This is a genomic window from Streptosporangium sp. NPDC049248 (assembly GCF_040678965.1).
Lineage (GTDB): Bacteria > Actinomycetota > Actinomycetes > Streptosporangiales > Streptosporangiaceae > Streptosporangium > Streptosporangium fukuiense.
Window position 1 is genome coordinate 1 of sequence record NZ_JBFAQY010000013.1, and the last position, 57,671, is coordinate 57,671.

Below are 57,671 nucleotides of genomic sequence, written 5' to 3' on the forward strand. Positions count from 1 at the left end.
CCGCGGGCGACCTCGCCCAGCGCGTCGGAGTGGACCTTGCCGTGCTCCGCGCTGATCAGCGCCGCGAGCTCGTCGCGGTGGGCGTACATCAGCTCACGGAAGCGGAACAGCACCCGCGCCCGCCGGGCCAGCGAGGTGTCCCGCCAGGCGGGCCAGGCCGCGACGGCGGCGGCCACGGCCGCGTCGACCTCGGCGCTGGAGGCCAGGTGGACCTGTCCCTGGACCTCCCCCGACGCCGGGTTGAAGATCTCGCCGAGTCGCGCCGAAGGTGTGCTCCCGGTGCCACGGGGGGAGTCCCCGGCGGGGACTCCGTCGATCCAGTGAGTGATGTTCTTCATCTAAATCCCTTCAGCGTGGAGACCCCGCCTTTAGGCGTGGGAAGGAAACGCGGTTCGGGGCTCGGTTTCACGACCTACGGATGGGAGCCGAGGGCCAGTTCCACCACGTCGGCGACGGCTCCGTCCGCGCAGGCCCCGACCACGACATCGGCCACCGCACGGACCTGCGGGTGGCCGTCGCCGACCGCGGCCCCGAGTCCGGCTGTCATGATCATGTCGATGTCGTTGGGGTTGTCGCCGACGGCCGCGATCTGCTCCAGCGGTACGCCCCGGGAGGCGGCCAGCTCGCGGAGCGCGGCGCCCTTGGTCGCGCCCTCGGGCAGCACCTCCAGATAGGTCGCCTCAGATCGAACCGTGACGGTTCCTGGAATATCCAATTCGGGAAACCGATCGCCGATCAGCATGCATTTGGTGATCTCGCCGGGGGACAGTGCCGACCAGTCGCCCGGATCCCGCAGGGTGATTCCGTCGCGTCGGGCGTAATCCCGCAGTTCGGGCACGTCGTGGACGGCCAGTGCCTCGCCGCCGGAGAACGCCACCGGGTAGACGCCCCGCGGGAGTTCTTCGAACAGGTCGAGCAGCGCCTTCCACGCGTTCACCGGCAGGTGGCGGGAGCGCAGCACGGCTCCGGTGCCGAGATCCACGGTGCGAGCGCCGTTGTAGAGGATCGCCGCCCCGGTGAGGCCCAGTTCCTCGTAGTAGCGGAGGGCTGACAGCTCCATCCGCCCGGTCGCGATGACCACCTCTCCGCCCGAGGCGACGAAGCGGCGGAGCGCGTCCCGGCTGGAGGGCACCATGGCCAGGTCGCGCCCGACGAGCGTTCCGTCCAGGTCGGTGACGATCCAGCGGATCACGAGGCGGTCCTCGCCGTGGAGACCTCGGCCATCACGGAGCCGGCGAGGTCGAATCCACCGACGCAGGCGAGATAGCCGCCGGGGGTGAAGATGCTGCCGGACAGCGGGATGTAGACGCCCCCGGCCTGCTCCACCAGGAGCGAGCCGGCCGTCACGTCCCAGGCGTTCACGTACGTGCCGTACGCGACGTCGGACCACCCGGCGGCGACGTGCGCCAGCTTCAGCGCCGCGCTCCCCGGGCGGCGCGTGGTGGCGAAGGCGTTGACCATCCGGGCGAAACGGTGCAGCGCCACCTCTCCCTCCGCGGCCAGGTCGCGCGGGGAGGGGTAACTCGACAGCAGCACCGCCTCCCGGTCCGTGCGCGCGCCGGCGCTGCGGATCGGCGCGCCGTTGCAGAAGGCCCCGCCGAGCGAGGCGGTGAACTCGTCGTCGCGGACGGGGTCGTAGACGACGCCCGCCACCACCTCGCCGTCCACGACCGCCCCGATGGAGGTGCAGAAGAACGGCAGGCCGGCGGCGAAGTTCGCGGTGCCGTCGATGGGGTCGACGTACCAGCTGATGTCGCCTTCACCTCGGACGCCGTCCTCCTCTCCCACCACGACGCTGCCCGGGCACAACCGGTCCAGGACCTCGCGGATACGCTCCTCGGCCGCCTTGTCGTGCTCGGTCACCGGGTCGTGGAAGTCGCGCTTGGTCTTCACCTCGGGCCGGGAGCGGAAGGCCTCCCTGAGCCGGTCGCCGACCGCCCTGGCCGCCTCGACCGCGATGGCGGCCAGATCGCGTGAGGTTTTCAGGTCCATGTCTCCTCCAGGAGGCTCAGCAGGCCGCGCGGGTCCTCGACTGTCGCCTGAGGGCGCTGCCGCACTTTGTAGGGGATCTTCTCGGTGCTCCGGGAGACCATCAGGACGGTGGCCCCCACCCGGGCGCGGGCTCCGCAGACCACGTCGCGGTCGTAGTTGTCGCCGACGTACCAGGTCTCCGCGGGGTCGACGCCCAGGGCCCGGCAGGCGATCCAGATCATCTCCGGATTGGGTTTGCGGACGCCGACCTCGTCGCTGTAGACCTGCACCGCCACCTGGCGGTCGAGGCCGTTGAGGGCCATGTAGTCGCGGTGGACGGCTCCGCACAGGGCGTTGCTGACGACCGCGGGCGTGACGCCGTGCGTCCAGCAGGCGGCCAGCAGCTCCTGCAGCGCGGGCCGGGTCTTGCGGTCGCTGCGCAGCTCGCCCATCCGCCTGCAGAGCGGGGTCGCCTCGGCGATCACCAGTGAGCGGGCCTGCTCCGGCCAGTCGCCCGCGACGTAGTCGGCCCAGAACCCGCGGTGTGTCATCTCCGCCGGGGCGAACTGACGGGAGGTGGAGTCCTTCCAGTACCTGTCGGCGCGCGCGCCCGCCAGGATGTCGTTCTCCACGTCGTCGAGGCCGAGGCCGTGGAAGCCGGCCCTGGTGAGGAGCTCGTGCACCTCCGCGGCGAGTTCGGCCGTCCACGACGGGCGCCGGGCGGTCTCCACGATCACCCCGCCGAAGTCCAGCAGCAAAGCCTTGGGCCGGATCACGCGCCGACCCCCGTCCTGTCCCAGGAGGGGATCCGCGCGCCGTCCGCGCCGAACAGGTGCATCTGGTCGGTCCAGCAGGTCAGCACCTCGCCGGCGGCGGCCTCGACCGGCGTGTAGGAGAGCGCGTACAGCTCGGTGTCCAGGACGCGCAGCCGTACGGTCCAGGAGGAGCCCGCCGGCAGCACGGCCTCGACGGTGGCCTCCTCGGACCAGACGGAACGGGGTGGCGAACCGAGGCGCAGCGCCTCGGGGCGGACACCGACGGCGCCGGGGGCGACGCTCTGCCCGGCGCGGGACTCGACGAAGCGCGTCAGCGAACCGGCCAGACCGGTGGGAGAAGGGCCGATCTCGACGATCGCCATCGGCGGGCTGCCGACGAACTCGGCGACGAACCGGTTGGCGGGTCTGGCGTACATCTCCATCGGGGGGGCCAACTGCTGCAGCTCGCCCTCGTTCATGACCGCGACGTCGGTGGCCATGGTGAGTGCCTCCAGCTGGTCGTGGGTGACGAAGACGATCGTCGCGTTGGACTCCTCGTGGATGCGTTTGAGCTCGGCGCGCATCTCCAGCCGGAGCCGGGCGTCGAGGTTGGACAACGGCTCGTCGAGCAGCAGCACCGTGGGGTTGATCGCCAGCATCCTGGCCAGCGCGACCCGCTGCTGCTGACCACCGGACAGCTGGGAGGGGTAGCGGTCCATGGCGGCGTCGACGTGGACCATCTGCAGCGCCAGCTCCGCCCTGGCCCGCCGCTCGGCAGCGGGCACCTTGCGCATCCGCAGGCCGAACTCGACGTTCTCGCGCACCGACAGGTGCGGCCAGAGGGCGTAGTTCTGGAAGACCAGCCCCATGCCGCGCTTCTCCGGCGGGACGTAGAGTCCCCGCTCGACGGAGTCGAGGACCCTGTCACCGACGGCGATGGTGCCGGCGGTCGGCTGCTCAAGCCCGGCGATCATCCGCAGCGTGGTCGTCTTGCCGCAGCCGGAGGGGCCCAGCAGGCACATGAACGCGCCGTCGGGGACGGTCAGGTCGAGGTTCTTCACGGCGTAGTCGCCACCGCCGTAGCTCTTGGCGATTCCGCTCAGGGTGATGTTCGGCATCTATCCTCCTAGGCCGGACGCCAGGCTGCTCTTGGTCAGACGCTGGGTCAGGTAGGTCATGGTGAAGGAGACCAAGGCGATCATGAGTACGACCGCGTTGGCGAGCTGGGTGTATCCGTAGTCCACGAGGCCGATGGACAGGGTGGTGAGGAGCTGTGTCCCGGTGGTGGTCAGCATGATGACGATGCTGAGTTCCTTGAGCCCGGAGATGAACGGCAGCACGATTCCGGTGACGAGGGCGCCCTTCTGGATCGGGAAGATGATCCGCCGCATCCGCTGCCACCAGGAGGCGCCGGCGATCTGCGCGGCCTCCTCCGGTTCGCGGCCGAGTTGCATCATCGCCGCGATGCCCGAGCGCGAGCTGTACGGCAGGTGCGTCACGGCCATCACCAGGATCAGCAGGAACGTCGTCCCGTACAGCGCGGGGATCGGCCCCCTGGCGACGGCGAACAGCGACAGCGAGGCGGCCGCGAACGCGATGCCGGGGATGAGGTAGGGCAGGAAGGAGACCTGGCGGAGGAACGCGGCGACGCGCGGGGCCGTTCCGCGCACCACGACGTACCCGATCAGCAGGCCGGCGACCGCGCAGATCAGCGAGGCCAGGCCGACGATGCGCAGCGAGTTCCACGCGGCCTCCCACAGTTCGGAACCGCGGAAGACGCCGTGCGGGAAGCCGACCGCTCCGGGCAGCTTCTCGGCGAACCAGTAGTCGAGGGTGAAGGTCGACAGGTCCAGGGGCGTGCGGGTGACCGTGGAGATCAGAAGTGTCAGGACCGGGACGAGGACGCTCACCGCGAAGACCACCAGACCGAGCGCGAAGGCGGGCCAGCGCCAGCGGCGCAGGTCGCCCAGCCGGTCCATCGCTCCCTTGCCGCCCACGGTGACGAACCGGCGGTGCTCGCGCATCATCCGGGTGTCGACGAGGACGATCAGCACCCCGATGATCACGATGACGGTGGCGAGTACGGAGGCCACGCCGGTGCTGCGGTCGCGGATCGACTGGAAGAGCCCGGTGGACAGCACCCGGTAGTCGGCCGGCAGGCCGAGCACGTAGGGCGTGCCGAACGTGCCGAGCACCCGGCCGACCACCAGCAGCACGGCCGAGGACAGCGCCGGGAGCATCAGCGGCACCACGATCCGCCGGATGACGGTCCGCTGCGGGGCGCCGAGGATCCGCGCGGAGTCCTCCAGTTGCGCGTCGATGCGGCGCAGCGCGTTCCCGACCAGGAGCAGCACGAACGGGTAGTAGTGCAGCCCCAGGGTGATGATGATCGGTACCGCGCCGTAGGCGAGCCAGTCGGGTGTCCGGATGCCCTGGGCCTGCAGGAAGCCGACCTGCCCGGCGGCGCGCTCGTTCTTGAATAGCGACAGCCAGGCCAGGGAGAAGGTCCACGACGGCAGCATGTAGGGGACCACCAGGGCGCCGGCGAGCCACTTGCGCCCGGGCACGTTGGTCCTGGTCACCAGCCAGGCCATGCCGCCCCCGAGGACCAGCGCGAACAGGGTGGTGCCCACCGCGATCACCAGCGTGTTGAGCAGCGGTTCCCAGAACAGCAGGCCGCTGATCTGGGAGCGGAACACCCGCCACAGGTAGTAGCCGGTCCATTCGCCGGACTGCTGCCCGGCGTGCACGTCGTCGCCGTACTGCAGGCGGAAGGCGTCCGACAGCACCGCGACCAGCGGTGCCACGACGAGGTAGGCGAGCAGGATGACGAGGATCAGCCCGAGCGCGGCGGTCGGATCGTGGCGCAGCACGCGGAGCCGGTACACCAGCCTGCGCCGCCTCGGGGGAGGTGGCGGCGTTTCCGCCTTGGTGAGAAGAGCCATGGGTACTTCCTTCGGGGGGTTCACAAGGGTGGTCCGTCAGCTTCCTCAGTGGCTTCGCTTGAGCATCGCGTCGGCGAGCGCGTCGGCGGCCTCGCCGAGCCGCCGGCCGACCGCGTCCAGGCGCGACAGCAGCTCGCGTTCGCGCAGGGTGTTCATCTCCAGCGGCCCGGTGAACAGCTCGGTGAGCCGGGTCTGGTAGAGCTGGCGGACCCGGCTGCAGGCCTTGCGCGTGGCCAGCACGGCCACGGTGACCGAGCCGGGGTCGTCGATCATCTTCAGGACGGCGTTCTCCAGCTCGTCGAGGCCGTCGCTCACCACCTGCAGCGGCTCGACGGCGAAGCCGAGGTCCTCCGGTCCGAACAGGTCGGTCTCGCGCACGTAGTCGCGCAGGTGGTCCAGCACGTCGTCGATCGATCGGGAGAGTCGGAACAGGTCCTCTCGGTCGATGGGGGTCGCCAGCACCCGCCGCAGGACGCGCACCAGCTCGGCCCGCGCCGCGTCGCCCTCGTGTTCCACCTCCGTCATCCGGGTGCGGGCGGCCGATCGCCCGATCGTGCCGGAGGCGGTCGAGCGGGCCAGTACGGCTCCGGCGCGGGCGACGGCGACCTGTTTGCGGACCAGCTCGACGACTCGTCGTCCGGATCGGCCGCGAAGGTCGTCCCAGGCCCGCGCGAACCGCCGGGCACGGCCGCCCGCGCCGCTCACAGCAGCCTCATCGCGAGCCCGGCCAGGCAGCCCAGGGCCATTGACGACGGCAGCGTGACCAGCCATGCCGTACCCACGTTCACGACGCCCTGCCATCGCACCCTCCTGGCTCCCTCGCTTGCCGCCACGCCGACGACGCCGGCCGTGATGGACTGGGTCATGCTCACCGGGCTTCCCAGGGCCGAGCTGCCGAGGACGGCGCCGGTGGCCGCCGTCTCGGCCGAGACGATGTGCAGCGGCCGGGTGATGACCAGGCCGCGGCCCAGTCGCTCTCCCACGCGGGTGAGGCTGGTCAGGGATCCGGCGAGGAACAGCGCCACGAGGACGGCCATCCACACCGGCGGGACCTCGATGGGGCCGACCCCGCCCAGCCCGTCGCGGCCCACGTTCAACGCGACGCTGACCACCGCGATCATCTTCTGGCCGTCGTTCACCGCGTAGGCGACGCACTGGGCCGCGTAGGCCAGCAGATGGGCGGAGAGCACGAGCCGGGGCATCCGGTGGTAGGACGGCACCCGGCGCGACAGGGTTCCCAGCAGGTGGCCCAGGACCAGGCCGACCAGGGGGGCACCCGCTCCGACGGCCAGGACGGTGCCCAGGCTCCGCCACGACACCGGCAGTCCCGCACCGAGCCCCGCGCCGCTGATGCCGCCGATGACCGCGAGTGTCAGGCTGGTCGGCAGCCCTTTGCCGGTCAGCACCGCGACCACGATCACCGCGGTCACCACCCCGGCCAGGAACGCCGTCGCTCCGCCGCTCGTGCCGAGTCCCGCCAGCCTCTCGGTGAAGGTCCGCGCGACCGAGAACCCCAGCAGGTACGGCCCGGCGAAGAGCGCCGTCAGCAGAAGCGCGGCGATCGCCCATCCCGGCGAGCGGGGGAATCTGAGCCCCAGCCCGATCAGGGTGGCCCCGTCGTTGGCTCCGCTGACCAGCACGAAGAGGATCGCCATCGCGGCGAACGCCGGCGTCCAGCCCATCACAGGTAGGGCCGCTGATCGCGTTTGGCCTCGTCGTAGTGTTCCCGTGCGGCCCGGGTCCGGGCCAGTTCCGACACCTCGGCGATCGGGACGTCCCACCAGGCCTGGGCGCCGGGTCCGCCGCCGGGGACGGTCTCGACGTAGACGACCGTGGTGTGCGCGGACGCCACCGCCTTGGCCAGCGCGGCCCGCAGCGCCTCCGGGTCGCCGGCGCGCAGCACGTCGGCGCCGAGGCTGGCCGCGTTGGCCGCCAGATCCACGGGAAGCCGGTCGCCGTCCAGCTCTCCTTCCGGGCCGCGCATCCGGTAGGCGGTGCCGAGTCGCAGGGCCCCCACCGACTCGCTGAGGTCGCCGATCGAGGCGAAGCCGTGGTTGTCCACCAGGACGATCACGAGCTTGACGCCCTCCTGCACGGCGGTGGCGATCTCCTGGGCCATCATCAGGTAGGAGCCGTCACCGACCAGCACGAACACCTCGCGCTCCGGGTCGGCGAGTTTCACCCCGAGCCCTCCGGCGATCTCATACCCCATGCAGGAGTAGCCGTACTCCACGTGGTAGCCCTTGGGGTCCCGGGTCCGCCACAGCCGGTGCAGGTCACCCGGCATGGACCCGGCCGCGTTGACGACCACGCCGTCCTCGGCGATCTCGTTGAGGATGCCGAGCACGACCGGCTGGGTCAGCTCCGTCCCGGCGTAGGTCCGGCTGATCTCGGCCTGCCAGCCGGCGGCCAGGGCGGCCGCCTGACGGGTCCACTCGGGGTCGGCCCGCCAGTCCGTCCGGTCGAGGGCGAGCAGGGCCTCGCGGGCGTCGGCGACGAGCATCGCGCCGGAGTTCTTGGCCGCGTCGAAGGCGGTGACGTTGACGTTGAGGAACCGGGCCCGGCCGAAGAGGGTCCGGGAGGCGGTGGTGAAGTCGCTGTAGCGGGTCCCGATGCCGATGACCAGGTCCGCCTCCCTGGCCAGGGCGTTGGCGGCGGCGGTGCCGGTGTGGCCGACCGCGCCGACCGCGCACGGGTGGTCGTAGGGCAGCGCGCCCTTGCCCGCCTGGGTCTCGGCCACCGGCACGCCGTGGTTCTCCGCGAAGCGGAGCAGTTCCGCGCAGGCCCGGCTGTAGGCGACCCCGCCTCCGGCGACGATCAGCGGTCTGCGCGAGCCGCGGATCAGTTCGAGCGCCCTGGCCAGCGCGGCGGGCTCGGGCACCGGCCGGGCCACGTGCCACACCCGCCTGGCGAACAGTTCCTCGGGCCAGTCGTAGGCCTCGGCCTGCACGTCCTGGGGGAGCGCCAGGGTGACCGCGCCGGTCTCGGCCGGGTCGGTCAACACCCGCATCGCGGCCAGCAGGGCGGACGGCAACTGTTCGGGCCGGTCGATCCGGTCGAAGAAGCGGCTGACCGGGCGCAGCGTGTCGTTGACCGTCACGTCGTAGGAGCCCGGGTCCTCCAGTTCCTGCAGTACCGGGCCGGCGACCCGGGTGGCGAAGACGTCGCCGGGCAGCAGCAGCACCGGGAGCCGGTTGATGGTGGCCAGTGCCGCGCCGGTGACCAGGTTGGTGGCGCCGGGGCCGATGGAGGTGGTGCAGGCGAAGGTGGAGAGCCGGTCGCGCGTACGGGCGTAGCCGACGGCGGTGTGCACCATGGCCTGCTCGTTGCGGGCCAGGTAGTACGGCAGCGCGTCGCCGGTGCCCGCGCCCTGCTCGGCCAGGGCCTGGCCGACGCCCGCCACGTTGCCGTGGCCGAAGATGCCGAAGACGCCCGCGATCAGCCGCTGCTCGACGCCGTCGCGCTCCGCCCACTGGTTCGCCAGGAACCGCACCAGCGCCTGAGCCACCGTGAGCCTCATGAGGTACCTCCAGGGAATCCGGGCCCGGTGTCCGCGACGCGACGCGACACACGGGGGTCGACCGGCTGATCCGCCCAGGAGGAGCGGATCCACGCGTGCCGGGGGTCGTCACAGAAGGCCATGGACCGCTGCTCGGCGGGCCCGGCCAGCACGTTCAGGTAGTACAGGTCGTAGCCGGGGGCGGCCATCGAGGGGCCGTGGTAGCCGTGCGGGACGAGTACCACGTCTCCGCCGCTCACCTCGGCCAGGGTGTCGTGCGTGCCGTACACCCGCTGGTAGCCGGGGCCGCCCTCGAAGTAGTAGATCTCCTCCAGTACGGCCTCGTGCTCGGAGGCCGTGTCGTGCTTGTGCGGCGGGTAGGACGACCAGTTCCCACCGGGGGTGAACACCTCGACCGCGACGAGCTTGTCGCAGTCGAAGGCGTCCGGCGCGCAGAAGTTGTTGACCCGGCGGCTGGCCTGCCCGGCGCCGCGCACCTCCACCGGGACCTGCTCGGCCGGGCCGTACCGGACCGGGAAGTGCCGGGTCGCCCGAGCCGAGGGGAGCGCGATGCGGCCGTGGCCGGTGATCACCGCGGATGTGTCGATGGGCAGGTAGGCGAAGTCGGTCACCGCGTCGAAGACCGACGTACGCCCGGACAGCGACAGCCGCAGGCCGCCCGCGGTGACCTCGCACGAGCCCGACAGCGGCAGGACCAGCATCTCCTCCCGGCCGGTGGAGAAGTGCACGGGGTGGTCAGGCAGATCCACCACCCGCAGGCCGGCATAGGTCCAGCCGGCCGACTCGGGGGTGATCTGCACTGCCCACGGGGGCGAGGCGGCGGTGCCGTGGGGGATGTGCGTCACGACGACTCCAGCAGGCTCGCCGCGGTGTCCACGGCCGCCGCCACGTCGTCGCCCGGCGGGTAGAGCAGCGCCCGGCCGACGACCAGACCACGTACGCCGGGCAGTCGCAGTGCCTTGCTCCAGGAGCCGAAGACCTGGTCGGGTGCCTTGTCGGGGTCGCCGCCGAGCAGCAGCGTCGGCAGTGTCGTGGCCTCCATGACCCGCTCCATCCCCTCGACCACCGGGATCTTCAGCCAGGTATGGGCGGAGGTCGCGCCGAGCCCCTGGCCGACGCTGATGGCGTGGATCATCGCCTCCGGCGACAGATCGTGTCTCACCACGCCGTCGACCCGCCTGGACCAGAACGGTTCGATCATCGCCATCAGCCCGTAACTGGCCAGCCGGGTGACGGCATGCCCGCAACTCGCCAGCGTGGTGGCGGTCGAGGCGTCCTCCAGCGCGATCCTGCACAGCATCTTGCCGCCGTCGAAACCCATCGCCGCGATCGACTCGGCGTCGTAGGCGGTGAAGCGGTCGTCGAACTCGAACACCGAGCCCTGCACACCGCCCCGGTTCATCGAACCGATCACGATCTTGCCGTCGAGCGCGCCGAGCAGCAGCAGGTCCTCGACGATGTCGGGCGTGGCCAGCAGCCCGTCCACGCCGGGCCTGGCCAGGGCGGTCATGAGCCGATCCAGCAGGCCGACACGGCTCTCCATCGCCATCGGCTCGCCGCCGACGCCGAGCGAGCCCCGCGCCGGATGATCGGCCGCGATGATCAGCAGCTGGTCACGACCGGCCGGCAGCGACCTGCGCCTGCGCCTGGCGGCCGCCTCGGTCACCCGCTCCGGATGCCAGGCTCGGTCGTCGAGCAACCGCCGGTGGTCCTCTTCACGCATGCGCGGCGTCCCCTTTCGGAAATCCGTCTGACAGGACGTTCTCGACCTCGTCCACGGCGGGCATGGCGGGGGCACAGGCCAGTCGGCCGGCCACGATCGCCCCGGCCACGTTGGCGAACCTCAGTACCCGCTCCAGTGGCCAGCCCTCCAGCAGGCCGTGGCAGAGCGCCCCGCCGAAGGCGTCGCCCGCGCCAAGCCCGTTGACGACCTCGACCTTCACCGGCGGCACCTCCACCGTCTCGGTGGCGGTCATGCCGAGCACCCCGTCCGGGCCCTGCTTGACGATCGCCAGCTCGACCCCGGCCTCCAGCAGCGCCCGGCCCGCCTCGTGGGGCTTGCGGGTGCCGGTGGCCACCTCGGCCTCCGCCAGGTTGCCGACCGCGACGGTGACCTGGCCGAGCGCCGCGCGCACCTGGTGTCGGGCCTCGCGTTCGTCCGGCCAGAACATCGGCCGGTAGTCCAGGTCCAGCACCGTGTGCGGCGCCCGCCCCCGGGCCTGCCAGGCGGCCAGGTGCGCGCTGCGGGACGGTTCCGCCGACAGCCCGGTCACGGTCGTCCAGAACACCCCCGCTGACGCGATCGCCGCGAGATCCAGCTCCTCGGGGAGGATCTCCAGGTCGGGAGCCTTGGGATAGCGGTAGAAGTAGAGCGGGAAGTCGTCCGGGGGCAGGATCTCGCAGAACGTCACCGGCGTGGGCAGGCCGGGCACCTCGGTCACGTGCTGGTCGTCGACGCCGTAGGCGCGCAGCGCGTCGTGGACGAACGAGCCGAACGGGTCGGCCCCGGTCCTGGTGATCACCGCGCTGGAGTGGCCCAGCCGGGCGGCGGCCACGGCCACGTTGGTCGGGCTGCCGCCCAGGTACTTGCCGAAGGTCTCCACCTCCCGCAGCGACACCCCGACCTGGAGCGGGTAGATGTCCACCCCGACCCGGCCCATCGTCAGCACCTCGGCGGGCACGCTCACCTGAGGCCTCCGAGATAGGCCAGGCTGGTGCGGACGTCCTCCATCGGGTTCGCGTCCCCGGAGTCGAGGACGACGTCCTGCTCCAGCACGTACCAGCCGGGATAGCCGGCCGCGGTCAGGCCGGTGACGATGCCCGCCACATCGACGTCGCCCTGGCCGAGCGGGCGGTAGATCCCCGCCCGCACGGCCTGGGTGTAGGTGAGAGCGCCCGTCCTGACCCGCTCGGCGAGGGCCGCCTCGACGTCCTTGAGGTGGACGTGGGCGATCCGCCCGGAAGCCCTGCGGACGATGTCCAGTGGGTCGGTGCCGCCGATGAGCAGGTGACCGGTGTCCAGGCAGAGTGCGACGCCGCAGCCGTCGAGGATCCGGTCCACCTCCTCCCTGGTCTCGATCATGGTTCCGACGTGCGGATGCAGGGTGACCGGGCGGGCCGTCTCGTGACGGATCCGCTCCAGATTGGTCAGCAGCGTGCGCCAGCCCTCCGCGTCCAGCGCGGGGCGCGTGTCGTAGCCGTCCACGCCGGTGGCGGCGGCCAGCACGACTACCGCCTCGTCCTCGAAGGAGGCCAGTGTGGCCCGCAGGCCCGGCAGCGGGTCGTGGGCGGGGTCGTGCAGGACCACGGGGACGAAGCCGCCCACGGCGCTCAGGTTGTAGCGGCCGAGGAGGCGGGCGCGGCGACCGGGGTCGGCGGGCAGGAAGCCGTCGGGGCCCAGCTCGGTGGCCGTCAGGTTCATCTCGGCCATCTCGGTCAGCACCCGCTCGGCGGGCAGCTGGTACCCCCAGCCGGGCACCTCGCAGACCCCCCAGGAGATCGGTGCGGCGGCGATCCTCACTTCGTCACCTCCAGGAGGCGGACCGGCCGTACCTCGCGGAGCGACAGATCGGCCGCCTCGGCGAGGTAGAGCGCGGACAGGGCGTCTTGGACCGTGCAGGGGCTCTCGCGCTCACCTCGCGCCATCGCCAGGAACGCGCGCATCTCCGCGACGTACGCGGCGTCGAACCTGGCCTGGAAGTCCGGCCACGGGTCCCCGCCCGGGTCGAAGCCCTCGGCCGAGCGCAGCGGGGTCCGGTAGCCGAGTCCCGCCGCCCAGGTGGCACGGGTCCCGGCCAGCTCCATCCGCACGTCGTATCCGGCGCCGTTGTAGCGGGAACCCTGCAGCGTGACCAGCGTGCCGTCGTCCATGATGAGCAGAGCGGCGCTGTTGTCGACGTCTCCGGCCTCGGTGAAGAAGGCCTCGCCCCGGTTGGAGCCGGTCGCGTAGACGGTGTCCACCTCACGGCCGGTGACCCAGCGCAGGATGTCGAAGTCGTGGATGTGGCAGTCACGGAAGATGCCGCCGGACAGCGCGACGTACCCGGCGGCCGGGGGCTTCGGATCGGCGGTCAGCAGGTGGACCCGGTGCAGTTCGCCGAGCTCGCCACCGCGCAGCGCCTCGCGTGCGGCGGTGTAGCCGGCGTCGAAGCGCCGTTGGAAGCCGATGTGCACGGCGACGCCGCTACGCTTGACCGCTTCGGCGACCCGCCGGGTCTCCGCGACGGTGGGGGCCGCGGGTTTCTCGCAGAACGCCGGCACTCCCAGGTCGGATGCCCGCAACAGCGCCTCCGCATGGGTGGAGGTCGGGGTCGCGATCACCACCGCGTCCGCGTCGAAGGGGTCTCCGACTCGGGCCTTGAGCCGTCCCGCCACCTCCTCGGCTCTGGTGTGATCCACGTCGGAGACGACGAGGTCATCCACGAGAGTCGAGAGGGTGGCGGCATGGAACATGCCTATACGGCCAAGGCCTAGCAAACCCACACGCATGGCGGCTCCTTGTGACAGGGGCCTCCAGTTCTAGATGAACGACAGGTGAACCGTCAATAGTTTGTCCTGACATTCTGACTAGCTATCATCATCACGATGATGGAGCGGGAAGGGGTGACGCGCTCAGCGCTCCACGAGGGTGACCTCAAGGGAGTAGTGCGAGGCGCGGTAGACGTGTGAGCCGTGCTCCACGGCCCTGCCCTGGTCGTCGTAGGTCGTGCGGACCATGGTGAGCAACGGGCAGGCGCGACGCTCGTTCAGCAGCCGCGCCTCGGCCGGGGTGGCGGCACGAGCGCTGATCCGCTGGTTCGCGACCCGCATCCGGACGCCGGCCGAGCGCAGCAGCTCGTAGAGTCCGCGAGCCTCGAGCATCTCGGCCGACAGGGGGGTCAATCCCAGTGGCAGCCAGTTGTGCAGCAGGGCGAGCGGCTCGCCCAGTGCGTATCTGAGCCGCTCCAGTCGGAGCACCTCGGTGCCCGGCGCGACCCCGAGGGCGTCGGCGACACTCTCCTCGGCGGCGACCGTGTCGATGGACAGCACCCGGGTCATCGGCTTCTGCCCTGCCCTGCGCAGGTCGTCGTAGAGACTGGTGAGCTCGACCGCCCGCTTGACCTGGCCGTGTACGACCTGGGTGCCCACGCCGCGTTTGCGGACCAGCAGCCCCTTGTCGACGAGGTACTGGATGGCCTGGCGGATGGTCGGGCGCGAAAGCCCCAGCTGGTCGGCGAGCTGAATCTCATTGTCGAGCCGGGAACCCGGGAGCAGCTCGCCTGTCTGGATCGCCTCCGCGATCCGCTCGGCTACCTGGAAGTACAGGGGAACCGGGCTCGACCGGTCGAGGTCGATGTCCAATCTCGTCGCAGTCACGGTCAGATGGTATCTGACGTCAGAATGTCCTGACCAATGACCGATTCGGGTCGGCTCGCCGGGCCGCCCATCCGGTAACGAGAGTGTGTCGGATGCCCCACCAAAGTAAGAATGTCTTGACAAGCTATTCACGTGATGTTCATTGTTGAGCCCATTGCGGCGCCGAGTCGGGGTGCTTGGCGGCGCCTACGACCCCGATGGGCAAAAGGAGTGACGCTACCGTGAGGCGTACCAAACAGATCATCTCTACGGCGCTGCTGGCGCTTGCCGCCGCAGCCTGCGCGCCTTCCACGGCCACCGGTGCCCCTTCGCCGGCGACGGCCGCCGAGCAGCCGCTGCCCGGCCCCTCGCTCGACGCGAACTTCGACCTGGACGCGCTGGTCGCCGCCGCCAAGAAGGAGGGCAGCGTGCTGGTCTACGACTCCAGCGGCGACATCGAAGAGGTGGCCAAGGCGTTCACCGCGAAGTACGGCATCAAGATGGAAGGCGTGAAGTCGGACACCCCGCAGACCGCCGAGAAGATGATCAGGGAGCACGCCGCCGACAACATCACGATCGACGCGGCGATGTACGAGGACGGCGGGGTGCTGGTGGGCCAGCTGATCCCGCAGGGTGTGGCGCGGACGTGGGTGCCCGGCGACCTCACGGACCAGATCCCGGCCGAGAACCAGAACCCGCTGCTCGCGCTGTCGAAGGCCACGGTCTTCGCCTACAACACCAAGCTGTCGCCGGAAGGGTGCCCGGTGAAGAACGTGTGGGACCTGACCGAGCCGGAGTGGGCCGGCAAGCTGGTGATGCAGGACCCGCTGGGCAAGCCGACCGTGCTGTCGTTCTTCACCCAGATGGACGCGCACGGCAACCAGGCGCTGGAGCAGGCCTACCAGACCAAGTACGGCAAGCCCCTGGAGACCGAGGAGAAGAGCGCCGCCTATGAGTGGATCAAGCGGATGGCGGGCAACAAGCCGGTGCTGACCGGCTCCGACGAGGACATCTCCGGTGCGGTGGGCGCGCCGAGCTCCACCGACAAGAAGATCGGATTCATGTCGATCTCGAAGTTCCGCAACAACGAGGACAAGGGGTACACCCAGGCGACCTGCGAGGGGATGGCACCGTTCGTCGGCTTCAGCTACCCCAAGTACGTCGCGATCGCCGCCAAGAGCAAGCACCCCAACGCGGCCAAGCTGTACGTCCACTTCATCATGACCGAGGAGGGCGTCAAGCACGAGATCGGCGAGGGCGGCATCTCCGGCAACAGCACGGTCAAGCCCCTGGTCACCCCGCCCGGGCTGTCCGACTGGAAGGGGCAGCTCTTCCACACCGATCCCAAGGGACTGCTCGGAGACCTGCGGGGTCGCCAGACCGTCTCCGACTTCTGGCGGGTCAACCACGGCTGACCCGGCGCGTGGGTCCGATATCCGGCGCCGCGTTCGTCGGAGACAGGTGACGAACCGGCGGTGCGGGCATCGGGGGAGCAGGTGACGGTCGCCCGATGCCCATGGCCCGGCCCGCCGGCGGGCCGGGCCATGGCGATACGAATGGCGTGATCGAGGTCGGCGTGACCGGTGAGAATGCCCCGGTCAGGGAGTGCCGAACCGATCCGGTGTCCCCATGGCTTTTCCGGCGGTTGCCTGCCGGTCGTTCGGCCTGGTCAAGGCCTTGAACAGCCCGCGGACGAGGCCGTGGACGATCTTTTCCCGGACCTGCCGCCGCCGGTACGGCGTGGACCCGCGCCTCGGGGCAGGGGCCGTACGGGTCTGTGTGAATCAGGCGGAGGGCGCGGTCGGCTTGGCGGTCGCCGCCACACGGGAGTCCGCGCCGGTCGACCCTCCCGCTGATTCCCGGTGTTCGTCAGTGAGGATCGGCGAGCCGCCGCGTTGCCGCGGCGGCGTTCCCGTTTCCCGGGTGCCTGCCCGGCGCGAACACCGGGTCCCGTCGCTGCGCGGCGGGCGTTTGTCGTCTCCCCGGGACTCTGGGCGGCCTCGGCCGCGAGCACGGCCAGACCACGAGCGGCGCTCAGGTCCCGATCCAGGCCCAGACCGCACTCGGTGCGCTCACGCGTGCGTCCGGACAGGGCGGCCCGGCTTTCACCGCGCCGTGACCCTGGCACGTCTTACCGCTGGGATACCGGCGGTCGGCCTTGTGGGCGAACAGACGCCGCATCTCGTTCAGTCCGGCGTCGGTCACCGCGCGGGCCAGGCGCCGGTTGGCCGGCATCCCCGGCACGTTGAGGTTCCCGGTCACGACCGTGCCACGGGTAGCCGCCAGGCGGGCGGTGAGCCGGCGCGGCCCGTCGCGCCGCCGAGACGAACCCGCACCCCCCATCGCCCTCCCGCGAGCGCCGGCCTGCTCCGGCACGCCCGTGAATTCCGCGCCGAGTCCACAGCCGCCCACGCCAAACGCTCGGCTGGGAAATCCCAGCCGAGCGTCTGATCAGACTACTCACGGCTCGATCAACCGATCACACGCTGCCGACCGGCTCTCGAATCCGCCGAGTAGCCGAGGGCTTTCTCCGCTGCTCAGTCGCGCGGGTCCCAGCCGTCGGTGTCCACGTCCAGGTCGAGTCCGTCGGCGATGTCACTCCAGTCGGCGAACTTGAAGTTCGTGTTCTCACGGTCGGGTGCGGTCGGCGTGTTGGCGCCGTCGTGCGAGATGAACAGACCTTCCTCGAAGTCGCCCAGCGGGACGTTCAGCACGGTCGAGCCGTCGCTGTGCTCGACGCCGTCGATGCCGTTGTACGACCCGATCCTGAACTGACCCAGGTAGGCGTTGGAGCCTTCCCTGCGGTAGACGGCGAAGGTGTTGTCGCCCTGGCTGGAGGCCAGCAGGTAGCCCTTGCCGTCCTCCCGGTAGTAGATCGTGAGACCCTCGGCGTCCGCGGTCAGACGCTGGCCGCCGTAGCCCGGGTCCGTACCGGGGGTGCACTCGTCTGCCACCGGGTCGTAGGTGGCGGGCACGCCGTACTCGCGGACCTTGTCCATCAGCACGGGGGTCCCGGTGAGGTCCGCGCGCATCCGCCAGACGCCGACGTCCTCCTGGGCCGCGTAGAGGACGTCCTTCTCCTGGTCCACGACCATGCCCTCGACCTGCGGCTCCCGGCCCGGCTCGTCACAGGGCGTCCAACTCTGGCCGTTCGGCAGGGTGAACGACGAGGGCAGGTTCAGGGTCTTGACGAGCTGATAGCCGACCTTGCCGTTCGGCTTGGGCAGAAGCTTGACCAGGCCGATCGAGGTCCGGTGCCGGCGGCTGACCAGCGCGTAGGTGCCGGTGGAGTCCTTCCAGGTGGCCAGGCCGTACGCGGTCTCGGCGTCGTTGACCTGCTGCTGGGTGGTGTTGAACACGAACGGCGCGGCCGGGTCGGTCACGTCGGTGAGCTGGCCGTTCGCGATGGCGTAGATCCGCAGCTGGTCCCGGCCGCGGTCGGAGACGACCGCGAGGTCCCGCCCGCCGAAATCGTAGGTGACGTCGACGTTGTTGAACCGTCCGACCTCGTCGTCAGGCCCCGGGGCCGCGGGCGCGGCGAGGTGCTGAATCTGCTGCCCGTCGAGGTTGTAGACGAAGAGGCCACCCTCCTTGGCGGTGCCGATCACCACGCTCTTGCCGGACTTGGACGGGTGGACCCAGATCGCCGGGTCGTCACCGTTGGAGTTGCCGCCGGCTTCGTCGTCGTACAGGGCAGGGGTCTCTACCTGGGGATCCACCACCGAAACACTATGACTGGTCGCGGGGAGCGACGCCCCGCCTACCAGTGAGAACGTCAGGGCTGCCAGGAAAAGCCTGGACAGAGGACGCATTGCGCCTCCTCGTTTGGGGGATGAGGTTCAACAAGAACGTAACGACGAATTCACCATAAATCAATAGGACGTACGTATGTCATGACATGGATCCGGTAAGGGGTGCCCGCGCTGTCGTATATCCGGTTTGAGAGGGGGTGAAATCACCCGCTCGTCGCCCGGACGGTCGGGCCCGTGTGCCGATGACCGGTCTCGTGCCCGACGGGTGGGTCGAGGCGGGGCACGCTGACGGGCGGATCCGCCGTGACCGTCCGCCCGAGTCCGGAGTTCCCGCGTGCCAAGTGCCAGTGGGCGGTTCTAACCTTCTGACATGAACAGCGACTTCGACTTCCTGCACGGCAGCTGGGACATCGACAACCGTAGGCTCGTCAAACCCCTGAGCGGGAGGGACGAGTGGGAGGAGTTCCCCAGCTTCGCCGTCTGCCGCGGCTTCTTTGACGGCGCGGGTGTCTTCGACGAGATCACCTTCCCCACGAAGGGCTTCAAGGGGGTGTCGATACGGACCTTCGACGTGGAACGCGAACTGTGGGCGATCTACTGGATCAACAGTGAGACCGGAGTCCTGCACAATCCCGTCTTCGGCGCGTTCGCCGACGGGAAGGGGGTGTTCCACGGCGACGAGACCCACGAGGGCAGGCCCATCCGGATGCGGTACACATGGTCGGAGATCACACCGACATCGGCCCTGTGGGAGCAGGCGTTCTCCGCAGACGGGGAGAAGACCTGGGAGACCAACTGGACGATGAGGCACACCCGCCGCGCGTGACGCGGTGCCTCTCCCCGCGCCCAGGCCGGGACGGGAACCGGTGAATCGGGGGTGGGTGGAGGACGATATCGGCGGCCCTCCACCCTCGGCCCTGGGAGCGTGGACCGCCGTCCGGCGTTCGGGGGACGGAGCCGGACAGCCACGACCCTATGTGTCCGCCGACCCGATGTATGCGTAGAAATACCTCTCTAACGCAGGCGGAACCCAGCGCCCCGAGGTCGGTCATGACAGTCCTGCGAATCTCGGGGCGCCCAGGGCGGCGGGCCGCCCGGCCCCGCCGCCACGAGCCTGTGCCACTCCTCCGGAGGCGTACCCGGGGGAGCGGAGGAGTCACAGGCGCTCCCTAGGCCCACTCGGCCAGGATTCCGGCCTCCTTCTCCGGATCGATGCCGTGCCCGCGGAACACACGCTCCCCCGGCGGGACGTCCCGCAGCCACGCCCAGGTGTCGCGTACGGTCTCGGCGACCGGGCGGCAGGTCAGCCCGGCCGCGATGGCCTTCGCCGACGAGGGCAGCCAGACCCCGGCGAACTCGGGACCGCCGGGAGCCCAGAGCGGGAACTCGGTCCACGGTGACACCTTCCGATCGAGCAGGAAGCCGTCGTCGACCCAGACGAACTCGGCGTCCGAGCCGGTCACCGCGCGGCACTCGGCCAGCCAGCCGCCGTAGGTGATGTTGCCGCGCACCCCGCTGGTGAGGAAGCGGTCGGCCGTCCCGGCCTCGGCATGGCTGAGAACGAACGCGGCGATGTCGCGGGCGTCGATGAGCTGCATCGCCCGGTCCGGGTCACCCGGGGCCAGCACCCGCCCGCCCCGGGAGATCCGGTCCAGCCACCAGGGCAGACGGCCCACGTTCTCGTACGGGCCCAGGATGAGACCCGGCTGGATGATCAGCGCGTTGCCGTCGAAGCCCTCCTCCACCGCCCGCTCGCAGCCCGCCTTGAGCATGCCGTAGTGACCGTCCTCGGGACCCGCGTCCGGCGCGCACTCGAAGAGCGGTGAGCTCTCGTCGCACTCCCGCTCGGGGAAGTCGGAGAGAGCCGAGATGCTGGAGATGTACGCGTAGGTGGCCGCCCGGCCGGAGAGCCTCCGCACCGACTCGCCGACGACCCTCGGGACCTGCCCGTGGACATCGATGACGGCGTCCCACTCCCGGCCCGCCACCAGGCGATCCAGGTCTTCCGGCACCTCACGGTCGCCCCTGACCGCCTCCACGCCCACCAGGTCGACCCCGTTGCGCCCCCGGTTGAACGTCGTGACCTCGTGCCCGCGCCGCAGCGCCTCCTGGGTGATGGCCCGGCCGAGGAAGACCGAACCACCCATGATCAGAATTCTCATAGCGCCTCATTCTTGGCGCCCGGCGAATGGCGGACCACAGGCTTTCACCCGTAGCGCAAGCCATCCGCTCACAGCGGACGGCTCGCGATCGGAGGATGCTCCAGCAGGTGCACCCGGGCGGTACCGATGTCGAAGTACATGCCGACCAGCTCCAGGTGCCCGGCGCGGAACAGCTGGTCCACCTGCGGGTAGGTCCGGAGGTTCTCCAGTTGCTGGATCACGTTGACCCGGCAGAGGCGGTCCAGCGGGCCCTCGTCCTCGCCGGCGCTCTCGCCCTCGATGAACCGGGCCAGGGTGTGGTTGCCGTGGCGCAGCCAGCGGCCCAGCGCCGGCAGGCCCGCCGTCTTCTCGCCCCCGCTGAGCAGGGCGCTCATCGCCCCGCACCCCGAGTGCCCGCAGACCGTGATGGTGCGGACGTTCAGCGCGTCCGTCGCGTACTCGATGGTCGCGGCCACCGAGTCGTCCGTCGGCGCGGAACCCCGCCGGGGCACCAGGTTGCCGAGGTTGCGGAGGGTGAACAGGTCTCCCGGGCCGCTGGCGGTGATCAGGTTCGGCACGATGCGGGAGTCCGCGCAGGTGATGAAGAGATGCGAGGGCTCCTGCCTGCGGGCCATCCCGTGCAGGAGGGGACGGACCAGCGGTGCCGTGCGCAGGTGGAACTCCCGAGCCCCGGCCAGCAGGTCGGGAACGGCGGGACTGTCGCCGCGGGGCACGTGCCGGGTGGCGACCAGGGGGTGACGGGCCGAGCGCCGCCCGCTCCGCCGGTGGGACCAGGGCAGCCACCACCGGTCAGGTGCCAGGGGCGGGGTCTTGGCGGGGAACACCCGGGCGCCACTGGCCGCCATGGCGTACCACTCGTCGTGGATCTCGTCGATGTCCACGCTCCCGCCGCCGCGCTCGTGCTCGTGCCGCCAGTTGTGGATGGCCTCGAAGGCCGCGTTGTCCATGAAGTCGATGTTCAGGTCGAGATCGACCGAGGCCCCCGGCGGGATGGCCCGCAGCTCCGAGGTGAGCGTGGGCACCCCCAGGAAGGTCAGCGAGCCACCGATCACCACGTGCCAGCGCCCGTCCGGCTCGGCGGTGGCCCGCACGGTCACCCGGGTGAGGCGGCGCAGCGCGAGCAGCGCGGCGAGGCCGAGGCCGACCAGCACTCCCTCGGCGAGGCCGAGCAGCACCACCCCGGCCATCGTGACGACGTACACCGGCACCTCGCTGTGGCCGCGCAGGTTACGCAGATGCCCCATGTTGACCATCTGCACGCCGATGAAGACCAGCAGCGCGGCCAGCGCCTCCATCGGGATCAGGGCGATCATCCACCCCAGGCCGACCGCGAACAGCAGGATCCACACGCCGTGCAGGACCGTGGACCAGCGGCTGCGCGCCCCCGCCCTGACATTGGTGGTGCTGCGGACGATGACCCCGGCCACGGGCAGGCCGCCCAGCGCGCCGGTCACCATGTTGGCCACGCCCTGGCCGACGAGCTCCCTGTCGAGGTCGGAACGCCTGCCCTCGTGCAGCTTGTCGACGGCCACCGAGCAGAGCAGCGACTCCACCCCGGCCAGCAGCGCCACGATCAGCACCGCGGCGATGATCCCGTGCCAGTCACCCGTGGGCCAGATCGGGGTGGCCCAGGAGTCCAGGCTGGCGGACAGGTCGATCCGGGTGACCTCCCAGCCGAGCGCCCAGGCGGTCACCGAGGCGGCGAGCAGGGCCGCCAGCGGCGCGGGGAAAACCCGCACCCGGGCCGGCAGACGGGTCCAGGCGACCAGGACCGTGATGGTCAGCAGGCCGACGAAGACCGCGTGCGTGTGGTTGTGGATGATCTGCTGGGGCAGCTCGACCAGGTTCTCGATCGCGGAGCGCTGCGGGTTCCCGCCGAGCACCACGTGCAGCTGGGCCAGGGCGATCACCACGCCCACCCCGGCGAGCATGCCGTGCACCACGGCGGGCGAGACCGCCAGCGCCGAGCGGGCGACCCGGCAGACGCCCAGCAGCAGCTGCAGGACGCCCGCGAGTAAGGTGATCATGCAGGTGGCCCGCCAGCCGTATCGCATCACCAGATCGGCGACCACCAGGGACAGTCCCGCGGCGGGTCCGCTCACCTGGACGACGGAGCCGCCCAGCAGACCCGCCACCACGCCGCCCACCACGCCGGCGATGAGCCCTGCCGCCAGTGGCGCTCCGGAGGCGACCGCGATGCCCAGTGAGAGGGGCAGGGCCACCAGAAAGACCACCAGGGATGCGGGTAGGTCGTACCGCAGCACGGAGGCGATGCGACCCACCGTAAACAAACCGTCGCTCTTCGTGTCCGTCTCCATGTGCAGACCCTACGGGGCCGTGCCGCATCGGCCGGGCGTTTACCGTGGGCTTTTACGGAGGACGGGGAGAATCAGCGGTAATAGTCGGGGTAGTCGGGCTCCTGGGTCCCCCGATGGTGGTTGCCCCGCGAGCCGCCCCGGCCTCGTCCCTCGGCGGGAGTGGTCGCGGTCTCGGGGGCGGTGCCGTAGAGCTCGCCGTAGCTCGGCCAGCTCGCGCCGTCACTCCCGTTGGGAGTGCCGGGCTCCGGCCACGCGACCGGGCTGGCCGGGGTGGCGGGCTGGGGCTCGTAGCCATACCCGCCGACCGGGCCGCCCCGCGGGTCGGCCGGGCGGTCCTGGGCGGGGGGGAAGGCCCGGGAGGGGCCGGTGGAGGCGGAGACCGCCGGGCTCGGACCGGTGATCGCGTCGTCGTCGATGGTGGCCCAGCCCGAGCTGACCTCGTACGAGCCCGCGGGCGGAGCGTCGTAGACCGGCGTCTGGTACGAGGAGTAGGACGGAGCCGGGTCATCGAGGATGTCGGCGGTGTTCGCCACCGGCCAGCCACCCGACGTCGGGCTCGTGGCCTGCGCCCACGGGTTGTCCGCCAGGTTGTCCTTGGGCGGTTGCGCCGGGGTGCTCTTGGGCGGTTGCGCCGGGGGACGGTAGGAAGCCGCGAGCGGGTCGGGCGCGGGCGTGGCGGGGAAGCCGCCGCTGGTCGTGGGACCCATGGGGGGCATCGAGGCGGGCGGTCCGCCGTTGCCCGGACGGGCACCGGACGAGCCGGTGCCGCTGGGCCGGGAGCTCGCGCCGCGGCGAGGGTACGAGCCGCCGAGCGGGTCGTTCAGCGGGTCGGGCCGGGAGGGGGCGCCGTTGCCCTGGGCGGGCTGGGGCGACGGCTGTGCGGGCGTCCGGTTCCCGCCGCGGCGGGAACTCGCCCGCGAGGGGCGGGCGTCGCCGAAGGCGCCGGGAGTGGGTGCCGCGAACGTCACGGTCCGCTGCTCGGCGAGTGACGCCGCGGTGGGAGCGGGGTTCGGCTGGACCGGGGCGATGAAATCGTCGAGGCCGGAGGGCAGTGAGGCGGAGGCGACGGCCGGCTCGGCTGCCGGCCTGGCCGGCCGGGGAGCGGGGGGTTGCGGGGCGCCGCGGGACGGCTGGGGCCTGGTCGGAAGCGGTGCCTGCACCGTCGTCGCGTCGGCGTCGACCTGCTGGTTCTCCTTGTCGACGGGACGACTCGCGCCCATCTGAGCTGCCAAGGGCCCTCCGAAACCGCCCTCGTCAGCCTGGAGCCGTGTCCAGTAGTCGTCGTCGTAGTCGTCCACCTGGCCGAACTCGTTCAGCCCACGCTTGCCCCGGGAGCTCGGCGGCCGCGGCTGGCGCGGCGGCTTCGGCTCGTCGAACGGCGTCAGGTCGGGGGTGAAGTGGTTCATCTTCGGTTCTCTGGTGGCGAAGTCGTCGCTGGACATGGTCGGAGTCAGCGCCTCCTTCTCCGCCATCTCCCGCAGACGTTCCGCGGGGAGTGCGCTCTCCCTGCGGTTCATCGACCGCATTCCCAGTGCCACGACGACGAGCACGAGGAGCACGACGGCGACCAGGCTTACTACGACCGCGATCATTGCACCACCCTCAAGGCCATGGCCTTACAGCGGCGCCGGTGAGGTCGCGCGGCCATCGACGCGACCTTCCCCCATGCATCACCTGCGCTTGGACATTGGATCTGATTGTGTCGGACCACTATGAGCGTTGTCACACCCTAAGTGAAGAATTGGTAACCATTACTACCTCCGGTGTTTGGCCAGTCACTCGATGTGCGCCGCGGTGAGCCGTCCCCAGGCGATCGTCTTGTCCGCGATGCTCCTCAAGGTCTGGCCAAGGGAGGCTCCCTTGCGAAGATCGACCTTGCCGTCGAGCGCGTAGACAGTGAAACGATAGTTCTCCTGGACGCCGCACGGGGGGCTATAGCCCACCTTGCCGTTCGTCGTGCTTCCCTCCACGGCTCCCACCGGGACGCCACCCTCAGGCAGTTCGTTGGTGCGGGGGTCGATGTCGAAAACGACCCAGTGCACTTCGCCGCCTGTCCGGGAGTTGCTGTCCGCCACGATCGCGACGGACTTCGTGCCCTCGGGCACGCGAGACCAGCGCAACGGGGGATTACCAGCCGAACCCTTGCATGAATAGTCGGACGGCAGGGGGCCGCCGTCTCTGACCCGGGGGCTGGAGACGCTGATCGGCTCCAGCTGAGATCTCTCCGTCGAGGCCATGCCGCTGGCCATCCCACAACCCGAGGACATGACGACGAGCGCCGCGGCGATCGCCGTTCCCGAGATCAGCCGCGGGCGGCGCGTAGACATGTTTGGCTGCCCCATGCCCGATGATGCTACGCGGGTCTGGAAGATGCGCAGACCGGATCGCGAGGTTCCGCGGGTGGGAAAAGGCCGAAAAACGGGCAAAATCGAGGGACGGAAGGGGCGAGAGTTAACATCAAACTGGTTTCGCCGTCCCCCGGCCGTCACGCGCCGGCCATGTCTGGTCGTTTCCGGCGGCCGTGACGCCTGGCACATCTGCGGCGGCTGGAGCGCCCGTGGCGGCTGTGCCCCCGAGCCGCCCCTCCAATGGGCCACCCCGCCCCTGCCGGATCCAGCCGGACCGTTTTCCCGGCCCTGGCGGAAACCTCGTGCAGCGGCCTGTCTGGAGCCTCCCGGGGAGAGCCGCCCCGGAGTGCCCCCGACGTGGTGAGGCGTCGCCCGGCCACGCCGGGCGCAGAGACCCGGGAGGCGCTCAGGGGCACTTCGGGAAAGGGTGCCTAGACGCGGCTGCGGAACGCGCGGATCGCCAGAGGGGCGAAGACCACGGCGAAACCGGCGGCCCAGAGCAGCGAGAAGAGCGCGGCCCTGGTGACGTCGCCGCCGATGAGCAGGCCGCGGATGGCGTCCGCCAGGTGCGTGACGGGGTTGAGGTCGGACCAGGTCTTCAGCCAGGACGGGAAGGTGGCGGAGGGCACCAGGGCACTGCTGGTGAAGGTCAGCGGCATCATCGTGGAGAAGGCGATCATCTGCACCTTCTCGGGGCTGGAGGCCTTCAGACCGATCAGCACCGACATCCAGGACATGGCCAGGGCGACCACGACCAGCAGCGCCAGGGCACCCAGCAGTCCGAAGAAACTGGTGGTGACCCGGAAGCCCAGCACCATGCCGAAGCCGATCAGCAGGGCGAAGGCCCACATCTGCTTGACGGTGTCGGCGATGATGCGCCCGGACAGGGGCGCGGTGCGGGCGATGGGCAGGCTCCGCAGCCGGTCGAAGACGCCCTTGGTGATGTCGGTGTTGAGGCCGATGGCGGTGGAGAGCGTGTAGAACAGGGCGTTCTGCACGAGCAGGCCGGGCAGGGCGAACTGCAGGTAGTCGCCGGTGGATCCGGAGATGGCGCCGCCGAAGACGTAGGTGAACAGCAGCAGGAACATGATGGGCTGGATGCTCAGATCCAGCAGTTCCCACGGGTTGTGCTTGATCTGGACCAGGCTGCGCCAGGCCAGTGTCATGGTCTGCTGCAGAGTCGCCAGGGGGGTGACGCGCTTGGCGGCCATCTGCGGGATGGTCGTCGTCAGTGTGGTCACACGAACGCCTCTTCTTCCTTGTCGGAGGTCTCCTCGTCCTCGGGCAGGTGGCCGGTGATGGCCAGGAACACCTCGTCCAGGCTGGACTTGCGCAGCGCGAGCTCCGAGGCGACGACGCCCTGCTCGTCCAGACGGCGCACGATCGCGGGGACGGTGGCGGGGTCGTGGACGGAGGCGGTGGCCTTGCCCCCGCTGAGGTCGGGAACCTCGCCCAGCACGTCGGCCAGCACCTTGCCGACCAGATCTAGGTGCTCGGCCTGTGAGGGGCGCACCTCCAGGACCTGGGCGCCGGTGGTCGCCTTGAGCTGGTCGGAGGTGCCGGAGGCGATGACCCTGCCGTGGTCGAAGACGACGATGTCGTCGGCGAGCTGGTCCGCCTCCTCCAGGTACTGGGTGGTGAGCAGCACGGTGACACCGTCGGCCATCAGGCCGCGCACCACACTCCACAGGTCCGTGCGGCTGCGCGGGTCGAGCCCGGTGGTGGGCTCGTCGAGGAAGAGCACCTGGGGGCGGCCGACCAGGCTGGCGGCCAGGTCCAGGCGGCGGCGCATGCCGCCGGAGTAGGTCTTGGTGGCCCGCCCGCCGGCGTCGGACAGGTCGAAGCGCTCCAGCAGCTCGCCCGCGCGCGCCCGGGAGTCGGCGCGCGTCATGCCCAGCAGGCGGCCGATCATCACCAGGTTCTCGACGCCGGTGAGCATCTCGTCGACGGCGGCGTACTGGCCGGTCAGACCGATCAGCGAACGCACCTGGTGGGCCTGGCGCGTCACGTCGTAGCCGCCGACGACGGCGGTGCCGGCGTCGGGGCGGAGCAACGTCGCCAGGATGCGCACCGCGGTGGTCTTGCCCGCCCCGTTGGGGCCGAGCACACCGAGCAGCCTTCCCTGGGGAACGAGGAGGTCCACCCCGTCCAGTGCCCGGGTCTCCCCGTAGCGTTTCACCAGACCCTCGGCCTGGATCGCGTAGGTCATCGGTCATGCCCTCCGTAGTCTCCGGATCTCCAGCATGTACCGCGCCACCGACACTTTTTCGATCCACGGCCCGGCTGGAGGGGGAACGGGCGACACCGGATCGCGGTAGGGGAGCCGCGTTGTCGGAGCGCCTGCCCCGCGGACCTGCCGCGATGACCCGCCGGGCTCCGGTGGGACTTTTTGCGTCACATCGCCGGAGCGCCCCGTGGGACGTGACCGTTTAGGCTGACAGCGTGAGCGACCGAGCCGATGAGCACAGCCCCGCCCCGGAGGAGGCCACGGCGGCCGGTCGGCCGGGTGAACGTCGCAGGGGCACTCCCGGGCGTGCCCGGGTCTCCCTGCGCGCCCCCGCCAACCCGATCTCGCGCAAGGCGGTCACGTTGTGGCTGACGGAGGGGATTCTCTGGTCCCTTCTCCTGGTGGGCGGCTCTTTCCTGCTGGCGAGGTGGATCGACGAGGGCCGCTGGTCGTGGTTGCCCGGATGGGCGCTGGACAACATCTGGTGGTTGCCGTGGCTGATGGTGCTGCTACTGGTGCCCGGCACGCTCATCGAGCCGTTCTGGCGGTACGCCGTGCACAGGTGGGAGCTCAGCGAGGACGTCGTCTACGCCCGTTCCGGGTGGCTCAGCAGGGAATGGGTGTTCGTGCCGGTCAGCAGGATCCAGACCGTCGACAAGGCGCAGGGCTGGTTCGAGCGCATGCTGGGCCTGGCGACCGTCGAGATCCGCACCGCCTCCCACGCGGGCTCGTCCACCATCAAGGGCCTTGACTACGCGGTCGCCGCCGAACTGGCCGAGGGGCTCGCCCGTCGCGCGGAAGAGCTCAGGGACGACGCGACGTGACCGGATCCCCCAGCGGCCGTTCACCGGCGGAGCGGCCGGAGGGCACCGAACCCCCGGTGCCCGGTTCCGGGGCCGTCCCTGATCCTGACCCCGCTCGTTCGGCCGGCGGGGCAGGGGAGGGCGCCGAATCCTCGGTGTCCGGTTCCGGGTCTCCCGGATCCGTCCCGCGTCCTGATCCCGCTCGCCCGGCCGACCGGACGGGGCCGTCGCTGCGGCTCAGCCCGAAGGTGCTGCTGACCGATCCGATCCGGATGCTGCCCTCGCTCTTCCTGCCGCTGGCCGGTGTCCTGTTCCTCGGCGGGTTCTCTCCGGGGTCGTTCGTGTGGGCGGCGCTGGGCGTCGTCGGCTCCGTCGCGTTCTCGGCCGTGCGCTGGGTCACCTTCACCTACCGGATCGCCGGTGATCGGCTGGAGCTCACCCGGTCGCTGATCAGCAGGTCGGTGCGGACGATCCCGCTGGAGCGGATCCGCGGCGTCGACGTCAGTGCCCCGCCGCTGCACCGCCTGCTCGGCATCGCCGTCCTGCGGATCGACACCGGCGCCGGCGGCGACGACAAGCAGGAGGGCGAGCTCGACGGGGTCACCGTGGAGGAGGGGGAGCGGCTCAAGGCGGTGTTGCTCTGGCACGCACGCGCCCGCATGGCGAGACGCGCCCAGGCGCGCGAGACGGCCTCGGCGTCCGGCCCGGGTGAGCTCACGGCCGCGGACGCGGCGGAGCCGGCGGCCCCCGCCGTCGTCCGTCACGAGGTGGGTGACGCGACCCTCGAGCGGGTGTTCTTCGTGCTGCCGCGGAAGTGGCTCGTCTACGGCCCGCTCTCCGGTTCCTACCTGCTGACCCCGTTCGCGCTGGTCGCCGGTGCCGTGGGCCTGGCGTTCCAGTGGGGCGGCGAGCTCAAGATCGACAGGCGGGTCGTGATGGGCGCGGGGGAGTGGCTCTGGGAGCATCCGCCCCTGCTCACCGCGGCCCTGGTACTGCTGCTCCTGGCCATGCCGGTGGTCGGCGTGGTCATGTACGCGGTGTTCAACTGGGACTTCACACTCCGCGCCAGTGAGGGATACCTGATCGCCGGGCGCGGTCTGGTCACGCGCAGGAGCGTGTCCCTGGAGCGGCGCAGGGTGCGAGGGTTCGAGTTCGTGGAGGGGCCGGCCGAGCGCTGGGCGGGGTTCGGCCGCGCATGGGCGATCGTGACCGGTCTCGGCGACTCGGAGACCCGAGGCCAGTTGCTTCCCGTCGCCCCGAGGGAGACCGTGCTCGACGTGGTGGGTGAGGCGATCGGCCCGATCACCACCGGGCTGCGGTCCCACCCGCCGGCGGCACGCAGGCGCCGGCTGTTTCGGGCGATCTTCCCGTGGCTGGTCGTCGCCGCCTGTGCGACGACGGCGGCCCTGCTCTGGTCCGGGCTCTGGTGGGCGCTCGCGGTGCCCGCCCTGATCCTCGCGCTGCTGGGCGTCCCGCTCGGCCTGGACCGCTACCGGTCCCTCGGCCACACCTACGACGGGAGCCGCCTGTCGGTCCGCTCGGGGTCGCTACGCCGCTCTCAGGCGGTGGTGGAGAAGCGGGCGGTAGTCGGCTGGACTCTGAGCCAGACCTGGTTCCAGCGCCGCGCCGGTCTGCTGACCGTGACCGCGGGCGTGGGTGCGGGCACCGGTGGCTACGCCGCCCTCGACGTCGGTGAGGCCGAGGGACCGGCCTTCGCCGCCGAGGTCACCCCGACCTGGTTGGCCCCGTTCCTCGTCTCCGAGGACCTGGGCCGCGGAAACCCGCTTCCCGCGGAGTCCTCGCCCCTCGGATCGGCAGCACCCGGCGAACCGTCCACGCGGGACAGGTCGACCTCGCCCGGGGAGCCGGGGAACGGCTGACATACGGTGAGGCGGGGGGCCGGTGTCCCGGTCGCCCCCGCCTGACGTGGTGCGATCAGTCCTGGCGGCGGGCGCCGAACATGATCTCGTCCCAGGTGGGCACGGACGCCCGCCGCCCCCGGGACTTCTTGGCAGGCCGCGCCGGAGCCGGTGCCGGCTTCGGCGGTTCCGCGGGCTTCTCCGCCGCGGGCTTGTCGACCTTGGTCTCCTGCATGGCCCCCGTGTCCCCCTGTGTCTCTTGCCTGCCCGGCTCGGCCTTGGCCCGCTCGTCCACGCTGACGCGCGCCGCCGGTACGGCTATCGAACCCTCCTGGGCCGGTTCGGACTCCGGCGCGGGGGTCTCCTTCGCCGCGATGGTGTTCTCCGCTTTCGTGGAGACCGGCTGTCCTGCCGTCTTCTCGTCCGCCGCGGACCGCTGCTCGGCGGGCTCGGACGGGACGGCGACAGGCTCCGGCGGGGTCACGGCGGTGGGCGGGAGGGGGGCCGATACCTCGGCGACCTGGGGAGCCTCCATGACCTCCATGACCTCCATGACCTCCGGGGCCTTCGCGGCCTCCGGAGTCTTCGCGGCCTCCGCGACCACGGGCTCGGGGGGAGTGGCCGGCGCGTGCGCCGGAGCCTGCTCGGGCAGGTCGGATCCGGTGGCCGATTCCCGCGTCGTGGCGGGCACCGGCTCCGGCGCGCCGGCCGAGAGCGGCCCGACCCGAGCCGGCTCGGCCGCCGTCACAGGGGACTGGACGGCGACAACGGGCTGTGGCGCGGCGGGTGCCGCGGGCTCAGGCTCCGGGGCGGGCAGCGGCTCGTACGCGGCGGGTTCCTGCGCGGCCGGTGAGACCGGCTCGTACGCGGTGACCGGCTCCGGCAGCACCGGCTCCGGAGGCCTGACCCGCGCGGCGGGATCGGGGCCCTCGGCCGCGGGAGCGGCGGGCTCCGATGCCCGGTCGGACTGGTATCCGGCCGGGTCGGGAGCGCGCAGCGGCGGCACGGACACCCTCGGGGCCTCGTATCCGGCGGGGAGCGGAGGCATGGGCGGCTGCTGGTAGGCGGCCGGAGGTTCGGTCTGGGCGTAGGCGGGCCGGGGCTGTGCCACGGACTCGTGCCGCAGGACCGAGGGGAAGGCGACCGGCTGCTGGTTCGGCGGTTCGGGAGCCAGCGGCGGCACCGGAGCGAGCTTGGCCACCCGCGGCACGAACGGCGTGACCGTGGTGTCCTCGACCGGCTTGACGTCCTCTCCGCTGGACAGGCGCAGGGCCTCGTCGTCGTGGGGCGTGATGTGGCGTCGGCGCGGGTCGAAGAGCCACTCGGCGTTGCGCGTGTGACCGTTCCACACGAACCCGAGCTTGATGCGCCACATGTTGTCGTCCCGCTTGGCGGAGTCCCACTCGATCTCGTCGGCGGGGACGCCGCGGCGGGTCAGCCGCTCGGCGACCAGGTCGCCGAGAGTGGGACCGGGAGCGGAGTCGCCGGGCAGGCGTACGGCGCAGCGCTGCGCCTGCTGTGCCATGTACTCACGTTCCTGGAGCACGGGGCCCTCGAACCATCGCACGCGCTCGACCGGGATGCCCGCCGTATTGGCGATCTCCTCCGCGGTCTCGCCGGCACGGATCCGGGCCTGGATCTCCTTGGGGCGCAACGGACTCTCCACTTCGATCTCGTACTGGCCGAGACGGGAGAAGTTGCCGCGGACGGCAGCACGGAGCCGGTCGTCGACGGGCAGCGTGAACCGGGTACCCCGGCCGGCTGTCGCCAGCACGAGATAGGTCCCGTCCTCACTCACCGCGACGAGTCGGAGCTCCTGCATGCGAGTCCCTTCGTCGTCGTGCTCAATCTTCCCCCGGACCCTTGAGTCTCTCGCGTGTGCCGGTTGCCTGCCAGCACCGTACCCGGCATGTCCGAACATCGCCTTCCTGGATGGGGCTCGCAGCGATGTGACGCCGGTCACATTTGCTCCATTCATCTAATTACAGGGCACCGGTCTGGAGCAGCAACTTCGGGGTCCTCAGGGGATTCTCATGGATAACCCGGTGAACCGCTGCGGACTTCCGCCAAGAACCGGAAGATGGCGGTGAGGCCGGTCCGCCGGTCCGGGAAGGGTGTGTCGCGATCGCGGCGTTGTGCGGGGGCCGGTCGTCGCGGTCCGTGACGACGGATCGCGGCGGCGGCTGGCATGGACGGCGGGAGAAGGTCATCTCCAGCGGACTCCCTCGGGGTCGAGCGGCGCGGGCGTCTGCGAATCTGCCCGTCGCACGTGCCGGGGGAACGACGGGACACGCGGACGCGTCACTCTTCGAGCGAGCCTTTGCGTCACCCTTTACCGAAAGCTTGTGAGAAGCGGCCGAATCGGGGGAACGGGGCCGCCTCGGCGGCCCTCAGCCCAGGACGGTGTCGAGATACTCGTTGGCGAACGCGCGTCCGGGGTCGAGGGCGTCCCGTACCATCAGGAAGTCGGCGAACCGGGGATAGACCCTCGTCAGGTAGGTCGCGTCGCGAGTGTGCAGCTTGCCCCAGTGCGGGCGGCCGCCGAGCCTCGTCATGATCTCCTCAACGCCCTCGAAGTAGGCGGGGTTCGGGGTCGGCCGATAGACGTGGCAGGCGATGTAGGCCGAGTCCCTGCCGTAGGCGGTGGACAGCCAGGCGTCCGAGGCGGGGGTGACCCGCACCTCGATCGGGAAGCTGATCTTCCAGTCCCTGACCTCCAGCAGGTCGCGGACCTCGCGAAGGGCCTGGCCGAGGTGCTCGCGCGCGATGGCGTACTCCATCTCCAGGAAGCGTACCCGGCGCACGCTCGTGAAGATCCGATGTGAGGCGTCGGTGTGGGTCGAGGCCGACAGCGTCGCGGCCGAGAGCGCGTTGAGCCGGGGGATGGCGCCCGGGTAGCGGCCACCGATGCCGCACACCGCGCCGAACAGGGTGTTCTCCATGAAGTGGTTGTCGAGCCAGTACCTCAGCGCGCTCGGCGGCCGGGCCGGGCCGGGGCTGCGGTTGTTGCGCTTGGTCAGGCAGGTGTCGGTGTGCGGCATCCAGAAGAAGTCGAGGTGCTCGTTGCCGGTGACGAGGGAGTCGAGGGAGTCCAGGATCGAGGACAGCGCCATCGGCTCCCGGACGCTGCGCAGCAGGAAGGAGGGCTCCACCCGGAAGGTCACCGCGGTCACCACGCCGAGGGCGCCCAGGCCCACCCTGGCCGCGTCGAACAGGTCCTGCTCGGCCACCCCGCGGATCTTCCCCTCGCCGTCGCCGCGGACTGTGACGATCTCGCCGTCGGCGAGCACCATCTCCAGTGCCAGCACCTGGTCGGCCAGTCCGCCGAGGTCCCTGCCGGTGCCGTGGGTGCCGGTCTGGACGGCCCCGGCCAGGGTCTGGGCGTCGATGTCGCCCATGTTGGCCAGGGCCAGCCCCCTTTGGTGCAGTTCCCGGTTGAGCGTGCCGATCGTCGTCCCCGCCTCGGCCGTCACCCAGCCGTCTCCCACCTCGCGGATCCCGGTCAGCGCGTCCGGCCGCAGCAGGATGCCGTCGGTCAGGGCGACCGAGGTGAACGAGTGCCCGCTGCCGATCATCCGCACCCGGCGTCCCGAGGCGACGGCGTCGCGCACCGCCCGCGAGACCCCCTCGGCATCGGACGGCGTACGGACCTCCGTGGGGGTGGCGGATTGGTTTCCCGCCCAGTTGCGGAAGGTCTCGCCCATGTTCGCTCCTGCCCTGCGGGCGTCACCCGGCCCTGTCGCGGGCGTCGACGCCCCTGGGACGCGGGTTACCGCCGGTTCGTCACTCGCTCCGCCAGCGAATATGAACAATACTCATGATTGCTGCCGGGCGACAGGGGTTCGCAGCCAGGCGGAGCCGCCGACGCCGACCGTCACGGCCAGCAGGGCACAGACGAAGGAGAATCCGTAGGCGTTGGAAGCGCCGAACGCGTCGGTGAGCCTGCCGCCCGCCCACGCGCCGATCGCCACGCCGAACCCGACCGAGGTCGAGATCCAGGCCATGCCCTCGGTGAGCAGGTGGACGGGGACCAGCTGCTCGGTCAGGCTGTAGCCGGTGATGACGGTCGGGGAGATGGCCAGCCCGGCCAGGAAGAGCGCGCCCGCCATGGTCCTGACGTCGTCGATGAGCATGATCGGGGTCAGGCCCAGGGCGAACACCGCCAGCGAGCCGATGAACCTGCCGCGCAGCGAGACGGTCCACTGCCGTGCGCCGTACCAGAGCCCGGAGACCAGGCTCCCGCCGGCGAACGAGGCGAGCAGCAGGCCGGCGGCGGGTTTGGCGCCCTGTTCCTCGGCGAACGCCACCGTGACCAGGTCGACAGAGCCGAACACCGCCCCCATCGCCAGGAAGGCGCATGACATCAGGGCGACGCCGGGGATGGTGATCGGGGTGCCCGAGCGCTCTTCCCTGGGGCGGATGGGCGGCTCCGTGCCACGCTGCAGCCCGAAGGCGATGGTGCCTATGGTCGTGCAGGTCAGAGCCACGATCAGGCCCGCGTACGGGTTGATCATGGTGGCCAGGGCGGTGACAAGTGCCGGACCCGCGACGAAGATGACCTCGTCCGCGACCGACTCGAAGGAGAACGCCGTGTGCAGCCTCGCCGTCCCGCCCAGCAGGTGCGACCAGCGGGCGCGCACGAGCGAGCCGAGCGAGAGCGCGGTCGCGCCGACCGCGACACCGGTGGCGAAGAGCGTCCACCGGGGGGCGCCGAACTTGGCGCAGAGCATCATGCCGGTCAGCGTGGCGCCGTGCGCCAGCGTGAGCGGGATGACTATCCTGGCCTGGCCGAACCTGTCCACCAGGCGCCCCGACAGGGGAGCCGCGACGGCCAAGGAGACGCTGACGGTGGCCGCGACCGCTCCCGCCGTCGCGTAGGAGTCGGTGAGCGCCTCGATGAGCAGCACGATGCCGATGCCGAGCATCGACATGGGCATCCGCCCGAAGAATCCCGCGATGACGAAGCCCTTGACGCCGGGCGTACTGAAGAGCCCCCGGTACGGCCCGACCACTGACACTCCCTGATGCTTTATGCGGGTGGAACATGCCGACGATTCCGCACGGAGTCGCTTCTCGGCAAGTGATTTTCCAGGCAACGGCTCCCGACGGGGGCCGTTGAGGCTAACGTGAGCGCGGTGTCACGTCTTCCCGGGTTGAGGGCATTCGTCCCAGTGATGGTTGCTCTAGCCGTACTTGTCGCTCTCGGTGGCGTCGCGCTCGCAGTGATCACCGGTGGCCGTCCCGCGGCCCCGGACGGGAACGCCGTCACGGAGTCCCGCATCCGGGACCTGGCGGCGATCGCGCCGGTGGTCGGCCGGTCGGCGACCCCGCCGGCCACGGCGGACCCGGTAAACCCGGAGAACGCTGCCCCGCAGAGCCCCGCCCCGGAGACCCCGGCCTCGCAGCCGTCCGGGACCCCCGGCCCCCAAGGGGCGGACAGCCCGGGGTTCACCTCCACCCCGCCCCGGCTACTGGTCATATCCCCGTCGACGCTGACCGAGCAGAGCAAGGAGGACATCTCCCGGCTCAAGTACGTTCAGAAGATCGACTCCTTCGACGGCGGGGCGGTCAAGGTGTCCGGGGTCGGACTCAACCTCCTCGCGGTCGACCCCGCCCGTTTCCGGGCGTGGGTTCCCAGGGCCGTCGCCGACCAGCAGGAGGTGTGGAGCGCCCTGGCCAGGGGCGAGTTCGTCGCGGACAGCTCGGCGGCGCGCCGCCTGGGGCTGGTCCTCGGTGCGGAGTACCAGGTGGACGATGGTCCCCGGCTGCGGGCCGCGGCCTCGGCCGCCTTGGGCCTGCCGGGCGTGGACGGCATCGTGGGGGAGGAGACCGGCCGCAGGCTGGGCCTGCCGCCGGGAGTGGCGCTGCTCGTGCACGGGCCCGAGAAGGCCACCGCCGTGCTCAGGGCCCGGGTGGGCAGGCTGCTCGGCTCAGGCTCCCAGGTGGTCGCCGTCGGTGGGTCCGGCACGGCGAAGGCCGGTACGGGCAAGGCCGGCACGGACAAGACGGCCCCGGCGAAGACCGGTACCGACAAGACCGCGAAGGCGGCCCGGGTGACGGTCGGCAGACCCGGCAGCTACCTGGAGCTCTATCGCGCCTCGGCCGAGGTCTGCCCGGGGCTCTCCTGGACGGTGCTGGCCGCGATCGGCCAGGTGGAGAGCTCCCACGGGCGCAACAACGGTCCCTCCTCCGCGGGCGCGCAGGGACCGATGCAGTTCATGCCCGCCACCTGGAAGGCCTACGGCGTGGACGGCGACGGCGACGGTGTCGCCGACATCTGGAGCCCCTACGACGCGGTCCCGTCGGCGGCCAACTACCTGTGCGCCAACGGAGCGGCCCAGGGCGGCAAGAAGCTGGAGAAGGCCATCTGGTTCTACAACCACTCCTGGTCGTACGTCTCCAAAGTTCTGGCCATCTCCCGCGGCTATGCCGCCGCCTATCCCTGAGGCGCCGGCTCCCTAGCCGCGGCGGCGCGGCGGCGCCGGGCAGCAGGTGGCCGAGCACGCGACGGGCTCGGGTTCGGCGAGCAGCTCCGAGACCATCGAGACGAACCGGGGGTGGGTGCCGGCCGTGGCCGCCCTGACCAGCGGCAGGCCGATCTTCCTCGCCGTCGCCGCGGCCTCCACGTCGAGGTCGTAGACGACCTCCATGTGGTCGGAGACGAAACCGATCGGCACCAGCACCACCGCCGGGGCGTCGACCTCCGGCAGATGGTCGCAGACGTCGGGCTCCAGCCACGGAATGTGGGGGGCACCGCTCCGGCTCTGCCAGACCAGGTCCCACGGCCTGTCGCCACCCAGCTCGGCGGTGACCAGCGTGGCCGCGCGGCGCAGCTGAGCCTCGTACGCCCCGCCGCTCTCGCCGGCCGTCTCGGCCATCGAGACCGGAATACTGTGCGCCGTGAAGACCAGCCGGGCGGAGTCGCCGAGCCCGTCGGGCAGCCGGTCCAGCGCCTCGCGGGTGTGGTCGGCCATCGCCGCGATGAAGCCCGGGTGGTCGAAGTAGTGCCGGAGCTTGACCACCTCGGGGGCACCCTCGACCGCGGCCCTGGCCAGCGCGATGTCGTCGATGTACTGCCGGCAGCTCGAGTACGAGCTGTAGGCCGAGGTGACGAAGGCCGCCGCCCTGCGCACGCCGTCGCCCGCCATCTCGCGGAGCGTGTCCTCCAGGTAGGGGTGCCAGTTGCGGTTGCCCCAGTAGATCGGAAGGTCGATGGTCGGTGCCAGGGCCGCGATCAGGTCGCGGCACTGCTGGTTGATCGGGCTGACCCCACCGAAGCGCTGGTAGTGCGCCTCGACCTCCAGCAGCCGCTCGCGCGGGATCCCACGGCCCCGCACCACGTTCTCCAGGAACGGCATCACGTCGTCAGGCTTCTCGGGACCCCCGAACGAGACGACGAGCAGTGCGTCGTAATTCCCCATGGCCTTCATCAAACCGCATGCCGGGGTGTTCTCTCGCATGGTCACCATGAGTAGTCCGTCATCAACAACATTTGTGGATGAGTGTTTGGGGGCATGTCCGAAGACGGCAGCCGGGGTAGGTTCGAAACTGTGACCCCATTTAACGACATCCGCGATTATGTCGGCGTGCCGCGGGTGGCATCCCTGCGGCTATCCCCCGATGGAACGCGCCTGGTCAGCGTGGTGCAGGCGCTCAACCCCGATGGCAGATCCTACGGAACCTCCCTCTGGGAGATCCCGCTCGACGGCCGAAGGCCGCATCGGCTGACCAGATCGGTCAGGGGCGAGGCCGGGGCCGAGTTCACCCAGCGTGGTGATCTGCTCTTCGGCTCGCGCAGGCCCGACCCGACGGTCAAGGAGGCCGACGAGGAGGTTCCGGCGCTCTGGCTGCTGCCCGCGGCGGGAGGAGAGGCCCGGCAGATCGCGTCCAGACCGGGGGGTGTCGCCGGATTCGCGACCGGCGGGCAGACCGTGGTCTTCTGCTCCGACGTGCTCCCGGGAGACGAGGCGGGGGAGGCCGAGCGGCGCAAGACGCGCAAGGAGGCGGGGATCAGTGCGATTCTGCACGAGAGCTACCCGGTGCGTTACTGGGATCACGATCTAGGTCCCGGCGAGCCCCGGCTGTTCGCGGGCACGCTGGGCGAGGAGGAGCGGCTGACCGAGGTCAGGGACCTCACCCCCCAGCCCGGCAAGGCCCTGGCGAGCCACAGCGCCTACGACGTGACGCCGGACGGTTCCACGGTCGTGGCCACCTGGGGGGTCTCGCTGCCGCACGGCGAGCTCCGTTTCGAACTGGTCGCCATCGAGACGGCCAACGGCGGGGCCAGGCGTGTCCTCGCCGCCGCCGACGGCCACGACTTCGACGGGCCGATCAGGATCTCTCCCGACGGACGCCTGGTCGCGTGCGTCCGGAGTAACCACGCCGACATCGACCACATCCCCGAGAGCACCCTGTGGATCGTCGATCTGGCCACCGGTGAGGGCCACCCCGCGGGCGGGGCGCTCTGGCCGTCCGACATCGTCTGGGCGCCTGACTCCCGCTCGCTGTTCGTGGCCGCCGACCATCACGGCCGCCGCCCGATCTTCCGGGTCCCGGCCGACGGCTCCGCGCCGGAGCGGCTCACCGGTGACGACGCCGCGTACGCCTCGCTCAACGTCGCGCCCGACGGCACCGTCTACGCGCTGCGCGGCGCGGTGGACGCGCCCGCGGCCCCGGTCAGGGTGGCCGCGGACGGCACCGTCGAGAAGCTGCCCTCCCCCGCCCCCGAACTGGAGTTGCCCGGCCGGCTCACCGAGGTGATCACGACCGCCGACGACGGCATGGAGATCAGGGCCTGGCTGACGCTGCCCGAGGGAGCCTCGGCGAAGAATCCCGCGCCGCTCCTGCTGTGGATCCACGGCGGCCCGCTGGGCAGCTGGAACGACTGGTCCTGGCGCTGGAACCCATGGATCATGGCCCAGCACGGTTACGCCGTGCTGCTCCCCGATCCGTGCATCTCCACCGGGTACGGGCCGGAGATGATCCGGCGCGGCTGGGCCAACTGGGGCCCGCGCACCCACGCCGACCTGATGGCGATCACCGACGCCGCGTTGGAGTTGCCCGAGGTCGACGCCACCAGGACCGCCGCCATGGGCGGCTCGTTCGGCGGCTACATGGCCAACTGGGTCGCCGGGCACACCGACAGGTTCAGTGCGATCGTCACCCACGCCTCGCTCTGGAACCTCGACCAGTTCGCCGGCACCACCGACGCGTCGATGTACTGGCAGCGCGAGTTCGGAGCCCCGGGCACCGGGCTGTACGCGAAGCTCTCTCCGCACCGGTCGCTGGGGAACATCTCCACCCCGATGCTGGTCATCCACGGGGACAAGGACTACCGGGTCCCCATCGGCGAGGCGCTGCGTCTCTGGTGGGACCTGCAGCGCTCCGACGTGGAGTCGAAGTTCCTGTACTTTCCCGACGAGAACCACTGGGTGCTCAAGCCGGGCAACGCGGTCGTCTGGTACGAGACCGTGCTGGCCTTCCTGGATCAGCATGTCCTCGGCCGCGAGTGGAAACGCCCTGAGTCGCTGTCGTGAACCCGTGCCGTGTCCTTCGGCCGGCGGAGGACAGGGCCGGTTCCCGGGTCCGGCGAGGCGAGTGAGGAGCGAGTGAGGAAGTGGTGAGGGGATTGGACAGTACCGTGACCTTCGGCAGGCTGGCGGAGGAGATAGCCAGGGAGGCCGGCGAGATGCTCCTGGCCAAGCGCCCGTCCCGTCCCGAGGTGCTGGTCACCAAATCCAGTCCCACCGACGTGGTGACAGCCCTCGACCGGGCCTCGGAGGAGCTGATCCGCGACAGGATCCGGGCGGTCAGGCCCGGCGACGCGATCCTCGGCGAGGAGGGAGGCGCCACCGGCGACGGCAGGGTCCGCTGGATCGTCGACCCGATCGACGGGACCGTCAACTTCCTGTACGGGTTGCCCGAGTGGGCGGTCAGCATCGCGGTCGAGGTGGACGGCGAGGTGATCGCGGGGGTGGTCAACGTCGTGCCCCGCGGAGAGGTGTTCACCGCCGTCAAGGACGGGGGCGCTTGGCTGGCGGGGGAGCGACTGCGCTGTAACACCGGTGTGCCGCTGGACCGGGCACTGATCGCCACCGGATTCGGCTACGAGCGCGGGCGGCGCGAGGTGCAGGCGGAGGTGCTCCGTCACGTGGTGCCGCGGGTACGTGACATCCGCAGGGGTGGATCGGCGGCCTCGGACCTCTGCTCGGTGGCGGCGGGACGGGTGGACGGCTACTACGAGCGCGGCCCGAACGTCTGGGACTACGGGGCCGGCGGCCTCATCGCCCAGGAGGCGGGGGCCAGGCTCGGTGGACTGGCCGGCAGACCGGCCAATCCCGGCCTCGTCCTGTGCGCGGCGCCCGGTCTGTTCGAGGAACTGCACGACCTGCTGCTCCCGCTGGATCCGGAGCGCGACGCCTGAGGCGTCGCGCTCCGGATCCTCGCGGTACGGGCATGAGGGAGCCCCCCGGCCAAGATGGCCGGGGGGCTTCCTCCCATCAGCGCTGAATGGGGACGCCGTTGTCTGTGGCCAGACGCTGGAGATCCTCGATCTCGGCGGTGAAGGTGTCGGCGAGGTAGTCATCGCCGGAGGACCTGGCCTCCTGCAGATTCCGGTATGCCTGGTCGAGGCGGTGTTCGATTGTGGTGGTGAACTCGCCCATCTCACCTTCTTTCTCACGGGCGTATGGGGGCGGAAGGTACCGCGATGGAGACTGGAACCGGCTGTACCCATGGCGGCCGGGAAGCTAAACCTGTGTGTTTCCGACATCACACGGAGTGTCTACCCCTGGGAGGGCCTTACCGTGTGCTTACAGGGGATGGGGCGAGAATGAGGGGCCGTTCCAGCGGCTGCTCATGGAATGTGACGGGAGGTGCCATAAGCCGTGCGAGTGCTTGTGGTCGAGGACGAGCGGGTGCTCGCCGACGCGATCGCGACCGGGCTCCGGCGCGAGGCGATGGCCGTGGACGTGGCCTACGACGGCGCCGGCGCGCTGGAGCGGACGGGCTACATCGACTACGACGTCATCGTCCTGGACCGTGACCTGCCCAAGGTGCACGGTGACGAGGTCTGCCGCCGGCTGGTGGCCTCCCGTACCGCGTCGCGGATTCTCATGCTGACCGCGTCGGGCGACGTCGACGACAAGGTGGAGGGGCTGGGGCTGGGCGCCGACGACTACCTGGCCAAGCCCTTCGTGTTCATCGAGCTCGTCGCGCGGGTGCGGGCGCTGGGCCGCCGCTCCGCCCCGGCGCTGCCGCCGGTGCTGGAGCGGGCGGGGGTCCGCCTGGATCCCGGCAAGCGGCTGGTGACCAGGGACGGCGCGGAGGTGGCGCTCACCAAGAAGGAGTTCGCGGTCCTGGAGGAGCTGATGCGCGCCGAGGGCGCGGTCGTCAGCCAGGAGGATCTGCTGGACAAGGCGTGGGACGAGAACATCGACCCGTTCACCAACGTGGTGCGCGTCACCATGATGACGCTGAGAAAGAAACTGGGCGAGCCTCAGGTGATCGAGACGGTGCCAGGGGTCGGGTACCGGTTGTGAACGTTCCGGCAGGCGGGGGAGAGGAGCGTCCGACGTTCGTCCCGGCGGACAAGGACCGGGGGGCCGTGCCGACCCACCCGATGATCAGCCCGCACTCCGAGCGGGGGGCCTGGAAGAGCGAGCAGCTCGGGTCCGGCCCCCCGGGCAAAGGTGCTCAGCCCCCGCCGCCGACCGGTCCGCCCAGCTGGGATGGTCCGCCGCCGGCGGGCACGATGCCGGTCGAGCACACCCCGCTGAGCCGGCTGCGGGCGATCGTGGACCGGGTCAGCATCCGGTGGCGGCTGACCATCACCTACGCCACGCTGTTCTTCACCGCGGGTGCCCTGCTCATGCTTGTGATCTACCTGATGGTGGGCTGGGCGCTGGGCGCGGTGTGGCCGGACTACCCGCTCAACCTGGACGGGCTGGTCTCTCCCGAGGTGGCGCGCGAGGCCCAGCGGCAGTGGTACTGGCAGCAGCACGCCGCGACCGTCGCGGTACAGAGGGAACTGCTGGCCCGTTCGCTGCTGGCCCTGCTCGGGGTCGGCATCCTGGCGGTCATCATCGGCTACATCGTCGCCGACCGGGCGCTCAAGCCGATCCAGCAGATGACCGCCACGGCCCGCAAGCTGTCGGGCTCCACGCTCGCCCACGAGCGGATCGACCTCAAGGGGCCCGACGACGAGCTGAAGGAGCTGGCCGACACCTTCGACGAGATGCTCACCAGGCTCAATGTGGCCTTCGACACACAGCGAAGATTCGTGGCCAACGCCTCGCACGAGCTCCGCACCCCGCTGACGATCAACCGGACGGTCCTGGAGATCGCGCTGGGCGACCCGGAGGCGTCGGGCGATCTCAAGGCGCTGGGCCGCACCCTCCTGGAGGTCAACGCCCGCAACGAACGCCTGATCGAGGGCCTGCTGCTGCTGGCACGCAGCGAGCGCGAGCTGAGCGTGCGCAAGCCGGTGGACATGAAGGACGTGGCCGAGACGGCCGTCGACCAGCTCGCCACGCGGGCCGCGGAGGCCGAGGTCACCGTGATCACCGAGCTCCGCAGTGCCGGGACCGTCGGTGATCCGGTGCTCCTGGAACGCTGTGTGGCCAACCTGGTGGAGAACGCCATCAAGCACAACCTCCCCGAGTCCGGACGCCTGTGGGTCAGGACGGGAATGGTGGAGGGCGCGCTGGTTGTTCAGGTGGCCAACACGGGGCCGCATATCCCCGCGTACGAGGTGAACAGTCTTTTCGAGCCGTTCCGGCGGCTCAACGCCGATCGGGTCGACTCCGACAAGGGGGCGGGGCTCGGGCTTTCCATCGTCCGCGCGGTGGTGCGGGCTCACGGGGGCAACGTGACCGCCATCCCCAGGGACGGAGGAGGTCTGGTGGTCACCGTGCGACTTCAGGCACGTTGATCCGGCGGGGGGCGTCTCGTTCACGCCGTACATGTGGTTGGATGTGCCGTCGAACACGGTGGTGCATGCCGCCGATGCTGTGGTTTACGCCATATTTGGCTAACCGTGGCCATTGGCAGTACGTCCCTCACGTGTAGGGAGGTTCAGTGACCATTCCGGCAGGGTACCGAAGCAGGAATCTCGTCGGCAGATCGGGCACAAGTCGTGCCTCTCGAACGTTACACACGCGCGAGTGAGCGCACACAGATAGATGAGGGGGATGGAGCAGACCGATGGCTACCGATTACGACAGCCCACGCAAGACCGACGACGACCTCAGTGAGGACAGTCTTCAGGAACTGCAGGCCCGCCGTACCGACAAGTCCTCGGGCAGCATCGACATCGACGAGACGGATCTCGCCGAGTCGCTCGAACTGCCGGGCGCGGACCTGTCGAACGAGGAGCTCTCGCTCCGGGTGATTCCTCGTCAGGCCGACGAGTTCACCTGCGCGCGTTGCTTCTTGGTGCACCACCGCAGTCAGCTCGCCGTTGAGAAGAACGGTCAGCAGATATGCCGGGAATGCGCGGCTTGACGATAATTCCGATGGCCTGTTCGGGGTGTGCTCTTCCAGCCATGGGATAGGGGCCCAGGACAGCCTTGAGGAGGTTCCGAGACATGACGTCAGAGAACAGGCAGACCGATGCGGCGCCGGACGACTCCACTGCCGGGGAGTCGTCCGACGCGTCTGATCGGGAAGTAGCCGAGATCGTCGGCCGGCTCGCGGAGCCGGGTGACATGGATGGGGCCGAGCGGCGAAAGCTGCTCGGCCGCCTCACGAAAGCACTGACCCGGAGAGCCGGGAAGGCCAGGGAGCCGGGGGCGGGCCGGGGCCGCTGGCTGACCGACGCGTTCATGGCCGTGGCGCCCCGCATTCCCATCCGGGACCTGCACACCCTCTCCGAGCACCACCACGGCCTCACCGCCGAGGCGCTGGCGGACGACCTGGTGCGCACCGCGGCCAAGGCCACCATGACGGTCGGAGCCATCGGCGGGGCCGTCGCCGCGGCCGAGTTCGCCACTCCTCCCCTTCTGCTCTCCGCCCCCGCCCAGCTGGTGGCCGAGACCCTCGTCGTCGCCGCGATCGAGGTCAAGCTCATCGCGGAGCTCCACGAGGTGTACGGGATGCAGGTGCCCGGCAACGGTTCCCAGCGGGCCATGGCCTTCGCGGCGGCCTGGTCCAGACAGCGCGGTGTCGACCCCATGTCCCCCGGAACGATGACCGTCGCGCTCGGCGCCGCCACCAAGACCGCCCTGCGCAACAGGCTGATGCGCACTCTCGGACGCCACCTCACCACCCTGGGTCCCTTTCTCACCGGCGCTGTGGCGGGAGGGGTCCTCAACCGCGCCGCCACGAAGAAACTCGGCGAGATGGTACGGAGTGATCTGCGGGTTCATCATGCCCTTCCGCCTGGAAAGCCATAGAAACTCCTCAAACGGGTAGTTAATTCAGTAAGCCCCCGACTACCTGGAGGAATCTGTGCCGGGCCGCAGTACGTTTGTGATCGTCGCCAATCGCCTCCCCGTCGACCGGGTGGGGGAGGACATGTGGCGGCGCAGCCCCGGCGGCCTCGTGACCGCGATCGCCCCGGTCCTGCAGCGCAGGGAAGGGGCCTGGATCGGCTGGCACGGGGCCCCCGGCGAACGGCTCGAACCCTTTGAGCACGACGGCATGCAGCTCGTCCCCGTCCCGCTGTTCGAGCACGAGGTCGAGCTCTACTACGAGGGTTTCTCCAACGCCACACTCTGGCCCCTCTACCACGACGTGGTCGCCACCCCCGTCTACTCGCGTGTCACCTGGGACGCCTACCGTGCGGTCAACGAGCGCTTCGCCCAGGCCGCCGCCGAGGAGGCCGCGGAGAACGCGGTCGTGTGGGTCCAGGACTACCAGCTCCAGCTGGTCCCGGCCATGCTGCGCAAGCTCCGCCCCGACCTGCGCATTGGTTTCTTCCTGCACATCCCCTTCCCGCCGATAGAGCTGTTCGTCCAGCTCCCGTGGCGGCGCGAGATCCTGGAGGGACTGCTCGGCGCGGACATGGTCGGTTTCCAGCGCCCCGGCGGCGCCTCCAACTTCATCCGGCTCTGCCGCCACCTGCTCGGCCTCCAGCACCACAAGCACGAGATCTACGTGGACGGCCGGGTGGTGCGCGCCGGGGCGTTCCCCATCTCCGTCGACTTCGGCGAGCTCGACTCGCTGGTCCGCGAGCCGCACATCATCTCCAGGGCCAGGGAGATCCGCAGGGAACTGGGCGATCCCGAGTGCATACTGCTCGGCGTCGACAGGCTCGACTACACCAAGGGCATCGGCCAGCGTCTGAAGGCGTTCGGGGAACTGCTCGCGGAGAAAACGATCAAACCGGGCGAGGCGGTGTTCGTGCAGATCGCCACGCCGAGCCGGGAGCGGGTCGAGGAGTACATGCGGCTGCGCGACTCGATCGAGCTCCAGGTCGGCCGGATCAACGGCGAGCAGGGAGAGCTCGGGCAGCAGCCCGTGCAGTACATGCACCAGTCGTACGGCCGTGACGAGCTCGCCGCGCTCTATCTCGCGGCGGACGTGATGATGGTCACGCCGTTGCGTGACGGGATGAACCTGGTCGCCAAGGAGTACGTCGCCTGCCGCAACGACCTGGGCGGCGCGCTGGTGCTCAGCGAGTTCGCCGGGGCGGCCGACGAACTGCGTCAGGCGTTCATGGTCAATCCCTACGACGTCGACGGCCTCAAGCGGATCATGCTGACCGCGATGCGGGCGACTCCGCACGACCTGTCGCGCCGGATGCGCTCGCTACGCCGGAGGGTGTCCACCTATGACGTGGACCGCTGGGCGAAGGAGTTTCTCACCTCGCTCGAGTCGTCCTGACCCATGTCCTCCCCGGCCCCGGCGGGGCCGGGGCGTTCGGCGGCCGTCAGCCGGTGACGTCCTTGGCCGCCCCCTTCAGGGACTTCCACGCGTCATAGCGCCTCCTGGCGCTGCGGGCGACCACGATCTGCGCCACCTGCATGCCGACCCCCATCACCACGGCGTAGCCGATCGCCTCGCCGAGGCTGATGTCCGGCGACTCACTGTCGGCGGGCGGCTTCTTGCCGGTGCTCTTCTCCCAGGCGAACCCGATGACCTTCTTGGCGCTCCAGGCGGTGATGAGGCCGAGCAGGCCACCGATGGCTCGCCACGCCATGTCCTGCTTCTCGCTCTTGTCGGCCATGTGGTCCTCCCGTTTTCTGTCCGCATCAAGAACACTAGTCTCCCCGAGCGTCGCATCGCGTGAAGCCATACCATAGGGAGGCATGACACAACAGCGACCGCGCCCTGCGCCCATGCCCGAGAAGCCGACTCTCGATGGCCTGGAAGCCGTATGGTCGGGCCGCTGGGAGACCGAGGGGACCTACCGTTTCGACAGGTCGCGCACGCGTGGGGAGATCTACTCGATCGACACCCCGCCGCCGACCGTCTCCGGTTCCCTCCACGTCGGCCACGTCTTCTCCTATACCCACACCGACACCGTCGCCCGCTTCCAGCGCATGCGCGGGCGCGAGGTCTTCTACCCCATGGGCTGGGACGACAACGGCCTGCCCACCGAGCGCCGGGTGCAGAACCACTTCGGCGTGCGCTGCGACCCCTCCATCGCCTACGACCCCTCGTTCGAGCCCCCCGCCAAACCCGATCCCAAACGGCAGATCCCGATCTCGCGCGGAAACTTCATCGAGCTGTGTGAGCGGCTCACCGTCGAGGACGAGAAGGTGTTCGAGGAGCTCTGGCGCCGTCTGGGCCTGTCGGTCGACTGGTCGCTGACGTACGCCACCATCGGCGACGCCGCGCGGACCGCGTCCCAGCGTGCCTTCCTGCGCAACCTGGCCAGGGGGGAGGCGTACGTGGCCCAGGCGCCCACGCTGTGGGACGTCACCTTCCGCACCGCCGTCGCCCAGGCCGAGCTGGAGGACCGGGAGTGGCCCGGCGCCTTCCACCGGCTGGGCTTCAGCCTGTCCGAGGAGCAGCGGGCCAGGGGGTTCGGTGACCGGGTCTGGATCGAGACGACCCGCCCCGAGCTGCTGCCCGCCTGCGTCGCGCTCGTTGCCCACCCGGACGACGAACGCTACCGGCAGCTGTTCGGCACCACGGTCAGGACACCGCTGTTCGGTGTCGAGGTGCCGGTTCTCGCCCACCACCTGGCCGAGCCGGACAAGGGCTCGGGCATCGCGATGATCTGCACCTTCGGCGACGTGACCGACGTCGTCTGGTGGCGCGAGCTCGACCTGCCCACCCGCGCCGTCATCGGCTGGGACGGCAGGCTGCTGCCGGACGCGCCCGAGGGCGTGCCGGGGGAGCCGTACGCGGAGTTGGCGGGCAGGACCGTGCACGGCGCCCGCGAGCGGATCGTGGAGCTGCTGCGCGCGTCGGGCGACATGGAGGGCGAGCCCCGCGCCGTGCGGCGCGCGGTGAAGTTCTACGAGAAGGGCGACCGGCCCCTGGAGATCGTCACCACCCGCCAGTGGTACATCCGCAACGGCGGACGCGACCTCGCCCTGCGCGACGCGCTCCTGGCGCGCGGCGCGGAGCTGTCCTGGCACCCGCCGCACATGCGGGTCCGCTACGACAGCTGGGTGCAGGGCCTGGCGGGCGACTGGCTGATCTCCCGGCAGCGGTTCTTCGGCGTGCCCATCCCGGTGTGGTACCCGCTGGACGGCGAGGGCGAGCCCGACCGCTCCGCGCCGATCGTGCCGCCCGAGTCCGCGCTGCCGATCGATCCCTCCGCCGACGTCCCGTCCGGCTACACCGAGGACCAGCGGGGCAAGGCGGGCGGCTTCATCGGGGACCCCGACGTCATGGACACCTGGGCCACCTCCTCGCTGACGCCGCAGATCGCGGGGGGCTGGGAGCGGGACCGGGACCTGTTCGAGCGGGTCTTCCCGATGGACCTGCGCCCGCAGGCCCACGAGATCATCCGGACCTGGCTGTTCTCCACCGTGGTCCGTGCCCATCTGGAGCAGGGCACCCTGCCCTGGAGCCACGTCGCGATCTCCGGGTGGATCCTCGACCCCGACCGCAAGAAGATGTCCAAGTCCCAGGGCAACGTGGTCACCCCGCTCGGCCTGCTGGAGCAGTACGGCTCCGACGCGGTCCGCTACTGGGCGGCCGGCGGCCGTCCCGGCACCGACACGGCATTCGACACCGGTCAGATCAAGGTCGGCCGCCGGCTGGCCATCAAGATCCTGAACGCCTCCAGATTCGTCCTGAACCTGGGCGAGGGGGGCGGGGAGGTCACCGAGCCGATCGACCTGTCGATGCTGGCCCGGCTGTCGGAGGTGGTCCACGAGACCACCGAGGCCTTCGAGGGCTACGACTACACCCGCGCGCTGGAGCGGACCGAGCGGTTCTTCTGGGAGTTCTGCGACGACTACCTGGAGCTGGTCAAGGCCAGGGCCTACGACGACGCGAACACCGCGCACGAAAATGACGGGAGTGGTGGGAACGGTGGGAGCACTGCGGCGCGCTCGGCGCACGCGGCGCTGCGGGAGGCGCTCGACGTCATGCTCCGGTTGTTCGCCCCGTTCCTGCCTTTCGTCACCGAGGAGGTCTGGTCCTGGTGGCGTGAGGGCTCGGTGCACCGGGCGGCCTGGCCCCAGGCGCGTGAGCGGGGAGGCGATCCCGAGCTGTTGCCCGTGGTGGCCGCCGTCCTCGGCCGGGTCCGCAAGGCCAAGTCCGACGCCCGCCTCTCCATGCGCGCGGAGGTCTCCCGGCTGATCGTCACCGGCGCCGGGACCGACCTCGTGCGCCGGGCGCAGGACGACCTGTGCGGTGCGGGCGTCATCGACGAGTTCGTGCTCCAGGAGGGCGAGGGGGACCTGGTGGTGGAGGTCGTCCTCACCTGACCCCGGGCGCACGCGAATCTGTCCTCGCCGTCGGGGAATCCTGTCGTACGGTCAAGGCAGCAGGACAGGTGAGAGGAGGACAGGCATGCCGCCAGGATGTGGCAACTGCAGCTGCTACCTCGAAGACAGGGTGATCTCCCGCCCGCCGGATGAGCGCTGACCTCAGCCGGGTGAGTGCCTGCCCCTGACCGGGCGGGCGCTGATCCCGGTCGGCCGGGCGTCGGCCCCGGCGGGTCGGCGCCCGGACCCGACAGGGCGGGCGTCCGGCCCGGTGGGCCGACGCCCGGCCCCGAAGCGGGTGGGTCTCCGCCTCCGTCACCGCCGGTGGGCGCATCCACGGCGGCGTCGTACGGCCGGGCCGCCGCTTTCCATGTCCCTGCGACAACCCTCGCGCATTTCTCTTCCCGGCATGACAGTCTGGAACGTGTGACATCAGATCGGGAGCGCCTGACGAACCTGGTACCTCGCACGGTGTTGCGCCTCGCGATGTGGAGCCTCTGCCTGATCATCATCGGCTGGGCCGTCTTCTACTTCGCCCAGTTCATCGCGACGTTGCACATCGTGATACTGCCGGTGGCCATCGCGCTCCTGCTGACCGCGCTGCTGTTCCCGGTCACCAGGCGGCTTCGCGCGATGGGCATGCGGCCCATCTACGCCACCTGGGTCACCATGATCGTCGCGCTCGCGGTGCTCGGCGGCACCGGCTGGATCATCGGGGCGCGTGCCAACGAGGAGTTCCCCGGCCTCGTCGACCAGGTGCGCCGGACGGCCAAGGACGTGGAGAACTGGCTCTACACCGGGCCCCTGCATCTGCAGCCGACCCAGATCAGCAGCTGGGTCGACGAGATCGGCAAGCAGATGACCAACCAGCGCAACGAGATCACCCAGACGGTCCTCACCGGCGCCACGGTGGCGCTGGAGGTGCTGGCCTCCATCGTGCTGCTGCTGTTCGTGACCTTCTTCATGCTCAAGGACGGCGACCGGATCTGGTCGTGGTTCCTGAAGGGGTTCGGCGGGGTCGCGCCGCGCGTCGACAGGGCCGGGCGGACCGCCTGGGTGACGCTCTCGCACTACGTGCAGGGCACGGTCGCGGTGGCCGCCGTGCACGGCGTGGTCATGGGCATCGTGCTCGCCGGGATGGGGGTGCCGCTCTGGGCGGCGCTCGCGGTGCTGATCTTCCTGGCCAGCTTCATCCCCATCGTCGGCATCTTCTTCGCCGGTGCCGTGGCCACCCTGGTCACCCTCGGCGCCAAGGGGCCGATCTACGCTCTGATCTTCATCGGCATCCTGATCGTGGAGCAGCAGCTGGAGAACCACGTGCTCCAGCCGCTGATCGTCGGCAGGGTGCTCCACTTCCACCCGCTGGCGATCATCCTGGTGCTGGCCGTGGGCGGCATCCTGGCGGGTATCGCCGGGGCCGCGGTGGCGGTGCCGGTGGCCGCCGTGATCTACCGGGCGCTGCCCGAGCTCAGCAGTGACGAACCGCTCGCCCTGCCACCGGCCTCGCCGCATCCCGACCCGGGCGGGGCGGAACCGGCGGCGGAAGCGGGAAAGCCGGTGGATGAGGAATCACCGCAGCCCAGGGGGTAACGTTCTGCTCCGTGACTCGTTCCGCCTTGACCACCCCTCCGCCAGACGCCGTCCTTCCACGGCCGCTCCCCGGCGGGCCCGCCCCCGGCGCCACCCTCGGTTCCCACTACAGCGGCTGTTTCGGCTGCGGTGAGGACCACCCGACGGGCCTGCGGCTGACCGCCGTCACCCCTGACGGGGTCACGGTGGTCGCCACGTTCACCGTGGGAACGGCGCACCAGGGGGCGCCGGGCCTGGCGCACGGCGGCGTGCTCGCCACGGCGATGGACGAGGTCATCGGCATGCTGGTCTGGCTCTTCCAGCGCCCCTACGTCACCGCGAGGCTGGAGACCGACTATCTCGCCCCGGTTCCGGTCGGTACCGTCCTGCATATGCGCGCCTGGTGCAACGGCATGTCGGGCAGGAAGGCGTACCTTGAGGCTGAGGGCCGGATCGGTTCCCCGGACGGCCCGGTCGCCGTGCGGGCCGCAGCGCTCTTCATCGAGGTGGGCATGGAGCACTTCGCCGAACACGGCGACGCCCAGGCGATCATCGACGAGCATCACGAGTACGAGGTGAACCCGTGACCCACACCGTCGAGGTGCTGATCCACCGGCTCGACGCCGACCTGCCGCCGCCGTCGTACGCCCACCCGGGTGACGCGGGCGCCGACCTGCACGCCGCCGAGGACGTCGAACTCCTCCCCGGAGAGCGGGCCGCGGTCGGCACCGGGCTGGCGATCGCGCTGCCCGATGGGTACGCCGCGTTCGTCCACCCGCGCTCGGGCCTGGCCACCAGGTACGGTGTGACGCTCGTCAACGCGCCCGGCACCGTGGACGCGGGGTACCGGGGCGAGATCAGAGTGACGCTGCTCAACACCGACACCAAGGACACCGTGCGGTTGCGCAGGGGGGACCGGATCGCGCAGCTGGTGATCCAGAAGGTGGAGAGGGCGGTGTTCTACGAGGCGGACCGGTTGCCCGGATCGGTGCGAGGCGCGGACGGGTTCGGGTCCACGGGCCGCTGACAGGGAGTGACTCCGACGAGGTGAGGGAGGTGGCGGACGATGATCCGGAACCTGGGCGCACCCTCGGCCCCGGAGGCCACCCGCCGCCGTATCCGGCGGGGGATGAGTTACCAGCGAAACTTCAAGGAGTGTGAGGAAAATGTTCCGACGTCGCCGTCGTGAGGAGTCCCCGGCCGCCAAGGCCGCGGTGGACGAGACCCCGCAGGTCCCGGCGCGGGAGTCGGGCCCGTGGGACGCCGACGAGCCCTACCCCGAGCGTGAGCGGGTCGACCTCGGAGGCATGCGCCTGCCGGTCGGTCCCGGTTTCGAGGTCCAGCTCAACCTGGCCGGCGACCAGATCGTCGGTGCGGTGGTCCTGTTCAACGAGAGTGCTCTGCAGGTGCACGCCTTCGCGGCGCCCAAGCGGAGCGGGATCTGGGACGAGGTCAGGGCCGAGCTGGCCGAGGGGGTGAAGAGCGCCGGAGGCACCGCGGAGGAGCGGGAGGGGGCGTTCGGCGTCGAGCTGGCCGCCAGGATCCCCGCCGAGGGCGTCGAGCAGCCGGTCCGCTATATCGGGGTGGACGGGCCGCGCTGGTTCCTGCGCGCGGTGATCAGCGGGCGCGCCGCACAGGACGCCGAGGTCGCCGCGACGCTGGAGGATGTCGTCCGGGACATAGTCGTGGTACGCGGTGACGAGCCGATGGCCCCCAAGGAGGCGATCGAGCTCCGGCTGCCCCCCGAGGCCAGGCAGGCCGTGGAGCAGCAGGCCGCCGGGGGCAGGAGGCCCGACCTGGACCCGTTCGACCGGGGACCGGAGATCGCGGAGATCCGCTGAGAGGCCGGATCGCGTACGCTGATTCGACTCGTACGTGAAGGAGAGGTCCGTGGGTTCTCAGGAACCGCATAAACAGAGCGGTCTGCGAGGCTTCTTTCGCCGGCTGACCGCCGGTCAGGCCGAGCTGGAGGCCGACGAGCTTCAGCAGGACCTAGACCGCCAAGGCGCCACGCCCATCGTCTCGTGTGGCGGGCGCCGACGCTTCTGCGTGAGCGGTACCCTGCGGACGGTGACGTTGCGCCCTCGCGGGGGCGCTCCCGCGCTGGAGGCGGAGCTCTACGACGGTTCCGATGTGATCGATCTGATCTGGCTGGGCCGCAGGAAGATCGCGGGCATCGAACCTGGCCGCCTGGTGCTGGCCGAAGGGCTGGTCAGCATTCAGGATGGGCGCAAAGTCATGTTCAACCCCAGATACGAGCTGCGCCCGGCAGGCGGTGCGTGAGCGATCGATGACCACGGAACGGTGAGCGAGAAGATGACCTCCACCGGCGAGACCGCCGCGCACGACACGGTCGAGGCCGCGATCCGCAGTCAGCTTGCCAAGGCGTTCGGCGGGGTGCGGGGCGTCATCGAGGCCGCCGTGCCCACCATCGCCTTCACCGGCATGTGGATCGCCACCTCCGATCTGAAGCGCTCCCTGATCGTCAGCATCTCGGCCGCGGTGCTGCTGCTCGTCGTGCGGCTGGTGCAACGCTCGACGCCGCAGTTCGTGATCAACAGCCTGATCGGCATCGGCATCGGCGCGTTCTTCGCCTCCCGCACCGGCCAGGCGGAGGACGTCTTCCTGCCCGGCATCCTCTACAACGCCGGCTACTCCGTGGTGATGCTGCTGTCCATCGTCACCCGATGGCCGGTGGTGGGGTTCCTCATCGGGTCCGTCACCGGTGACCCGACCGCGTGGCGCGCGGATCCGGCCGTGGTGAGGCTGTGCACCAGGCTCACCTGGCTGCTGATGATCCCGTGCGTGGTCCGGGTGGCGGTGCAGCTCCCCGTCTACCTGATCGGCAGGGACGACGCGGTCGCCGAGCTGGGCATCCTCAAGATCGCGATGGGCTGGCCGCTCCAGGTCGCGGCGCTCGCCGCCATGGTGTGGCTTCTGGCCCGTGGCCGGACCCCGGTGCGGCCCGCGGCCTCCTGAGCGACAGCCCGCTCCGCCGTCCCCTGGCGGGCACCTCTGAGAGGGCTTCGGACCGTCATACCGCTCCGAAGCCCCTCCGCTCAGCGCGGCGCGCGGTGCGGGGAGAGGAGTTCGGCCAGCTCCTCCTCGACCTCCTGGCTGGCCACGAACATCAGTTCGTCGCCGGCCTCCAGCGGGTCGTCGGCGGTGGGTACCAGCACCCGGCCCTCGCGCAGGATCGCGACCAGGGCGGTGTCGTTCGGCCACGGCACCGAGCCCGCGCGGTGGCCGACGACCGGTGCGTCCTCGGGCAGGGTGAGCTCGACCAGGTTGGCCTGGCCCTGGCGGAAGGTCATCAGGCGCACCAGGTCGCCGACGCTGACCGCCTCCTCGACCAGCGCGCTCAGCAGGCGCGGGGTCGAGACGGCCACGTCGACGCCCCACGACTCGTTGAACAGCCACTCGTTCTTGGGGTGGTTGATCCTGGCGACCACGCGCGGCACGCCGTACTCCGTCTTGGCGAGCAGCGACACCACGAGGTTGACCTTGTCGTCACCGCTGGCCGCGACGACCACGTGGCAGTCGGCCAGGCCGGCCTCGTCCAGCGAGGAGATCTCGCAGGCGTCGGCGAGCAGCCACTCCGCCCGCGGCACCGTGTCGATCTTGATGGCCTTGGGGTCGATGTCGATGAGCAGGACCTCGTGGCCGTTCTCCAGGAGTTCGGCGGCGATCGACCGGCCGACCGCTCCCGCGCCGGCGATGGTGACGCGCATCAGTGCCCCTCCTCCGGTGCCGCGGACAGCACCTTGTTGATGCGGTCCATGTCCGCCTCGGCCGCCATGACGTGCAGCACGTCCCCCTCCTGCACCACCGAGTCGTTCTTGGGCAGCAGGGTCTCACCGATCCGGTTGATGAACGCCAGGCGGGTTCCCGCGGCCTCCTCCAGCCTCCGCGCCGGGGCGCCGATCCAGCCGGGGTGGTAGGCCACCTCGATCAGCACCACGCGCCCGCTGGGGTCGCGCCAGAGCGGCTCGGCACCCTCGGGCAGGACGCGGCGCAGGATCTGGTCGGCGGTCCAGCGGACCGTGGCCACCGTGGGGATGCCCAGCCGCTGGTAGACCTCGGCGCGCCGGGAGTCGTAGATCCTGGCCACGACGTTGTCCACGCCGAACGTCTCGCGGGCGACCCTGGCGGAGATGATGTTCGAGTTGTCGCCACTGCTCACCGCCACGTAGGCGCCCGCGGCCTCGATGCCCGCCTCTTCCAGGACATCCCGGTCGAAGCCGATCCCGGTGACCCTGCGACCCCGGAACCCGGCCCGCAGGCGGCGAAACGCCTGCGGGTCACGGTCGATGATCGCGACCGAGTGGCCGCTGTCCTCGAGAATGTGCGCCAGAGTCGAACCAACCCGGCCACACCCCATGATCACGATATGCATGCTCCCCCGCCGGTCGCTGTGAGGCGGATCTTGTTCCCGATGTATTCAGCCAGTATGGCGCCCCCCGGGAGCGCCGCGTGAGTGGAGCCGGGTAATAACGACTAGCATCAGCAGACGTGTCGAAGGTGACGGACCTTGTCAAACGCCTTTTCATCGGGCGTGCGCTACGCAGCACACAGTTACACGAGCAGCTGCTTCCCAAGCGCATCGCACTGCCTGTTTTCGCGAGTGACGCGCTCTCCTCGGTGGCCTACGCCCCGCAGGAGATCCTCGTCATCCTCTCGCTGGCCGGAGTCTCCTTCTACCACTTCAGTCCCTGGGTCGCCGTCGCCGTCGTGGTGGTGATGCTCACCGTCGTCGCCTCGTACCGGCAGAACGTGCACGCCTACCCCAGCGGGGGCGGCGACTACGAGGTCGCCACGGTCAACCTCGGCCCGAACGCCGGTCTGACCGTCGCCAGTGCCCTGATGGTCGACTACGTGCTGACCGTCGCGGTGTCGGTCGCCAACGGCGTCGACTACGTGGGGGCCACCATCCCCTATGTCGCCCAGCACAAGCCGCTGGTCGCGATCCTCATCGTCATCGTGCTGACACTGGTGAACCTGCGCGGCATCCGGGAGTCCGGCGCGGCCTTCGCGATCCCCACCTACGCCTTCATGTTCGCCGTCCTCGGCCTGATCATGTGGGGAGGCTTCCGGGTGTTCGTCCTCGGCGACGAACTGCGCGCGCCCACCGCCGGATACGAGATCGTCGCCGAGCAGTCCGACCTGACCTCCTTCGCGGCGGCCTTCCTGATCCTGCGCGCGTTCTCCTCCGGCTGCGCCGCGCTTACCGGTGTCGAGGCGATCAGTAACGGCGTGCCCGCCTTCCGCAAGCCCAAGAGCAGGAACGCCGCGAACACGCTGCTGATGATGGGCCTGGTCTCGGTGACGATGTTCGTCGGCATCATCTCTCTCGGCCTGGCCTCGGGGGTCAAGGTCGCCGACCCGGCCGTCGCCTTCCGGGACGTGCTCATCGACGGGCGGCCCGCCGGACCCGGCTACTACCAGCAGCCGATCATCTCCCAGGTCGCCGACGCGGTCTTCGGAAACGGCTCGCTGCCCTTCTTCGTCATCTCGGCCGTCACCGCGCTGATCCTGTTCCTCGCCGCCAACACCGCCTTCAACGGCTTTCCCGTGCTCGGTTCGATCCTGGCCCAGGACCGCTACCTGCCCCGCCAGCTGCACACCCGGGGCGACCGGCTCGCCTTCTCCAACGGCATCGTGATCCTCGCCGCCGGGGCCTGCCTGCTGCTGTGGGGCTTCGAGGCCGACGTCAGCCGCCTGCTCAACCTCTACATCCTGGGCGTCTTCGTGTCGTTCACGCTGAGCCAGATCGGCATGGTCCGGCACTGGAGCCGGCGTCTGAGAACCGAGACCGACCCGAAGGTCCGCCACCAGATGTACCGTTCGCGGACCATCAACTTCTTCGGCGGCGTCATGACCGGCCTGGTCCTGCTGGTCGTGCTGTTCACCAAGTTCACCCACGGGGCGTGGATCGTCTGTGTGGCCATGCCGGTGCTGTTCCTGATGATGAAGGGCATCCACCGCCACTACGAGAACGTGTCCCGCGAGCTCGCCGTCGACGAGTCGGCGGTGGACGAGTCGATACTGCCCGCGCGCAACCACGCCATCGTCCTGGTCTCCAAGATCCACAAGCCGACCCTGCGTGCCCTCGCCTACGCCCGCGCCACCCGCCCCTCCAAGCTTGAGGCGATCACCGTGGGCGTGGAGGGCGCGGAGGCCAGAGAGCTGCAGGAGGAGTGGGAGCGGCGCGGCATCCCGGTGCCGCTGAAGACGCTCGACTCGCCCTACCGCGAGATCACCCGGCCGATCCTGGAGTACGTCAAGTCGCTGCGCCGCCGCTCTCCCCGCGACGTGGTGAGCGTCTACATCCCCGAGTACGTCGTCGGCCACTGGTGGGAGCACATCCTGCACAACCAGAGCGCGCTGCGCCTGAAGACCCGCCTGATCTTCCAGCCCGGTGTGATGGTCATCAGCGTGCCCTGGCAGCTGCACTCCTCCGACCGGCTCAAGGGCCGCCCAGAGCCCCTCGCCCCGGGGGCCTCCCGCCGCCCGCGACAGGAGGCGGCCCGGGACGAGGACGTCAAGGCATAACCTTGCACATGCGCTCCTGACCGCAAGGAGGCTCGACCGACGACGAATTCTCTGGGGGCAACGGCCATGGTGATCGAACTGACGGTGGGACCGGTTGCGCACGGTGGCTGGTGTGTCGCACGCCATGACGGCCGGGTCGTCTTCGTGCGGCACGCGCTGCCCGGCGAGCGCGTCATGGCCGAGATCACCGAGGAGACCTCCCGGTTCCTGCGGGCCGACGCCGTCGAGATCCTGGAGTCCTCCGCCGACCGGGTGAGTCCGCCGTGCCCGTTCGCCGGGCCCGGCCGCTGCGGTGGCTGCGACTGGCAGCACGCCTCCCTCGACGCCCAGCGCCGGCTGAAGGCCGACGTGGTGGCCGAGCAGCTCAAGCGTCTGGGCGGAATCGACTGGAAGGGCGTCGTCGAGGAGGTCCCGGGTGCCCCCGACGGTCTCGGCTGGCGCACCCGCGTCCAGTTCGCCGTCGACCGCGAGGGCGGGCTGGGCCTGCGCCGCCACCGCTCCCACGACATCGAGCCGGTGGACGCCTGCCTGATCGCCCACCCCGAGGTCGAGAACGTCGGCGCCGAGGTGATGAACTGGCGCAACGCCTCCTCGGTCGAGGTCATCGCCTCCTCCACCGGCGACCAGGCGGTCGTGGTCGCCCCCAGGCCCCGGCGCACGGTGGCCGTACCCGATCTCGACACGAGCGTGGCCGTCTTCGTCGACGAGGGCAAGGGCCGCAGC

52 protein-coding genes (1 of these 52 running past the window's edge) are annotated in these 57,671 nt (G+C 70.5%); 21 read left to right on the top strand and 31 right to left on the bottom strand.

Features of this window, described 5'->3' with window-relative positions; all coding sequences use genetic code 11:
- The 15 genes from AB0K21_RS23370 to AB0K21_RS23440 form a co-directional block, all read right to left on the bottom strand.
- Positions 1-338: aldehyde dehydrogenase family protein (locus AB0K21_RS23370; protein WP_364153101.1), on the bottom strand; the 338-nt coding region annotated here is incomplete at its 3' end.
- Between the two features lie 74 nt (positions 339-412).
- Complete coding sequence (locus AB0K21_RS23375) at positions 413-1,192, bottom strand: HAD-IIB family hydrolase (RefSeq protein ID WP_343967674.1); 780 nt, start codon at positions 1,190-1,192, stop codon at positions 413-415.
- Positions 1,189-1,992: an inositol monophosphatase family protein gene (locus AB0K21_RS23380; protein ID WP_343967672.1), complete on the bottom strand. Its 804-nt coding sequence runs from the start codon at positions 1,990-1,992 to the stop codon at positions 1,189-1,191. The genes AB0K21_RS23375 and AB0K21_RS23380 overlap by 4 nt, the downstream gene beginning before the upstream one ends.
- Complete coding sequence (locus AB0K21_RS23385; RefSeq protein WP_343967670.1) at positions 1,983-2,747, bottom strand: HAD family hydrolase; 765 nt, start codon at positions 2,745-2,747, stop codon at positions 1,983-1,985. The genes AB0K21_RS23380 and AB0K21_RS23385 overlap by 10 nt, the downstream gene beginning before the upstream one ends.
- On the bottom strand, positions 2,744-3,844 hold the full coding sequence (locus AB0K21_RS23390; protein WP_343967668.1) for an ABC transporter ATP-binding protein: 1,101 nt from the start codon (positions 3,842-3,844) through the stop codon (positions 2,744-2,746). Before AB0K21_RS23390 ends, AB0K21_RS23385 begins: the two co-directional genes overlap by 4 nt.
- Positions 3,845-5,671, bottom strand: coding sequence for an iron ABC transporter permease (locus tag AB0K21_RS23395; RefSeq protein WP_343967666.1), 1,827 nt, complete (start codon positions 5,669-5,671; stop codon positions 3,845-3,847).
- Positions 5,672-5,716: 45 nt separating this feature from the next.
- Positions 5,717-6,376, bottom strand: coding sequence for a DUF47 family protein (locus AB0K21_RS23400; protein WP_343967664.1), 660 nt, complete (start codon positions 6,374-6,376; stop codon positions 5,717-5,719).
- Positions 6,373-7,353: an inorganic phosphate transporter gene (locus AB0K21_RS23405; protein WP_343967662.1), complete on the bottom strand. Its 981-nt coding sequence runs from the start codon at positions 7,351-7,353 to the stop codon at positions 6,373-6,375. The genes AB0K21_RS23400 and AB0K21_RS23405 overlap by 4 nt, the downstream gene beginning before the upstream one ends.
- Positions 7,353-9,191: a 3D-(3,5/4)-trihydroxycyclohexane-1,2-dione acylhydrolase (decyclizing) gene (gene iolD, locus AB0K21_RS23410; RefSeq protein WP_364153110.1), complete on the bottom strand. Its 1,839-nt coding sequence runs from the start codon at positions 9,189-9,191 to the stop codon at positions 7,353-7,355. The genes AB0K21_RS23405 and iolD overlap by 1 nt, the downstream gene beginning before the upstream one ends.
- Complete coding sequence (gene iolB / locus AB0K21_RS23415) at positions 9,188-10,036, bottom strand: 5-deoxy-glucuronate isomerase (protein ID WP_364153113.1); 849 nt, start codon at positions 10,034-10,036, stop codon at positions 9,188-9,190. The genes iolD and iolB overlap by 4 nt, the downstream gene beginning before the upstream one ends.
- On the bottom strand, positions 10,033-10,914 hold the full coding sequence (locus AB0K21_RS23420; RefSeq protein ID WP_343967656.1) for a deoxyribose-phosphate aldolase: 882 nt from the start codon (positions 10,912-10,914) through the stop codon (positions 10,033-10,035). Before AB0K21_RS23420 ends, iolB begins: the two co-directional genes overlap by 4 nt.
- A complete protein-coding gene (gene iolC / locus AB0K21_RS23425) occupies positions 10,907-11,878 on the bottom strand; it encodes a 5-dehydro-2-deoxygluconokinase (protein WP_364153117.1) in 972 nt (323 codons plus the stop codon). Before iolC ends, AB0K21_RS23420 begins: the two co-directional genes overlap by 8 nt.
- Positions 11,875-12,711 (bottom strand): TIM barrel protein, encoded by an 837-nt coding sequence (locus tag AB0K21_RS23430; protein ID WP_343967654.1) that lies wholly within the window; start codon positions 12,709-12,711, stop codon positions 11,875-11,877. Before AB0K21_RS23430 ends, iolC begins: the two co-directional genes overlap by 4 nt.
- Positions 12,708-13,679 (bottom strand): Gfo/Idh/MocA family oxidoreductase, encoded by a 972-nt coding sequence (locus AB0K21_RS23435; RefSeq protein WP_364153122.1) that lies wholly within the window; start codon positions 13,677-13,679, stop codon positions 12,708-12,710. The genes AB0K21_RS23430 and AB0K21_RS23435 overlap by 4 nt, the downstream gene beginning before the upstream one ends.
- Positions 13,680-13,802: 123 nt before the next feature.
- Positions 13,803-14,546 carry a GntR family transcriptional regulator gene (locus tag AB0K21_RS23440; RefSeq protein ID WP_343967650.1) on the bottom strand — a complete coding sequence of 248 codons (744 nt, stop codon included), beginning with the start codon at positions 14,544-14,546 and terminating at the stop codon, positions 13,803-13,805.
- 221 nt (positions 14,547-14,767) lie between these two features.
- Between AB0K21_RS23440 and AB0K21_RS23445 the strand changes: the two genes are divergently transcribed.
- A complete protein-coding gene (locus tag AB0K21_RS23445) occupies positions 14,768-15,940 on the top strand; it encodes an ABC transporter substrate-binding protein (protein WP_343967648.1) in 1,173 nt (390 codons plus the stop codon).
- 619 nt (positions 15,941-16,559) lie between these two features.
- On the opposite strand, the gene AB0K21_RS23450 is transcribed toward AB0K21_RS23445, so the two are convergent.
- Positions 16,560-16,868, bottom strand: coding sequence for a hypothetical protein (locus tag AB0K21_RS23450; RefSeq protein WP_343967646.1), 309 nt, complete (start codon positions 16,866-16,868; stop codon positions 16,560-16,562).
- A gap of 194 nt (positions 16,869-17,062) precedes the next feature.
- Positions 17,063-18,337, bottom strand: a complete 1,275-nt coding sequence (locus AB0K21_RS23455) for a phytase (RefSeq protein WP_343967644.1) — start codon at positions 18,335-18,337, stop codon at positions 17,063-17,065.
- 310 nt (positions 18,338-18,647) lie between these two features.
- Between AB0K21_RS23455 and AB0K21_RS23460 the strand changes: the two genes are divergently transcribed.
- Positions 18,648-19,103 carry a hypothetical protein gene (locus AB0K21_RS23460; protein ID WP_343967642.1) on the top strand — a complete coding sequence of 152 codons (456 nt, stop codon included), beginning with the start codon at positions 18,648-18,650 and terminating at the stop codon, positions 19,101-19,103.
- Positions 19,104-19,446: 343 nt separating this feature from the next.
- On the opposite strand, the gene AB0K21_RS23465 is transcribed toward AB0K21_RS23460, so the two are convergent.
- From AB0K21_RS23465 to AB0K21_RS23490, 6 genes are all read right to left on the bottom strand, one after another.
- A complete protein-coding gene (locus AB0K21_RS23465) occupies positions 19,447-20,439 on the bottom strand; it encodes an NAD-dependent epimerase/dehydratase family protein (protein ID WP_343967640.1) in 993 nt (330 codons plus the stop codon).
- A 68-nt stretch (positions 20,440-20,507) separates the two neighbouring features.
- Entirely contained in the window at positions 20,508-22,757 is a 2,250-nt protein-coding gene (locus AB0K21_RS23470) for a SulP family inorganic anion transporter (RefSeq protein WP_343967638.1), read from the bottom strand.
- A gap of 71 nt (positions 22,758-22,828) precedes the next feature.
- Positions 22,829-24,349, bottom strand: coding sequence for a hypothetical protein (locus tag AB0K21_RS23475; RefSeq protein ID WP_343967635.1), 1,521 nt, complete (start codon positions 24,347-24,349; stop codon positions 22,829-22,831).
- A 183-nt stretch (positions 24,350-24,532) separates the two neighbouring features.
- The gene (locus AB0K21_RS23480) at positions 24,533-25,084 is read right to left on the bottom strand and encodes a YbhB/YbcL family Raf kinase inhibitor-like protein (RefSeq protein ID WP_343967633.1); all 552 of its coding nucleotides are present in this window, start codon (positions 25,082-25,084) and stop codon (positions 24,533-24,535) included.
- Positions 25,085-25,536: 452 nt separating this feature from the next.
- A complete protein-coding gene (locus AB0K21_RS23485) occupies positions 25,537-26,346 on the bottom strand; it encodes an ABC transporter permease (protein ID WP_343967631.1) in 810 nt (269 codons plus the stop codon).
- Positions 26,343-27,314 carry an ATP-binding cassette domain-containing protein gene (locus AB0K21_RS23490; RefSeq protein WP_364153132.1) on the bottom strand — a complete coding sequence of 324 codons (972 nt, stop codon included), beginning with the start codon at positions 27,312-27,314 and terminating at the stop codon, positions 26,343-26,345. Before AB0K21_RS23490 ends, AB0K21_RS23485 begins: the two co-directional genes overlap by 4 nt.
- Positions 27,315-27,547: 233 nt before the next feature.
- Between AB0K21_RS23490 and AB0K21_RS23495 the strand changes: the two genes are divergently transcribed.
- Positions 27,548-28,156, top strand: coding sequence for a PH domain-containing protein (locus tag AB0K21_RS23495; RefSeq protein WP_343967626.1), 609 nt, complete (start codon positions 27,548-27,550; stop codon positions 28,154-28,156).
- Positions 28,153-30,015, top strand: coding sequence for a PH domain-containing protein (locus AB0K21_RS23500; RefSeq protein ID WP_364153136.1), 1,863 nt, complete (start codon positions 28,153-28,155; stop codon positions 30,013-30,015). The genes AB0K21_RS23495 and AB0K21_RS23500 overlap by 4 nt, the downstream gene beginning before the upstream one ends.
- A 55-nt stretch (positions 30,016-30,070) precedes the next feature.
- Here AB0K21_RS23500 and sepH read toward each other — a convergent pair whose 3' ends face one another.
- The 3 genes from sepH to AB0K21_RS23515 form a co-directional block, all read right to left on the bottom strand.
- Entirely contained in the window at positions 30,071-31,816 is a 1,746-nt protein-coding gene (gene sepH / locus AB0K21_RS23505) for a septation protein SepH (RefSeq protein ID WP_364153139.1), read from the bottom strand.
- Between the two features lie 568 nt (positions 31,817-32,384).
- A complete protein-coding gene (locus AB0K21_RS23510) occupies positions 32,385-33,698 on the bottom strand; it encodes a D-arabinono-1,4-lactone oxidase (RefSeq protein ID WP_343967620.1) in 1,314 nt (437 codons plus the stop codon).
- Positions 33,699-33,809: 111 nt separating this feature from the next.
- Positions 33,810-35,012: an MFS transporter gene (locus tag AB0K21_RS23515; RefSeq protein WP_343967618.1), complete on the bottom strand. Its 1,203-nt coding sequence runs from the start codon at positions 35,010-35,012 to the stop codon at positions 33,810-33,812.
- A 156-nt stretch (positions 35,013-35,168) separates the two neighbouring features.
- Here AB0K21_RS23515 and AB0K21_RS23520 point away from each other — a divergent pair, with 156 nt between their 5' ends.
- Positions 35,169-36,440: a lytic murein transglycosylase gene (locus AB0K21_RS23520; protein ID WP_364153144.1), complete on the top strand. Its 1,272-nt coding sequence runs from the start codon at positions 35,169-35,171 to the stop codon at positions 36,438-36,440.
- A 12-nt stretch (positions 36,441-36,452) separates the two neighbouring features.
- Here the strand turns inward: AB0K21_RS23520 and AB0K21_RS23525 are convergent, their stop codons facing one another.
- On the bottom strand, positions 36,453-37,415 hold the full coding sequence (locus tag AB0K21_RS23525) for a ferrochelatase (protein WP_343967614.1): 963 nt from the start codon (positions 37,413-37,415) through the stop codon (positions 36,453-36,455).
- Between the two features lie 93 nt (positions 37,416-37,508).
- Between AB0K21_RS23525 and AB0K21_RS23530 the strand changes: the two genes are divergently transcribed.
- Positions 37,509-39,530 (top strand): S9 family peptidase, encoded by a 2,022-nt coding sequence (locus tag AB0K21_RS23530; protein WP_364153148.1) that lies wholly within the window; start codon positions 37,509-37,511, stop codon positions 39,528-39,530.
- A gap of 92 nt (positions 39,531-39,622) precedes the next feature.
- Positions 39,623-40,417, top strand: coding sequence for an inositol monophosphatase family protein (locus tag AB0K21_RS23535; protein WP_343967608.1), 795 nt, complete (start codon positions 39,623-39,625; stop codon positions 40,415-40,417).
- Between the two features lie 76 nt (positions 40,418-40,493).
- Here the strand turns inward: AB0K21_RS23535 and AB0K21_RS23540 are convergent, their stop codons facing one another.
- Complete coding sequence (locus AB0K21_RS23540; RefSeq protein WP_169750159.1) at positions 40,494-40,658, bottom strand: hypothetical protein; 165 nt, start codon at positions 40,656-40,658, stop codon at positions 40,494-40,496.
- Positions 40,659-40,880: 222 nt separating this feature from the next.
- Here AB0K21_RS23540 and AB0K21_RS23545 point away from each other — a divergent pair, with 222 nt between their 5' ends.
- The 5 genes from AB0K21_RS23545 to AB0K21_RS23565 all read left to right on the top strand — a co-directional run bounded on the left by AB0K21_RS23545 (position 40,881) and on the right by AB0K21_RS23565 (position 45,819).
- Entirely contained in the window at positions 40,881-41,534 is a 654-nt protein-coding gene (locus AB0K21_RS23545; RefSeq protein ID WP_343967605.1) for a response regulator transcription factor, read from the top strand.
- Between the two features lie 80 nt (positions 41,535-41,614).
- A complete protein-coding gene (locus AB0K21_RS23550) occupies positions 41,615-42,925 on the top strand; it encodes a HAMP domain-containing sensor histidine kinase (protein WP_343967688.1) in 1,311 nt (436 codons plus the stop codon).
- Positions 42,926-43,197: 272 nt separating this feature from the next.
- Positions 43,198-43,497, top strand: a complete 300-nt coding sequence (locus tag AB0K21_RS23555; protein WP_030914836.1) for a DUF4193 domain-containing protein — start codon at positions 43,198-43,200, stop codon at positions 43,495-43,497.
- Positions 43,498-43,580: 83 nt separating this feature from the next.
- A complete protein-coding gene (locus AB0K21_RS23560; RefSeq protein WP_364153153.1) occupies positions 43,581-44,387 on the top strand; it encodes a hypothetical protein in 807 nt (268 codons plus the stop codon).
- A 55-nt stretch (positions 44,388-44,442) separates the two neighbouring features.
- Positions 44,443-45,819 (top strand): trehalose-6-phosphate synthase, encoded by a 1,377-nt coding sequence (locus AB0K21_RS23565; RefSeq protein WP_343967596.1) that lies wholly within the window; start codon positions 44,443-44,445, stop codon positions 45,817-45,819.
- A gap of 46 nt (positions 45,820-45,865) precedes the next feature.
- On the opposite strand, the gene AB0K21_RS23570 is transcribed toward AB0K21_RS23565, so the two are convergent.
- On the bottom strand, positions 45,866-46,162 hold the full coding sequence (locus AB0K21_RS23570; protein WP_343967594.1) for a DUF4235 domain-containing protein: 297 nt from the start codon (positions 46,160-46,162) through the stop codon (positions 45,866-45,868).
- 82 nt (positions 46,163-46,244) lie between these two features.
- Here AB0K21_RS23570 and valS point away from each other — a divergent pair, with 82 nt between their 5' ends.
- The 7 genes from valS to AB0K21_RS23605 all read left to right on the top strand — a co-directional run bounded on the left by valS (position 46,245) and on the right by AB0K21_RS23605 (position 53,375).
- Entirely contained in the window at positions 46,245-48,827 is a 2,583-nt protein-coding gene (gene valS / locus AB0K21_RS23575) for a valine--tRNA ligase (RefSeq protein ID WP_364153157.1), read from the top strand.
- A 426-nt stretch (positions 48,828-49,253) separates the two neighbouring features.
- Positions 49,254-50,417, top strand: coding sequence for an AI-2E family transporter (locus tag AB0K21_RS23580; RefSeq protein ID WP_343967590.1), 1,164 nt, complete (start codon positions 49,254-49,256; stop codon positions 50,415-50,417).
- 11 nt (positions 50,418-50,428) lie between these two features.
- Positions 50,429-50,983: a PaaI family thioesterase gene (locus tag AB0K21_RS23585; protein ID WP_343967588.1), complete on the top strand. Its 555-nt coding sequence runs from the start codon at positions 50,429-50,431 to the stop codon at positions 50,981-50,983.
- The gene (gene dut, locus AB0K21_RS23590; protein ID WP_343967586.1) at positions 50,980-51,423 is read left to right on the top strand and encodes a dUTP diphosphatase; all 444 of its coding nucleotides are present in this window, start codon (positions 50,980-50,982) and stop codon (positions 51,421-51,423) included. The genes AB0K21_RS23585 and dut overlap by 4 nt, the downstream gene beginning before the upstream one ends.
- Before the next feature lie 139 nt (positions 51,424-51,562).
- Positions 51,563-52,237, top strand: coding sequence for a DUF3710 domain-containing protein (locus AB0K21_RS23595; RefSeq protein WP_343967584.1), 675 nt, complete (start codon positions 51,563-51,565; stop codon positions 52,235-52,237).
- A gap of 49 nt (positions 52,238-52,286) precedes the next feature.
- The gene (locus AB0K21_RS23600; RefSeq protein ID WP_030914810.1) at positions 52,287-52,679 is read left to right on the top strand and encodes an OB-fold nucleic acid binding domain-containing protein; all 393 of its coding nucleotides are present in this window, start codon (positions 52,287-52,289) and stop codon (positions 52,677-52,679) included.
- Positions 52,680-52,712: 33 nt separating this feature from the next.
- Positions 52,713-53,375 carry a DUF3159 domain-containing protein gene (locus tag AB0K21_RS23605; protein WP_343967686.1) on the top strand — a complete coding sequence of 221 codons (663 nt, stop codon included), beginning with the start codon at positions 52,713-52,715 and terminating at the stop codon, positions 53,373-53,375.
- Between the two features lie 80 nt (positions 53,376-53,455).
- Here AB0K21_RS23605 and AB0K21_RS23610 read toward each other — a convergent pair whose 3' ends face one another.
- Positions 53,456-54,127, bottom strand: a complete 672-nt coding sequence (locus AB0K21_RS23610; protein ID WP_030914802.1) for a TrkA family potassium uptake protein — start codon at positions 54,125-54,127, stop codon at positions 53,456-53,458.
- Positions 54,127-54,792 carry a TrkA family potassium uptake protein gene (locus AB0K21_RS23615; RefSeq protein WP_343967580.1) on the bottom strand — a complete coding sequence of 222 codons (666 nt, stop codon included), beginning with the start codon at positions 54,790-54,792 and terminating at the stop codon, positions 54,127-54,129. The genes AB0K21_RS23610 and AB0K21_RS23615 overlap by 1 nt, the downstream gene beginning before the upstream one ends.
- 116 nt (positions 54,793-54,908) lie before the next feature.
- Here AB0K21_RS23615 and AB0K21_RS23620 point away from each other — a divergent pair, with 116 nt between their 5' ends.
- On the top strand, positions 54,909-56,948 hold the full coding sequence (locus AB0K21_RS23620) for an APC family permease (protein WP_343967578.1): 2,040 nt from the start codon (positions 54,909-54,911) through the stop codon (positions 56,946-56,948).
- A 66-nt stretch (positions 56,949-57,014) separates the two neighbouring features.
- A protein-coding gene (locus tag AB0K21_RS23625; protein WP_364153166.1) for a class I SAM-dependent RNA methyltransferase crosses the window boundary here: on the top strand, positions 57,015-57,671 show its 5' portion. 591 nt of this gene lie beyond the right edge of the window; only the first 657 of its 1,248 coding nucleotides appear in the window; its start codon is at positions 57,015-57,017; its stop codon lies beyond the right edge, outside the window.

Coding starts and splice junctions, on each gene's coding strand:
- AB0K21_RS23380 (WP_343967672.1), bottom strand. CDS start 1,992: ATGGACCTGAAAACCTCACGCGATCTGGCCGCCATCGCGGTCGAGGCG.
- AB0K21_RS23390 (WP_343967668.1), bottom strand. CDS start 3,844: ATGCCGAACATCACCCTGAGCGGAATCGCCAAGAGCTACGGCGGTGGC.
- AB0K21_RS23395 (WP_343967666.1), bottom strand. CDS start 5,671: ATGGCTCTTCTCACCAAGGCGGAAACGCCGCCACCTCCCCCGAGGCGG.
- AB0K21_RS23405 (WP_343967662.1), bottom strand. CDS start 7,353: ATGGGCTGGACGCCGGCGTTCGCCGCGATGGCGATCCTCTTCGTGCTG.
- iolD (WP_364153110.1), bottom strand. CDS start 9,191: ATGAGGCTCACGGTGGCTCAGGCGCTGGTGCGGTTCCTGGCGAACCAG.
- AB0K21_RS23420 (WP_343967656.1), bottom strand. CDS start 10,914: ATGCGTGAAGAGGACCACCGGCGGTTGCTCGACGACCGAGCCTGGCAT.
- AB0K21_RS23435 (WP_364153122.1), bottom strand. CDS start 13,679: ATGCGTGTGGGTTTGCTAGGCCTTGGCCGTATAGGCATGTTCCATGCC.
- AB0K21_RS23450 (WP_343967646.1), bottom strand. CDS start 16,868: ATGGGGGGTGCGGGTTCGTCTCGGCGGCGCGACGGGCCGCGCCGGCTC.
- AB0K21_RS23455 (WP_343967644.1), bottom strand. CDS start 18,337: ATGCGTCCTCTGTCCAGGCTTTTCCTGGCAGCCCTGACGTTCTCACTG.
- AB0K21_RS23460 (WP_343967642.1), top strand. CDS start 18,648: ATGAACAGCGACTTCGACTTCCTGCACGGCAGCTGGGACATCGACAAC.
- AB0K21_RS23465 (WP_343967640.1), bottom strand. CDS start 20,439: ATGAGAATTCTGATCATGGGTGGTTCGGTCTTCCTCGGCCGGGCCATC.
- AB0K21_RS23470 (WP_343967638.1), bottom strand. CDS start 22,757: ATGGAGACGGACACGAAGAGCGACGGTTTGTTTACGGTGGGTCGCATC.
- AB0K21_RS23475 (WP_343967635.1), bottom strand. CDS start 24,349: ATGATCGCGGTCGTAGTAAGCCTGGTCGCCGTCGTGCTCCTCGTGCTC.
- AB0K21_RS23480 (WP_343967633.1), bottom strand. CDS start 25,084: ATGTCTACGCGCCGCCCGCGGCTGATCTCGGGAACGGCGATCGCCGCG.
- AB0K21_RS23490 (WP_364153132.1), bottom strand. CDS start 27,314: ATGACCTACGCGATCCAGGCCGAGGGTCTGGTGAAACGCTACGGGGAG.
- sepH (WP_364153139.1), bottom strand. CDS start 31,816: ATGCAGGAGCTCCGACTCGTCGCGGTGAGTGAGGACGGGACCTATCTC.
- AB0K21_RS23510 (WP_343967620.1), bottom strand. CDS start 33,698: ATGGGCGAGACCTTCCGCAACTGGGCGGGAAACCAATCCGCCACCCCC.
- AB0K21_RS23520 (WP_364153144.1), top strand. CDS start 35,169: ATGGTTGCTCTAGCCGTACTTGTCGCTCTCGGTGGCGTCGCGCTCGCA.
- AB0K21_RS23525 (WP_343967614.1), bottom strand. CDS start 37,415: ATGGGGAATTACGACGCACTGCTCGTCGTCTCGTTCGGGGGTCCCGAG.
- AB0K21_RS23530 (WP_364153148.1), top strand. CDS start 37,509: ATGTCCGAAGACGGCAGCCGGGGTAGGTTCGAAACTGTGACCCCATTT.
- AB0K21_RS23540 (WP_169750159.1), bottom strand. CDS start 40,658: ATGGGCGAGTTCACCACCACAATCGAACACCGCCTCGACCAGGCATAC.
- AB0K21_RS23550 (WP_343967688.1), top strand. CDS start 41,615: ATGATCAGCCCGCACTCCGAGCGGGGGGCCTGGAAGAGCGAGCAGCTC.
- AB0K21_RS23555 (WP_030914836.1), top strand. CDS start 43,198: ATGGCTACCGATTACGACAGCCCACGCAAGACCGACGACGACCTCAGT.
- AB0K21_RS23560 (WP_364153153.1), top strand. CDS start 43,581: ATGACGTCAGAGAACAGGCAGACCGATGCGGCGCCGGACGACTCCACT.
- AB0K21_RS23570 (WP_343967594.1), bottom strand. CDS start 46,162: ATGGCCGACAAGAGCGAGAAGCAGGACATGGCGTGGCGAGCCATCGGT.
- valS (WP_364153157.1), top strand. CDS start 46,245: ATGACACAACAGCGACCGCGCCCTGCGCCCATGCCCGAGAAGCCGACT.
- AB0K21_RS23595 (WP_343967584.1), top strand. CDS start 51,563: ATGTTCCGACGTCGCCGTCGTGAGGAGTCCCCGGCCGCCAAGGCCGCG.
- AB0K21_RS23605 (WP_343967686.1), top strand. CDS start 52,713: ATGACCTCCACCGGCGAGACCGCCGCGCACGACACGGTCGAGGCCGCG.
- AB0K21_RS23610 (WP_030914802.1), bottom strand. CDS start 54,127: ATGCGCGTCACCATCGCCGGCGCGGGAGCGGTCGGCCGGTCGATCGCC.
- AB0K21_RS23615 (WP_343967580.1), bottom strand. CDS start 54,792: ATGCATATCGTGATCATGGGGTGTGGCCGGGTTGGTTCGACTCTGGCG.